Here is a 57671-nt window from a genome sequence, read left to right as displayed (position 1 = left end):
GCCGCTGCTGTGCATGCACGGGCACGTGGACGCGGCGGTGTTCGCCGATGACCAGCACTTCTCCGACCCGGCCCAGCTGCTGGTGGTGCCCGATCACTACGTCACGCGGATGCTGGTCTCGCAGGGCGTACCGCTGGAGCAGCTCGGCGTGCCCCGGGTCGAGGGGGGGCAGGTCGAGACCGATCCACGGGCGATCTGGCGGCGCTTCTGCGCCCACTGGCACCTCTTCCGCGGCACGCCCAGTCGCTACTGGCTGGAGCACGAGATCGCCGAGGTCCTCAAGATCGACATCGCGCCCGGTCCCGACACCGCCGACGAGCTCTACGACCTCATCGACGCCCGGCTGGCCGAGCCGGATTTCCGGCCGCGGGCGCTGCTCGACGCCTTCAACATCGAATTGATCTCCACCACCGATTCCGCCACCTCGACGCTCGCGGACCACGCCAGGCTGGCCGTGGCAGGACTCGGCGCACGGGTGGTACCGACCTTCCGGCCCGACGCGTTGACGCATGTCGGGCACGCCGGCTGGGTCCGGCAGGTGCGGCGGCTGCAGGAGCTTTCGGGCGTGGACACCGGGGACTACGACGGGTTCGTCGCGGCTCTGCGCAGCCGCCGGGAGAGCTTCGTCCTGGCCGGGGCACGCGCCACCGATCACGGGCACCTCACCGCCGCCGCCGAGCCGGTGTCGACCGAGGAGGCCAAGCGGATATACGCCGAGGCGGGCCAGGGCAGCGTGAGCGACACCGCGGCCGCCGCCTTCGCGGGCCACATGCTCTTCGAAATGGCTCGCATGTCCTGCGACGACGGCCTGGTCATGCAGATCCACCCCGGAGTGCTACGCGACCACGATCCGGCGGTGCACGCCGCCTTCGGCTCCGATCGGGGGTTCGACATCCCGGTGGCGGCCGAATTCACCCGCGCTCTCCAGCCGATGCTCAACGCCTTTGGCCGGGACCCGAACTTCCGGCTGGTGCTCTTCACCGTCGACGAGTCTGTCTACTCCCGGGAGCTCGCTCCGATCGCCGGTGTCTACCCGTCGGTACGGCTCGGCGCGCCGTGGTGGTTCCTCGACAGCCCCGACGGAATGCGGCGCTTCCGAGAGTTGGTGACCGAGACAGCCGGCTTCTACAACACCTCCGGCTTTGTCGACGACACCCGGGCGTTCCTGTCGATCCCCGCACGGCACGACCTGGCGCGGCGCGTCGACGCCGGCTACCTGGCCCGCCTCGTGGTGGAGCACCGGCTCTCCGAGGACGAGGCCGTCGAAACGGCCGTCGACCTGGCGTATCGCCTGCCGCAAGAGGCGTACGCACCCCCCAGGTCACCCTCGACGACGACGCCTACGCCACGTGCAGGCCGTGAACGGGGCAAGGTGGACCACGTTTCGCCGCGCGATTGACGGCGCTGTCCGTCGGGCAGGCTCGGCCGGACTCCCCGGGTAATCGTCGTTCCTGGTTTCATGGCATGCCATAGCGCCCCACCGGCCGCCGATGGCGCTAGCCCTTGCGGCCGGTGGTGGCGATGCCCTCGACGAATTGCCGCTGGGCGAGGAACAGGATGATCATCGGCACGGTGGCGATGACGCTGCCGGCGAGGACTCAGGCCGCCCGCCGAGCCGTACGAGTAATCGTTCTACGCTCACGGGCGAGGAACGATCACCACGTGGAGGCGTCGGGGGCCGTGGACACCTTCCACCCGGTTGAGTTCGATGTCGCTGGTGGCGGAGGGTCCGCTGATCCAGGTCAGCGGGCGGTTCGGGTCGAGCCGGGCGATGGCGTCCGGTGCACCGGCGACGACCTGATCGGTCCGCAGCACGCAGATGTGCACGTCGGGCAGGAGTGTGATGACCCGGCGGCCCTGGTCAGGGGCTGCGTCGAGCACGACGGTGCCGGTTTCGGCGATGGCCACGGCCGCTGCGGTGACGACCCCGTCGAAGGCGGCAATCTGCTCCGCGGTGAGATTCTCGTCGGTCACGGCGGCGACCGTGGCGGGCAGCCAGTGTCCGGGCACTCTGGGTGGCACCACGACACGCTGGCCGCCCAGAACCTCGTCGACCACCTTCGCCACCTCTGCGTCCGAACATCGGTGCACGGTGGCCCGATAGTCGGTGAGCCGGTGCACCAGCACGTCGAGGTCGACGTCGCCGCCGGCCGGCCGGTAGTCCCGTGGCACCTCTGCCGGTGTCGTCGTGGTGGGACCGATGGCGGCGCGGAGGCGGCCGAGGATCAATTCGCGTGAGTTCACCGTTCTGCCCACCATTCGCGGAAGGTCTGTGGGGGCGGTTGCGGCAGGTCGCGGCCGATGGTCCAGCCGGACAGCGGCGGGGGCAGGCCGCGACCTCGGCGGCCGGCGAGGCGGGTGAGCCGCGCGGCGCGCTGCGCGGCCGCGTACAGCGCCGGGTGGTCCATGGTGTACGCGGCCGCGGCCATCGCGATGGACTCGGTGGTAGGGCGCCGCTGGGCGGTGACGTGGGCGGCACGCAGGTGCACCAGCAGCTCCGGAATATTGATCTTCACGGGGCAGGCGTCGTAGCAGGCGCCGCAGAGCGACGACGCGTACGGCAGGGAGGCGTTCTCCTCGACCCCGGTCAGCTGAGGTGACAGCACCGCCCCGATCGGCCCCGGATAGACCGACCCGTACGCGTGCCCGCCGGTGCGCTCGTAGACCGGGCAGACGTTGAGGCAGGCGGAGCAGCGAATGCAGTGCAACGCCTGCCGGCCCACCTCGTCGGCGAGCACCGCGCTGCGCCCGTTGTCCAACAGCACCAGATGCACCTGCTGCGGCCCATCGCCCGGGGAGACCCCGGTCCACATCGAGGTGTACGGGTTCATCCGCTCCCCCGTCGACGCCCGCGGCAGCAACTGAAGGAAGACCTCGAGGTCACGCCAGGTGGGCACCACCTTCTCGACACCCATCACGGTGATCAAGGTCTCCGGCAGGGTGAGACACATCCGCCCGTTGCCCTCGGACTCCACCACCACGAGGGTGCCGGTCTCAGCGACGGCGAAGTTCGCCCCGGAGACAGCCACCGGGGTGTGCAGGAACGTCTGCCGCAGGTAGCGGCGCGCGGCGGCGGCCAGGGCCACCGGATCGTCGGTGAGCGCCGGGTCCACCCCGGGCATCTCCCGCAGGAAGATCTCCCGGATCTCGGCCCGGTTACGGTGGATGGCGGGCACCAGGATGTGACTGGGCCGATCGTCGCCGAGCTGCACGATCAGCTCCGCCAGGTCGGTCTCCACCGGGGTGATCCCGGCGGCTTCGAGGGCCTCATTGAGACCGATCTCCTGGGTCGCCATCGACTTGACCTTGATGACCCGGTCGCTGCCGGTCGCGGCCACCAGCTCGGTCACGATCCGGTTCGCCTCCACCGCGTCGGCCGCCCAGTGCACGGTCCCACCAGCCGCGGTCACCGCCGCCTCCAACTGCTCGAGCAACTCGGGCAGGCGGGCCATGACGTCGGCCTTGATGGCCGCACCGGCGTCGCGCAACTGTTGCCAATCCGGAGCTTCGGCGATCACCGCCGCCGACTTGGCCCGAATCGTGGCCGTGGCGTGGCCCAGGTTCCGGCGGAGCTGCGAATCGGCGAGGGCGCGACGGGCGGCCGCGGGGAAGGACTGGTCGCCGCGCAGGTGCCCGACCCCCCGGGGCGCCGTGGTCGGCATGCCGAGGAATGTGCTGGTCACGACGCCTCCGTACTGGCCAGGATCTCGGCGAGGTGCACGGTGCGTACCCCCGCCCGGAGCCGGGACAGCCCGCCGCCGATGTGCATCAGGCAGGAGGCGTCCCCGGCGGTGCAGACGTCCGCGCCGGTGGCCAGCACGTGGCGCATCTTGTCGGCCAGCATCGCCGTGGAGGTGTCCGCGTTCTTCACGGCGAAGGTGCCGCCGAAGCCGCAGCACTGCTCGGCCTGCGGCAGCTCCACCAGGTCGAGGCCGCGGACCTCGCGCAGCAGCCGCAGCGGCCGGTCCCCCACCCGGATCATCCGCAGCGAGTGGCAGGTCGGGTGGTAGGTGGTCCGGTGCGGGTAGTACGCGCCCACGTCGGTCACCCCGAGCACGTCGACGAGCAGCTCCGACAGCTCGTAGGTGTGCCGGGCGACCTCCTCGGCCAGGCTGGCCAGCCGCTCGTCGCCGGCCCGGCGGGCCACCATGGCGTGCTGGTGCCGCACCGACCCGACGCACGAGCCGGACGGGGCCACCACCACGTCGTAGGGGGCGAAGGTCCGCACGTGCCGGCGCACCAGCCGCAGCGCGTCGTCCGGGTAGCCGGTGTTGACGTGCATCTGGCCGCAGCAGGTCTGCTCCTCGGGAAAGACGACCTGGTGACCGAGGCGTTCCAGCAGCCGTACCGTGGCCTTGGCCGCCTCCGGGAAGAGGGTGTCGGCCAGGCAGGTGACGAACAGGGCGATCCGCATCCTCACCTCCCGATCCGTGCGGCGGCGGCCCGCCAGGGTGCGTCGTTGCCCCGCGGCTCGTACACGGTCAGCTGTTGCGTGCTGCGCAGCAGCTGCCGCAGCGCCCGCAGGTCCCCGTGCACCACACCGGCGGCCCGGGCCTGCACGAGCACGTTGCCGAGGGCTGCGGCCTCGACCGGCCCGGCCACGACGGGCCGACGGCAGGCGTCCGCGGTGAGCTGGCACAGCAGCCCGTTGCGGGCGCCGCCGCCGACGACGTGCACAGCGTCGACGTCGCGTCCCGATAGCCGTACCGCGTCGTGAACGGCGGTCCGGTAGGCGAGGGCGAGGCTGTCCAGGATGCAGCGGACCGTCTCGGCCTGGCTCTGCGGCGGTGTCTGGCCGGTGCGCCGGCACGCGGCGGCGATGCGCGCCGGCATGTCGCTCGGGGGAAGGAACGCGGGATCGTTGGCGTCCACGACCGCCGAGAAGGCCGGTACGCGGGCCGCGTCGTGCAGCAGCGATGCCAGGTCGGCGGGGAGCCCGGCCGCGTTCCAGGTGCGGATTGATTCCTGCAGCAGCCACAGGCCCATGACGTTGCGCAGGTACCGGGTGGTGCCGTCGACGCCGCCTTCGTTGCTGAAGTTGGCGCGCCGGCTGTCCTCGGTCAGCACCGGCGTATCGAGCTCGACCCCGACGAGCGACCAGGTGCCGCACGACACGTACGCGAAGCGCTCGCCGGCCGCCGGCACTCCGACCACCGCCGAGGCCGTGTCGTGCGACCCGACGGCGGTCACCGGCACCGGGCCGGCCAGGCCGGTGTCGTCGAGGACGTCGGGCAGCAGCTCTCCCGCCCCGTCGCCGGGCTGGCGCAGCGGCGGGAAGAGGTCCGCCGGCACCCCGGCCACAGCGAGAAGCCGGTCGGACCAGGTGCGGGTCCCGACGTCGAGAAGCTGGGTGGTGGACGCGTTCGTGACCTCGGTGCCGGCGATGCCGGTGAGCCAGTAGCTCAGCAGGTCGGGGATGAGGAGCAGGTTCCGCGCCGCGGCGAGCTGCGGTGACCCTGCGGACGCCGCGAGCTGGTAGAGCGTGTTGAACGGCAGGAACTGCAGTCCGGTGATCCGGTAGATCTCCGCTGCCGGGACGCCGGCGAGCACCTTGTCCATGGCGCCGTCGGTGCGCTCGTCGCGGTAGTGCACCGGATTGCCGAGCAGGGCACCCCCCGCGTCGAGCAGACCGTAGTCGACCGCCCACGAGTCGATCCCGACGGAGGTGATCTGGCCGGCCTCCCGGCCCGCCGCCCGCAGCCCCTCGAGGACGCCCCGGTACAGCGCGAGGACGTCCCAGTGCAGGGTCCCCGCGACCCGTACCGGCACGTTGGGAAACCGGTTGACCTCGACGAGGTCCAGCCGGTCGGGCGCCACTCGGCCAAGCATCACCCGCCCGCTGGACGCGCCGAGATCGACCGCGGCGATCGCGGCCGCGCCCTCCGAAACTGTCGGGCTCATTGCGGGTATCCCTCCAGCTCGACGATGCGAGAGTAGGCGTTGTCGTTGGCGGACCGGACGATGACGCGTAGCGCGGTCGCGTTGACCGGCTCGAAGGTCCGGCGCACCAGCCCGTCGGTGTTGCCGCGGATCTCCGCGACCGTACGCCACTGACCACCGACGAGCGCCTGCACGTCGGCGTCGCGTAGCCCCCACGCCAGTGCGGGGAACTGCGCGGAATCGATCGTGTACAGGTCGACCCGACCGACCGGCGCACCCGTGGTGAAGTCGACGGTCAGTGTGTCGGGGAAGGCGCCCTGCGTGGCGTCGTTCCAGCCGTTCCCCTGGCCCCAGCGCTCCGAGCTGCGGTCCCCGTCGATCGCGCCGTCCGGGCGGAAGGAGGCGTGGGTGGATGAGGCGCTGGCCTGGCCGAGCCGGGTCGCCAGGTCGACGGTCACCGGCACGTCCCGTCGCTCGCCGCCGACCGTAACCGTGAGGGTGCCGGTGCCGGGCACCGTCGCGTCCACCGGAGCGGTCAGCGTGACCGAGACCAACGCCTCGCCGACGCGGTCGAACTTCACGTCGGTCCGGGCCGGCGTGACGGTCAGCCCACCGCCGGCGGAGAGTTCGACCTTTGCAGTGTCCTGGGAGCCGCCGAAGCGGCGTACCCGAACCTGCAGCTCCTGGGATTGCCCCGGCGACACGCTCGGTGGCGCTGGCATGCCGACCTCGTACACCGGCTCGTCCCCGACCGGCGCGATCTCGGCGGAGACGGGCCGCTGCGGACGCAGCACCACCGGGCCGAGCAGGCCGGCGGGACGGTGGTCGCCGTGCCGGTTGGCAAGCGTGTTCGTGACCCGCACCTGGATCTCGTTGCGTCCCGCGTGCAGCGCGGGCGTGATGTCCAGGCGGTACGGCTGCCACAGCAGCGGGTCGAACGCCTGCCCGTTGACCGTGACCTCCGCGACGTCCCGCACATCGCCCAGGTCAAGGACGAACCGGCGGCCGTCGAGGATGGCCGCGTCCAGGTCGACCGTGCGGGAGTACGTGGCCGATCCGGAGTACGCCGGGTCGATCGCGGTCCACGACCCGAGCGGCCGGTCCTGCGGTTGGGCGCCCGGCTTGTCCAGCCGTACCGTCCAGTTGCCGGCGAGCGGGACCGGGGTGAGCGGGTCGTCGGTGGCGAGCGTGCCGCCGAACAGCTGGTCGTCCCAGGCGCCGACCACTCGGTGGCTGCCCGGAGCGTCGAGCACGGCGTCAACGCGCAGGGTGCCGGGGCTGCCCGGGCCCACCGCCGTGGCGGTGACGTCGCCGGAGACCAGGTGCGGCACCGCGGCCGGCGGTTGCGCCGCGGACCGGAAGGCGACCACCACGGTCTGGTACGGCTGCAGTTCCAGCGGCACGGCGGTGCCCAGCCGGCCGGGCGCGTCCCGGAAGGTCGTGGCGGTCGCCGTCCGACCGGTTTCCGGCTGCCACAGCTCCGGAGTGCCCTTGGCGGGGAACGTCGCGGTGGAGCGGATGACCGCCCCGCTCTCGTTGGTGAGCAGGAACGCCTGGTCCTTGCCGGTCTCCAGCCGGAGCACCCGCACGGCGCGCTGAGCCGGTTCGAGCACGGCCGCGGCGACACCGGCCGAGCGGGTCGCCTCCCCGAGCCCGGTCGGGTCTGCCAGGCGCACGGTGCGCCCGGCGTACACGCGCTCGGCCGGCGCCTTGCCGTCTCCGAACAGCGCCGTGAGCGCGTCGCGGAGTTCACCATCACGGCCGGCGGCCTCCTCCCGTGGGAGGTCGCCCACCACGACGAGCGTGCCGCCGGTGCGGACGAACTCGGTCAGCGTCCGGACGGTGGCCACATCCAGGGTCGGGGCCTGCGGGAGCACCGCCAGGCGGTAGGACTGCTCCCCCATTTGCAGCCGTCCGCCGCGCACCTCCGCACGGGCGCGGATCGCCGGATCGCTGGCCAGCGCGCCCTCGTCAAGCAGGTCGAAGTCGACCTGGGTGTCCTCCAACGCGTACGCGGCGGCGGTGAAGTCCCGGTCGATCGCGTCCTGGCTGGGTGTGCCCTGCCAGGCTTCGGCAGCCCGCTGTGGCTGGATGAGCACGGTCTGGGCGGCGGCCCGGCCGCGGGCCACCTCCATCACCCGCCCGATCCAGTCGGTGAGCGGCTTGGCGGTGCGCCACCACGGGTTGCCCGAGCCGAACGGCGGTGGGTAGACGACGTCGTTCTCGTCGGTCCACATCGCGTGCAGCACGGTCAGGTTGATCCCCCGGGCGGCGAACGCGCCGAGCAACGCGTGCGAGAACTCGGGCGACACCTGCCAGCCCATTGCGCCGAACGCCTCCAGCAGAACGCGTTCCTGGCCGTTCTGGTGGGCGTCGCTCGCCGCGTACCGGGGCAGCATCGTGCGCCCGCCGGCCGCGTAGTGGTCGAACACGACGTCGGTGCCGGGCACCTGCGCCCACTGGTTCTCCTTGTGCAGGTCGCCGGTGCTCGCGATTTGTTCGGCGGGGCCGTACTCGTCCCAGAGCGGGTTGGAGATGTAGCCGACGCCATGGTCGGCCATCCAGCGCGCCTGCTGGGCGTAGTAGGCCTCGCCGAAGCGGTCGGAGACGGCGCGCCAGTACCGTCCGCGCTCCGTCCGCCCGTCGCGGCCGAGGTCGTCGAAGAGGGCGGCGTACGCCACGCCGGGTGTGGTGCCGACGTTCTTCAGCGCGGCGTGCAGGCTGGGTGACCACGGTTTCTGCTGGAAGTGGGCGTCGGCGGAGGCGATGAACGGTTCGTCGTCCCAGAAGCCGCGCAGCACGGTGCCGAACGCCCACGGGAACCGCCGGTAGTACTCGCCGGGCACGGCGTCCAGCATGCGGGCCACGGCGTCGTTGTCCAGCAGGTCGAGGTAGTTCCGGCGGAACGACCACGAGTTGTCGTCGGCCAGCGGCGTGGCGGTGAACGTGTCCACCCGCCATTGCCCCGCTGGTGCCGGCCAGGCCCGGCCGGACGTCACGTGGTCGGTCAGGTCGACGAACTCGCCGACGTCGTTCGAGCCGGCCGGTCGGGCGACCGCGGAGACCACCTTCGCCGCGGACCGGCGGGGCCGGAAGTCGGTGAGAGCGGCCGCTCCGTCGAACGCCTGCCGGTAAAGCGGCTGCCCACCGGGTCCGGTCACGGAGAGCTCGTCGTACGTCGAGCGCTGGTCGGCGACCGCGCGGACCCCGACCGTGCCGCGCGGGAACGTGCCGTCGGTGGCCGATGGCTGGGCCTTGCCGTCCACGTACGGAGTGATCGTGTTCCCGGCGACCACGACCCTGATCTCGTGCTCGGCGGCCGGGTCCCAGCCCGGCACCCCGCCGGGGTGGCTGAGCAGGGTGAACGAGCCGTTCTGCTGGCGCCAGATGTCGACGCCGCCGTCGTCGCGGCGGGTGTCGACGAGGTATCCGTTGCGCTCGTCGGCGGCGCGCACGACCATCCCGGCGGTGCCGCGGTCTAGACGGGCCCGGGCGGTGAGCGTGTAATCGGTCCACTCCGCTCCGGTCTTCAGCACCGCGACGCCGTTCAACGCGGCGGCGTCGACGACGAGGCGTCCTCCCGCGACGTCCAGCCCGGTGGTGTCGCCGCCGAGGTCGACCTGTGCGGGGCCGGTCACCGACCTGCTGGTACGTCCGAGCCCCGTCGGGCGCAGCTCGGGGTGCGGCTCGTAGGTCCGGTCGCCGACCTTGCCCCCGTTGACGACCAGGCCACCGCCCCGGCCGCTGGGGAAGAAGTCGTCGTTGAACAGCCAAAGGTGCATGCCGGTGCGCTGCGCCTCGCGCAGCGTGTGCTCGATGATGGCGAACCATTCCTCGCTGAAGAACGCCGGCTTCAGCGCGGTGGTGTCGAACGGGAACACGACCGCCTCGTACACGCCCTGCGCCCGCAGCTCGCCGAGCTGCCGGTCGACCAGCGCCGGCGTCACGGTGCCGTTCCAGAACCAGAGCACGGCCGGCCTGCTGTCCGGCCGCGGCTGGGCGAACCGCGCCGCGTCCAGGCCGCTTGCCGGCTCGGCGACCGTGTCCGGCTGGGCGACCGCGGCGTGCTGGGGAACGGTGACGGTGGCGAGCGAACACAGCACGGCGAGCGCGGCCGCGGTGACTCGCCGGGCAATCGGCAGCATGGGATTACTCCTCATCGGCGGGGTGAGCGCTGATCGTGTGGGCGCCGGCGGGCAGACCGGTGAGGTAGACGTACCGGCCGTCGGTGTGGGCGCCGTACGCCTTGGCCCTGTCGCCGTTCCAGGCGAGCCGCCCGTCGACGGTGACCGTCGTCGGGCCGTCGGCCGGGACTGCGATCGTGCCGGTGGCGCCCTGCGGGGCGGTCAGGTCCATGACGAACCGGTCGCGCCCACGGTCCTGGCGCCAGGACACCCAGATCGCGCCGTGCGCGGTCGGCACCCGGCCCTGCGCCCACTCCAGGTCTCCCGGATGCGGCTTCACCGTGTATGTGGCGAACCCGGGTCCGCTCGGCCGGACGCCGAGAACCTCGTTGGTGAGCAGTGCGGTGCCGCCGGCGGACCACGGGTGAGACATGCTGCCATCGCCGTGCCGGTAGGGGCTGCCGTCGAGGTTGATGTGTTCCCAGGCGCCGGTCGCCGGCGGTTCCTCCACCCCGTTGATCGGCTTGCGCTGGGCGAACTGGTAGCCCCAGACGGTGCGCAGCAGGTGCCAGGCCTCGGCGTCGCGTCCTTCGTCGAACCGGGCGAGCGCCTCCCAGTAGTTCATGAACGGGCCGACCAGTTGCGGCATCGACCCGGTGCCGGACCTCGAGCCGTACGCGGTCCAGAGCTGGTCCTTGAGGGTGTCCAGGGCCCGGTCGGCGCGATCGGCGGGAGCGATCCCGGAGAGGACCGCGAACACGTTGCCGTCCTGGGCGATGTTGCCGGGCTGGCCGGTGGACTGCCGGTAGGCCCCGGCCGTCTCGTTCCAGAGCTGGTCGTTGACCCCGCGCACCACTTCGGGGATCAGCTCCCGCCAGTGGACCGCCTCAGGGTTGTCGTTCTGCAGTTCGGCGAACGCCGCCGCGTCACGCAGCACCTCGACGTACAGGGCGTTGACCTCGGTCTCCTTGCCGGAGTCGCCGTAGATCCAGTGCCCGCCCTGGTCGTAGAGGTCGAGCAGCCGGGTCCGGTCGTCGCTGACCGTCGCGATCCGCAGGGTGCGGTCGCCGGCGATCGGCTTCCCGTCGGCCAGGGCGGTGCCCTGCGGGTAGGCGTCGGTGGAGTTGGTCCACCAGGCGATGGTGCCCGAGGGGTCGGACTGCTCGAGGTAGTAGGCGGCGGGAGCGGCCGGCTCCGGCAGATCGATCATGAGCCACGCGTTGTCCACCACGTCCTCGAACCGCTTGCTCGCGACGAGTTGACCCGCGCCGGGTTGCCCTCGGTAGAGCGACAGCGTCATGTCCGCGCCCGTGGTGTTGTACGTCGGGAACCGGCCACCGGCGGCGGTGAACGGCGACGTGGTGGTGAACGTCTGGCCCTGGGTGTGGCCGGGCAGCAGCTTCGGCGCCGAATCCTGCGCCTCGCTGCCCTCGAATCCCTGCGCGGTCAGCCGGGTCTCTAGGAACGCCATGGCTCTGGTGAACGTCGGCCACATCTCGGCGACGAATGCCGTGTCCCCGGTGTAGAGGTAGTACTCCTGAAGTCCGCGCAGCCACCACAGGTGGTATTCGAGGAAGCCCTGGCAGACGGGGGCGCCCAACCCGTTCGGCGAGCAGGCTGAGAGGTAGCCGTCGCCGCGCTGGGTGCGGGCGATGCTGCGCAACGAGTCACGCATGGCCTGCCGGTCGTCGGTGGAGACGTATGCGATGCGCCCGGTGATCGCGAGGTCGCCGTTCCACACCAGCCGGTCGCGCTTGGCGCCGTCGACGATCACCCGCTCGCCGACACCGATCGTCTCGGTGCCGTTCTCGATGCCCTGGGTCGGGTCGATCGTGCCGTTGACGATCGTGTGCGCGCCGCCGTACCAGATCTTGTTCAACGCGTCGTCGGAGGAGAGGAACCAGCCGGGCAGCAGCGCGTCGCGGTCGGCCAGGTCGATGCCGGGCGCGGCCGTGTACCGGACGCGGACGGTGTCGATGCTCACGCTGGACCCGGCGGGCGCTTCGGGCGCGAGCCGGATCATCAGGTAGCGGAACCCGCCGCGCAGCTCCGGGTCGTGCCAGGTGCCGGCGCCGGCCGGCGCCTGCTCGTGCGGGCTTTCGAACCGGCGCTCGCGCTGCGGCTTGGACGCGTCGCCGTTGGCGATCCAGCTCGTCGTGCCGAAGGTGTCGCCCCAGTCGCCCAGGTAGCCGAGCGTCTCGCTGAACGCGAAGAGGGTTGTCGGTGCGGCGCCGGCGAAGTCGACGCTGAGGTAGCCGGAGACCTCGCGTCCGAAGTCGACGATCAACCGGGGGTCGGCGCCGGCACCGGTCTTGGTGATCTTCACCGGTTGTCCGTCGACGGCCAGCACCCCGGCCGGGTTGGTGATCTCCCCGCCGCGGCTGTCCGCCGAGACCACCCGGTCCGGCGCGACGTCGCGGGTCTGCGGGGTGAGCACGTATCGCTGCCAGTCACCGGGCGCCGGTGCGGCGAGACCACCGGTTCCGGCGCTGGCCACACCCGTGCTGGCAACGAGTACAGCCGCGGTGGTCAGCGAGATGGCGGCGAAGCGGGGACGTCTCATGGTGGTCACCTCGTCGATCGCATGCGGGAAGATGTGGTGGTTTGTCATCCGACAGCGGCGGACTGGGGACGCTGGTCGAGGAACACGGTCGTGCGTCCCGGTGCCACGCCGCTGAGTACGACGTGACCGTCGACGACGGTGCGGTCCGGGTGCGGGCCCGCGCCGATGACGTGGAAGGCCTGCGGCGGCGAGCCGTCGAGCGGAACCAGGATGCGGCCACGGACGTTCGGCGGCAGTTCGACGTCTAGCCGGTAGCCGTCGCGGCGGTCGACGCGCACCCCGACCGGACCCCGGATGGTCGGCACGCGGCCCTCCGCCCACTGCAGCGGACCGGGCTGCGGCACGACGTCCACCTGTGCCGCCCCAGGCGCGGTGACGGTGACGCCGAGGAGGCGACGCATCACGACGTTGGCGGGCGCCGAACCCCAGGCGTGCGAGAAGGTCATGTTCGGCTTGAGCGTCGGGTCCCATGCCTCCCCGACGATCGTCGCGCCGAGGTCGTCCATCAGGTGCAGCCAGCTCTCCCGGGTCCGGCTCGTCATGAGCGCGTACCCGGCATCGCCCCGCCCACCGCGGTAAAGCGCGTCGAGGAGGAACTGGGCGCCGTACACGCTCATCCGCATCCCGCCCGCGGCCAGCGTGGCGGCCAGCGTGGACACCTCGGCCTCGTCGGCCACCCCGAGCGCGATCGGAAATGCGGTGGCGTGCTGGGCCCGGTGCCCGGTGCTGAGCCCGTCCCGGTAGGCCGAGGCCGGCCGATCGAGCAGTTGGTCGTTGATCGCCTGCTGGAGCCGGCCCGCCAGGTCGGCGAACCGGCGTTCCTCCTCGGCCTTGTCGAGGACCCGCGCCACCTCCGCGCATGCGGCAAACGCCGCGCACTGGAAGGCGTTGACCACGGTGTTGACGGTGGTGAGCACGTATCCGTCGCGGTTGCTGACCGGCCAGTCGACGAGGTCGGAGACGCCGCCCACGGACGTCGGCTTGTGCAGCAGGCCGTCTTCGGCGAGGAACTCGTCGAAGTTCTTTTCGACGTACAGCGACCAGTCGCGGGCCAGGTGATCCGCGTCGCCGGTGTGCAGGTAGTCCAGCCACGCCGACAGCACCGACATCAGCCGGTACTCGGACGGCCACGTGGGGCGCCGTGCGAGGTAGGAGTTCGACCAGCGGGCGAGCGCGTACGAGCGCTGCGTCGCGTACTCGGAGAGTTGGTTGACGTACGCGTCGCCCTCGTACGGCCCGCGCTCTCGGGTGGGGGTGTCCTGGTAGAGGTCCAGCCGGGTCGCCTCGATGGAGTAGCGACACATCTCCCATATCCGGTTGAGGTCGTCGTCGGAGCAGCGGAAGGCCGCGTCGTCCGCCCGCCAGGGCAGCCGGACCGCGACCCCACGCACCGCGCCGCCGAGGTCCAGCGTGGGGTCGGTGATCAGCTCGGCGTAGCGGAAGCCCCGGTAGCCCCAGTGCTCCAGGTGCTGGGCGCCGTCGCGCAGCGTCCACACCTCGCGGTAGACGTTGCCGCCGCGCAACTGGTAGCGGACCGCGTCCGGCCCGGACAGCTCCTCCCCGAGCCGCACCTCGACGGCCTGCCCGGCGCGCGCCTCGTTGAGGTCGAGCGCGAGGCCGCCGACGATCTCCCGTCCGAGGTCGACGATCCATCGGCCGTCACCGACCCGCCGTACCGAGGCCGGGGTGACCGCCTCGCGCTGCATGTTCGGCGTCTGGGCCGGCAGTAACCCGTCGATCGGCGCACGCTCGGCCGCGGGCGCCCAGGACGAATCGTCGAAGCCGGGAGACAGCCAGCCGACCGGCTCCTCCCGGGCGTCGATGAACTCCTGCGGCGCGGTGTAGTAGCCACCGCGCAGGTCACCGGAGGGCGGGAGCCATCGATCCCCGGTCCGGGCCCGCCAGGCCGCCCCGGTGCCGACGGTGAGGCGGGAGCCGTCGGCGTAGCGGACCTCGAGTTGCGCGAGGAAGCGCTTGTCGGTCGGCGTGTAGCAGAGGGCGGTGAGCGCGTTGGCCTCGCCGCGGCGCAGCAGCGCGGTCACGTCGTAGGTGTGGTACCGGGGTGCGCCGGCCGGCGCACGCGTCGGGCCCGAACCGACGAACGCGCCGTTGACCCAGGCGGAGTAGACGTACTGCCGGATGGGATCCGGGGATTGTCCGGTCACGTAGAGGACCGCCGACTCGACCGGCTTGTCGGCCAGCTGCACCTCGTTGCGCAGCGCCGCCCAGTGGTCCGGTGCCGGGCCGGCCAGGAGTTGCTGGCTGCGGCCGACGGCCAGCGCGCCGTTCTGCACGGTCCCGCCGGGAAAGGCGCCAGGCCCGCGGGAGAAGTCCTCGGCGAGCAGCACGGCGCCGGACGGGTCGGTGAACGTGACGTCGTCGTAAGTCTGTGACTCTGAGCCGCCGTTGCGGAAGCCGACGGTGCCCGTCGCGTACGTCGCGTCCTCGATCGTGTCGACCAGGTCGCCGTCCACATAGGTACGGATGCGCGTACCCGCCAGCTCGATCTCGACCCGGACAGGCGTGCCGAGCGGAACGGCGCGGCCGATCGGGCGCTCGGCCAGCACCCGGTAGGCGCCGTTGACCTGCACGTGGGTTTTCAGCACACCGGCGGGTCCGGCCACGAGCTGCCACAGGTAGTTGTTGCGGTTGTCGGCCGCCCGGAACACCAGGCCCGCCGACTTCTCCTTGATCACTGTCGTCACCGCGAACCGCCCGTCGCCGAGGACCGGCGGGGGCGGCGGCGCCGGAGCCCAGACCGGGGTCGCGGCCCACTCGGGCCCGATCCCGGTGGCGACGCGCTGCGGCTGCGACCACCCCGACGGCTTCTCGCCGGTGGTCCAGGTGCGCACCCGCCACCAGTACACGTCGCGCGGCTCGAGCGGCGGGCCGCCGAGCGGCACGGCCGTCGACTCGGCCGAGACGACCCGGCCGCTGTCCCAGCTGAGGTCTTCCTCGAGCAGGCCTTCACGGGTGCGGGCGACCTGCACCTGGTAGGCCGTCTGCATCGCCTCCGGCCCGTCGGCGGGAACGACCCAGGACAGCCGGGGGTGCGGGTCGCTGACGCCCAGTGGGTCGTCGAGCAGGGCGGTGAGCAGCCCACTGGGGACATCGACGGGCGCCTGCGCCATGGCCGCCGGTGACCTCAGCAGATCGAGCCCACCGAGCGCGATGGCGGCGCCGCCGGCAACCCCGAGCTGGATGAATCGGCGGCGGTTCATTGACGGACTCATGCGCCGCCTCCCGGCAGGATTCTGATCGCATCGATACGGATGTCGCCCTGGGTTGTCAGCGGATCGAGCCGCAGGCCGGTGAGCCGGGTGCCCTGGGCGGGAATCGTGACGGTGTAGGTGCGGGTAGGCCCGCCGGTCACGGCGAACCTGGCGCTCTTGTCCTCGGAGAACCCGCCCTGTGCGGCAGTCGTCCAGAAGACCTGCCCCTGGCTGCTCACGGACGTTGACATGGTCACCTCGACCGTGAGGCCTTGTGCCAGGTCCTCCGAGAGCGGTTGGCTCTGGACCAGGTACGGATCGCCGCCGGTGGCCGAGGTGGCGAGCACGCCGCCGGAGACGGTGAACGACGTCAGCTGGTTGGCGGGCGTCCAGCCCTCGGCGTCCCCGTCCCTGAGGAACTCCCACGCCACGAGCGAATGGGTCACCACCACCTGCACTGTCGCGGTCGCCGTCCGCCCGTCGTCGCCGGTCGCGGTCAACCGCACGTCGTAGGTGCCGTCCGCTGTCGACTTCCCGGCGGTGACTGTCACGGTGGGCCGCAACGTCACCGGCGTCCCTGACGAGGCGACGTCGTAGCGCTGCGATCCGGGTTGGACCGTCCAGCCGCCGGGCGCGGAGACGGCGAGCGTGCCGGAGAGCCGGTCAGGGGCGATCCCGTCGATCACCGCGGTGACCGGGACGCTGCCGCCGCGGAGCACCCGCGCCGACGCGGGCGCCGCCGCCAGTGCGAGCGACCGGACCTGCTCCCCCGCGCCGAGCGTGACGTCGAGGACGCGTTGCGGACGCAGCACCACCGGCCCAAGCAGGCCGGACGGATTGGCCCGGCCCTCGAACGCGTTGGTCTGGGTGTTGGTCACCCGCACCTCGACCGTGTTCCTGCCCGGCCGGAGCAGGTCGGTCACATCCACCGTGTACGGCTGCCAGTCGACGTGCCGCGGCTGTGACCCGTTCACCGAGACCGCGGCCAGGTCCCGCACCGAGCCCAGGTCGAGGAGCACGCGCCGCCCGTCCGCGAGGAACCCGTCCGGGATGTCGACGTCCCGACGGTAGATGCCGGTGCCGGAGAACGCCGGATCGAGCGCGGTCCACGACCCGAGCGGCCGGCTCACGGTCGGTGCGCCCTCCCGGTCGAACCGGAACTGCCACGGGCCGTCGAGCGCGATCGGCGTGAGCGGGTCGTCGACGGTGACGCTCCCCCCGTACGTCTTCCCGCCGTACCGCCCGGTGACGTAGACGTCGCCGGTGCGCTCCACAACGACCCGCGCCCGCAACGCGTCGCCAACCGCCTGCGTTCCGAGGACGGTGGCGTTGCTGGCCGTGGCGTGCGGCGTCTGGCCGATCGGATGCACACCGGGTCGGAAGACCAGCCAGGTCGCCTCGTAGGGCCGCAACTGCATCGGCACCGTCACCCGGTCGTCGCCGAGCCGGAACACGGGCGCCACGTCAGTCCGGCCCGTCTCCGGGTCCCAGATCTCGGGCACCTGCGGCACGCTGACCGTCACGTCGGTGCGTACCGTCCCGGCCGAGAGATTGGTGATGAGCACTGCGTCGTCTGCCGCCCGCTTCACGTGCCGTATCCGGATGTCGGGGCTGGCCGGCATGAGGGTGACGCCGGGGTCGATCCGCTCCTTCAGCGTCGCTGCGAGGTCGGTGCGGGACGGCAGGTAGACGGCGAGGCCACCGGCGGCGCTGGTCTTGTGGGCGGCCGACGGTGCGGCGGGGTCGGTGCCGAACAGGGCCGCCAGCCGCTGGCGCAGCTCGGCGTCCCGGCCGTCGGCCTCCCGGGTCGGCAGGCCGTCGACTGCCACGAGGGTGCCGCCCTGGGCGACCAGCCGCTCGGCGGCGGCGAGCGCCTCCAGCGAGAGCACGGTCGTCTTCGGCATGACCAGGGCCTGGAAGGTCTGGTCGTGCAGCCGCAGCCGACCGTCGTCGACGGTGAGCCCCACGTTGAGGTCCGGGTCCCCAGCGAGCGCGAGTTCGTCGAGATAGTCGAAGTCGAGCTGCGCGGCGAGCAGGGCGTTGGACGTGCCCTTCCACGAGCCGTCGACCTCGCTCAGCCCGGGACCGTTGCCGGCGAAGCCGCGGACCGTCCACGGCGTCCCCTCGGCCATCACCGACGAGCTGGGATAGAGCAGGCCTACCGGGTTCACCGGCGTGGCTCCCCGGGCCGGCTCGACGAGCCGCCCGGTGAATGAGGCGTACGCGTCGAAGCGCGGCCAGAACGTGTTCTGGAAGAACTCACTCGGCTGCGACTCGTACCGCCGCTGCCCATCGGTGGAGTAGTAGAAGGCGTGGTTGTCGATGAGGTCCACGCCGCCGGCCACCTCCCAGGCGACCGTGCGTTTCATCTCCTCCATCGACAGGTCCCACCCGAACGCGCCGAAGGTCTCGGCGAGGTTGCGCTTGCGGTCGAACAGGTGCGCCACCGACGAGTTCAGCTTGGGCGTGATGGCGTTGGTGTCCAGGCCGCTGATCAGGTCCATGCCGGGAAGTTGGTAGTGCTTGCTCATCTCGAACCAGCTGCCGCCCTCGATGAGCCGGTGGCTGCCGAGGTCCTCCTCGACGAGCGGGTTGGAGATCAGCGCGATGTGGTGTTCCTGCGCCCAGTCGGCCAGCGGCTTGGTGTGCGCCTCGTTGTAGCGGTCGGAGAGCGCGTCGTAGTAGTCGATCCTGGTCTTCGTGGTGGCCGCGCCGGTGTCGTACCAGAGCGCGGCGAGCCGACCGGTGAGGTCGTACCCGGCGTTGCCGGTCAGGTAGTCGCGGAACCCGGGCGTCCACGGGATGGAGCCGAGCGAGTCGACGCCTCCCCGGTTGTCCGGGAAGTTGTTGTAGAAGCCCGGCTCGTCGTTGAAGATGCCCTGGATCGTCGAACCGAAGTCGCCGCCGAAACGGCGGGCGTACGTCTCGTGGGTGATGTCGATGAACTTCTGCGTCGCCTGGGGGTTGAGCATGTCGACGTACGGCTGGTCGGGCTCGAGGTCCGGGTGGTAGTTGACCAGCGGACGCTGCACGAGGTGCAGCAGACACCAGTGGCCCTCCGGCACGTCCCAGCGCAGCCGGCCGTCGACGCCCACCTTGCCGGTCAGCTCCATGGCCGAGTCGCCGTCCAGAGCGCTACCGCGCGCCTGCCCGCCGGTCACGCAGCTCCCGTCGCCACGCTTGCGCAGGGCGACGGCGGCGACGAGCGAGGACGCCGGCGACTGGGTGACGTCCCAGCGGGCGAGGCCGGCGGAGAAGTCGTCTGCCAGGAGGGTGGCTCCGCCGTCGAGCGCGGTGACCTTCAGGTTGTCGAAGCGCGCTCGTTCGTCCTGGCCGGAGCGCAGGCCGACGCGACCCTTGACGAGCGCGCCGATTCGCGGGTCGCTGCGGTTGCCGACCTCCTGGCCGTCGAGGAAGAGCGTCACGGTGTCGCCGCGGATGTCGGTCGCGACGTGGTGCCGCTCGCCGTCGCGGATCGTCTTTCCTGCCGGGATGCGAGCGCCGATGAGCTGGTACGCCCCGTTCACCCGGACGTGCACGCCGAACGTCGAGGCGGCCTCCGGGTTGTACGGGGAGGTGCTCGTCAGGTTGACCATGACCAGATTGCCGGCGTCCCGGCCGTGCACGGTCCATCCGCCGGAAAGCGCGTCGACGGTCAGGTCGAACTCCATCCGGTAGCCCGACCAGTCGGCGCCGTCCTTGGCCGGGCCGACCTCGCCGCCGTTGACGGTGAGGACCTCGTCGCTGACCGACCAGCCCGCCGGCACCGGCACCGGTACCGGCTGGTCATAGCTGGCCGGGCCGGTGACGTCCTTGGCGACCGGGGTGAGATACCACGGCAGGTAGTCGGGATCGGCGGGCACGGCCTTCCCGTCGACGTCGCCGCCCTTGACCGTACGGCCGCCGGCGAAGCCGCTCGGCCAGTTGAGGTCGTCGTAGAGCCACGCCTTCATGCCGCGCCGCTTCGCCTCGGCGAGCGCGAAGCCCACCTTGTCGAAGTAGTCCTTCGACAGGTAGTAGCCGTTCTCGGTGACGCCGAAGTCTCCGCCCAACCCCTGCCGCGGGTGGATGAAGAACTCCTCGATGCCCTTGGCCTTCATCTCGTCGAGCTGCCGCGACAGCTCGTCCTCGGTGAGCTTGCCGTTCCAGAACCAGAAGGCGTGCGGCCGGTCCGTCGCCGGCGGATTTGAGAACGCAGCCGGATCCAGCCGCCCGGTCTTCGCGTCCCACCCGGTCTCCCCGGTGCCGCCAGGGCTGGCCGCCGCAGCCAACGGAACGGTAGCGGCGAGGAGCAGCGCGGCCGCGGCACCCGCCGTCCAGGTGATGAACCGTTGTGCCATGACATCCCCTCTGGTCACTCGGAAACTGTCGCCCGCGCGGGCTTGTCGCCACCCGCTGCGGCGGTGCGGCATCGACGAATGCCATGGCTGAACTCGGGCGCTCATGGCTTGACCTGCGCTCCGTACGCCTCGAACTCGGCGAGCTGGAGCCGGTACAGGCCTCGCTGCGCGTCGTCACCTGCCGGATCGCCGAGCACCGTGACGTACACGCGGACGTAGCGTGCGATGACGCCGTCGAGCGCGTACGCCTGCGGTGGCGTGCCTTGCTGCACGTGATCCGTGACCGTCCGGACGGTTTGCCACGTCGACCCGTCGTCGGAGGTCTGGATCTGGAACGTACGCGGGAAGGCCGCCCCGTCCGCCGGCACACCGTTGTCGTTCGGTGTCTGCGTGCGCGGGTGGAGCATGACCCGGTCCAGGGAGGTCGGCGCGCCGAGGTCTATCGAAACCCACTCGACGGCGTCGCGGCTGGTGGAGGGTGGGTTGCTTGTGTAGCCCTTTGCCGAGTCCTCGCTGCGGCGCTTACCGTCCACGAGCAGGCTCTTGGACCAGTTGGCGACCTCCAGGCTGTGCGCGGCGGCGACTGGCCGGCCTCGGGCCAGGTTTCCCACCCGGACCGTGGCCGGCAGGTGCAGCTCGTCCGTACGTCCCTCGGGGCGCAACGTCAGGGACAGGGCGAGGTCTGCGCTCGCCGGTATGGCGGCGCCGGTCGGCGTCAGGCGGAGCTGCACGTTTGCTGTGCCGCCTGCCGGGACGCGCAGCTCTGCTGTCTCCGGTGTCACCGTCCAGCCTTGGGGGGCGCTCGCCTCCGCCGCGCCCGCCAGTGCCACGTCGGCTGCGTTGCCCACCGGCACGTAGACGGTCACCGGCGTGCCGGGTTGGTCGGGCCAGGCGTCGACGCGGGGTGTCCCGACCGTGACGGCGGGCCGCACGGCGAGGAACTCGTCGTATGCCGTGTCCGCGGTGCCGCCGCTGGCGGTCCAGCCCAGCGTGAGGTGCAGCGGGACGCTGTCGGCGGACGCGGACAGCGGCGCGATCACGTCCAGCGGCACGGAGAAGGTGTCGCCGGGGCGGATCGCGCCGGTGCCGGTGTCGCCGCCCGCACGGACCGTCCAGCCGTCCGGTGCGCTCGCCGCCACGTGTACGTCGCGCACCGGCGCGGCGCCGCTGTTGCGTACGACCGCGGTGAGCCGCGCGGTGCTGCCCGCGACCAGCGCCTCATCGGCTCCGGTCAGCTCGACGGTGATGCCGAGCAGCACAGCGGACGCCTCCGACAGCGCCTTGTGCAGCGCGGTGAGCGTCTCGTTCAGGCGATGCGGATCCGCATCGGGCAGCCCGTCCTGGCGGCCGAGCCACCGGGACATGTGCGCCTCGGCGGCCAGAGACTGCTGCACGAGCTGGCCGGCCGCGTCGATGTCGCCGCGCGCGGTCTTTTCCAGCGACTGGTGCAGCCCATCCGCGATGCTACGGGTGCGCGCGTCGGCGTAGCCCCGCTGAGCCGGGCTGAGGTCCGCGCTGGTGACGGCGTCGCCGAGCGCGGAGGCGGCATCGATCGCGGCGCCGATGCGGGCAGCCTGGGGACCGGTTCGGAAGGCGTACGTGCCGGAGCCGACGGAGAACACCGCCCGGCCGCCCGCGAACTTGACGAACGTGACGCCGGGCGAGTCCGCGGCGGGCCTTCCGCTCTCGATCACCGCCCAGCGGTTGGCGGCGGGGACGGACACCGTCGCGGTGGCGCCCACCGGCACGGTCACGTCCAGGTCGAGGGCACCACCCTCGCGCTTGCGCCACGCACTCGCCACCACGCCGCGTACGGTGTTGAGCCGCGCCGAGGCGGTGGTGAGGTCGCCGACCAGCTGGGGTGCCACGTCGAAGCGCTCGTAGCCGGGCGCGGTGGGCCGGATACCCGCCAGGTCTTCGTAGAACCACTCCCCGATGGCGCCGCCGAGGAAGGCGTGGTCACGAGAGCGCGCGCCGAGGTCCCACCGTTCCCACAGCGACGTCGCGCCGTTGTCGACCCAGTAGCCCCAGGAGGGGTATGTGCGCTGCGTCGCGATCCGGTAGGCCAGGTCGCCGTAACCGCGGCGGGTCAGCTCGGTGAGCAGGAACTTCGTTCCCAACGCGCCGGTGTCGAGGTGGTCGCCCTTGACGCCGATCTCCCGCACGAGACGGGCCACGACGGGCTCCACCTTCTCCGCCGGCACCATGTCGAACGCGAGCGGCAGAAGGTTGTTGGTCTGTCGGTAGCCCGGGTCGGACGACGTCACGTACGCGTCTGCCCGCAGGAAGGCCGCGTTGAAGGCATCACGGATGCGCGCCGCGGCCGCCCGGTAGCGCCCGGCGTCGGCGTCCTTGTCGAGGACGTCCGCGATCTGAGCCATGGCCGAGACGTTCGCGTAGGCGTACGCCGTGCCTGCCAGGGTCGGATCCTCGGGGCTGTTCCCGCCGTAGCCGGGAGCGAGGTAGTCGTTGAGCGAGCTCGAGTGCAGGCCGCCGGGCGCGCGCCCGATCTCGTACTCGATGTACTTGCGAATGTCGGGGTAGTGCGCCGCGAGGATGTCCCGGTCGCCGTAGCGCTCGTACATCGCCCACGGGATCAGCACGTACGCCGCATCCCACGGCGGTGCCTGGCCGGGCCATCCCAGCCCCCAGCCGTTGTCCGGCGCGATGCCCGGTACGAGGCCGTCCGCGCCCTGACTGTCCCGGATGTCGCCCAGCCACTTCTCGTAGAACCGCCGCATGTCGAACTCGAACATGTCGGTCTCGGCCATGAGCTGCGCGTCGCCGGCCCAGCCGTTCTTCTCGTACATCGGCGTGTCGGTGGGGATCCCGTGGGCGTTGTTGAGAACGGTGCGCCGGGTCAGCTCACGCACCGTCTCGAACAGCGGCTGGGAGCTGGACCAGTCTCCGACCGAGGCGAGGTCGGTGTGGACGACCCGGCCGTCGAGGTCTTCGAGAGTCGGCGTGCCGGGCCAGCCGGTCACCTCGACGTACTGAAAGCCCTTGTAGGTGTAGCGCGACTCCCATTGCTCCGGCTCGGCGCGCCCGGCCAGCACGTACTCGTCGGTCTGGAATCGGCCGGTGACGAGACCGTTGGCGGACACGAGGTTGCCGGCGGCGTCCAGCGTTTCGCCGTAACGCAGGGTGACCTTGGTGCCGCCCGCGCCCCGCGCGCGTATCCGCGCCCACCCCGCGACGTTGCGCGGCAGGTGGAACACGTACACGCCGGCGCGCGGTGAGGTGACCTTGGTCGGGCGGAGCGTCTCGGCGACCCGGATCGGCTCCTGGCTCTCGGCGATGAGTCCACCGGCCGGTGCCGTGACCACCGCGACCGGCCGCCAGGCGCCGGCGTCGAAGCCTGGTGCGTCCCAGCCGGACTGCTCGGCACGGGCGTCGTAGGTCTCGCCACCGTAGAGCGAGTCGTACCGCACCGGCCCCTCCGCCGTGCGCCAGGATCCGTCGGTGGCGATCACCTGCCGCGTGCCGTCGGCGTACTCGATCTCCAGTTGGCCGAGCACGCGCGGCTCGCCGGTCCACGCTGTGGTGTGCCAGTTCCAGACGTTGGCCTGGGTCATGCCGTAGAAGCCACGGCCGAGCCGTACGCCCAGGGCGTTGGTCCCCGGCCGCAGGGTATCCGTGACGTCCCGGGTGACGTACTGAACGGTGCGGTCGTAGCGGGTGAAGCCCGGTTCGAGCACGGCATCGGTGGTCTGCCGGCCGTTGAGCGTCGCCTCGGCGTACGCGACGCCGCTGAGGTACAGGCGCGCCCGGCGTACGGGCGTGTCACGGACGGCGAACTCCTTGCGCAGCAACGGCTCCGGCGCGGTCGGGGTAGCAACCGCAACCTGGCCCCACGGGCTGCCACCCCAGGCGGTGATCACCTTCGCGGCCGGCCACGCCGTGTCGTCGAAGCCCGCCTGCTGCCAGCCGTCGGCCGGTCCGGTGGCCGACCGCCACGCCCCGTCCGTGTCCACCTGGGTCGTCGTCCCGTCGGCGTAGCGCAACTCCAGCCGGCCGAGCAGGCCGGCCGGGCTTACCCGGCCGTTGGTCGCGGCCACCGCGAGCACGTTCGCATCGCCCCGGACCGCCGAGGTGACGTCGGCAACGACGGGTGTACGCCAGCTTTCCAGCTCCGGGCGCGGGTCGGCGCTGGCCACCTGGGTGCCGTCGATCCACGCGGTGAAGCCGTCGTCACCGGTCATGACCAGCCGGGCCGAGGTCAGCTCCGCAACCGAAGGCACCGAGAAGCTACGCCGGAACACGCGGGTAGCCGCGGGCGCGGAGCTGCCCGGATCGCCCTCCGGATACCAGATCCAGGACGCGCCCTGCAGGCTCGGCTTGTCGGCGGTGGCCACCGGCGCGCCGATCCACGAGCCGGTCCACTGGTCCGCGTCGAGGAAGGCCGTCTCGAACCAGGCCGGGGCGCTGAAGCCCGAAGCGCGGCCCTGCGCGTCCCAGGAGCGGACCCGCCACCAGTAGCGGGTCCGCGACGCGAGGCCCGGCCCGGCGTAGCGCACGTCGAACGTGGCGCTCGAGCTGACGCGACCGCTGTCCCAGACGTCCGCCTCGCCCGGCGCGAGCCCGCTCGGCGAGGTGGCGACGAGGATCTCGTACGCGGACTGGCGCTGGCCGCGCTCGGACGATGACAGGGCCCAACCGAGCCGTGGGCGGGCTGCGTCGATTCCGAGCGGGTTGTGGGCGTGCTCGGTCTCCAGTGACGTCACGCTCAGCGCGGAAGCGCTCGCGGCGATCGCTTGAGGCGGCGCCAGGGAGACGACCAGGGCGACGAGCGACAAGGCGAGGAAGGCGTGCCGGGTGCGTGAGCTCATGTGGATGTGCCTCCGGATCCTCGTGAACGTTGGACCGTTTCAACCACTCGCGGGTGTTCGTGCCTGTCTACGGTGCTCAGGTGGTCGGCGGGGAGGTGCCTGGGGAGTACGCCTCGAGTTCGATCACCCGGCTGAACTGGCCGTCATTGCTGGCCAGCGCGGCCAGCCGCAGCGCGGTCGTGCTCGTGGCGGCGAACGTCGTGTCCACCCGGCCCGCGCTGTTGCCGCGCACGGACGCCACCGTTCGCCACTGGCCGTCGACGAACGCCTGGACGTCGAAGTCCCGCAGGGCGTAGCGGGCGTCGGGGTGGGTGTAGAGCCGGGCCTGGTCGAGGGTGACCGGACGGCTCCACGTCGCGGTCAGGGTGTCCGGGAAGGTCTGGAAGGTGCCGTCGTTCCAGCCGGCGCCGCCGTCCCAGCGCGCCGCGGAAGTGTCGCCGTCGTTCGCCTTGGCGGCCGAGAAGCCGGGCCAGGTGCTGGAGGCCGTCACTGTCGCGACGCGGGTGAGGTTGCCGGTCGCCACGAGGGGCACGCTCGCTGTGCTCGTGCCCACGGCGAGACTCACCGTGCCGCTCGTCGTGCCCTGGTCGGTCCGCTCGATCGCGACCGGAACCTCCATGCCCTGCCCCGCGGGCACGGTGACCGAGTCGGCGTCCATGGTCGCGGTGAAGCCGACGGACGCCGTGACCTGCGGCCGCGCCGTAACCTCGGTGTCGCCGAGGTTGACCAACCGGAAGGTCGCGTTCGAGTTCCAGCCCGGCACGACCGCGGCCTGGCCGGTGGACGCCTCGACGACCACCGGGCTCGTCTGCGGCGGCGTGTCCGGGGTGCGGGTGATGAACGACCATCGACCCGAGCCGACCCGGTAGACCGCGCGGTCACCCTCGATGCCGACGAACGTGGCGCCAGCGGTCGCCGAGGCACGCCAGCGACCGGAGCCCTCGCCGAACAGCGGCACCGAGACGGTCGCGCTGCTGTTGACGGGCACCTCGACGTCGAGGTGCAGGGTCTTCCCGTCGCGGCGCCACTCGCTGACGATCCGGCCGTACGGCGAGCGCTGCTCGGCTCGTACGTGGGACATGTCGCCGGTGACCTCCGGCTGCACGAGGAAGGTCTGGTAGCCGGGTGTCGTGGAGCGGATGCCGCCGAGGTACCGGTAGTACCAGCCGTCGATGGCGCCGAGCATGAAGTGGTTCTGCGAGGCGCCCGCCGTCGGTCCGTCCCACAGTTCGGTGAGCGTGGTCGCGCCGTGCAGCACCTGGTAGGCGTAGCTCGGGCTGCTCGGGTTGTTGGCCAGCGCTTCGACCAGGTCGGCGTGACCGCCGTCGGCGAGCACGTCCAGCAGGGCGGGCAGGCCGATCTCGCCCGTGGACAGGTGGTTGCCCCGCGCCTTGACGTCGTCGACGACGTGCTGGAGGACGGCCGCCCGGGCGTCGGCGGGAACCATGCCGGCCCACAGCGGCAGCGCGTTGCTGGCCTGGCTACCGGACGCGTAGCTGTTCGTAACGGCATGGAAGTACTTGGCGTTAAACGCGCTGCGGATCTGTTCGGCCCGCTCGGCGTACGCGGCCTTGCCCGCCGTGTCCCCGACCGCCTCGGCGATCTGTGTCATGGCGGTGGCGAACCGGTAGTACGCGGTCGTCGCGGTGACGGCCAGCGGCGTGCTCGTGTCGAAGGCCACCCAGTCGCCGAGCCCGTAGGAGAGGATGTGCCCGTTCGCTTTGCTGGCGAGGTAGTCCATGTAGCTTTTCATCGCTGGGTAGTGCTCGCGCAGCACCCGCGCGTCGCCGTACGAGCGGTACATCTGCCAGGGCACCAGGATGAGGGCGCCACCCCAGTTCGGGTCGTCCCGGAAACCGCCGGAGAAGACGGTGTATTCCGGCGCGATGTCCGGCACCATGCCGTTGCCGAGTTGAGCGTCCTCGACGTCCCGGACGATTTTGTTGTAGTAGGCGCCGAGGTCGAAGTTGGCGGTGAGGGCGTCGCCGACGAGGTGCGCCTCCTCCAGCCAGCCGAGCTTCTCCCGGTGCGGGCAGTCGGTGAGGACGGAGAACATGTTGCCGTCGATGGCCTTGTTCACGATGTCGTGGATCCGGTTGACCATCTGGTCGGAGGTTTCGAGGCTGCCGGTGCGCTCGTTGTCGGCCCGCAGCACGATTCCCTGGACGTCCGCGAGGGCCGGCGGGGTGTCGGTGCCGGAGATCTCGACGTAGCGGAAGCCGTAGTACATGAAGCGGGGGTGCCAGGTGACGGCGGCGTCCGTGGCGGGCGTGACGTCGAAATACACCGGGGAGCCGACCTGGCCCTGGTCGACCCGGCCGTTGGCCAGCGACTCCGCGGGACGCAGCCGCACCTTCGAGCCGGCGGCGCCGCGCACCGTGACCTGCGGCCAACCGGCGATGTTGCGGCCCAGGTCGTAGAGCCAGGTACCCCCGGCGACCTCGGTGCGGGAAACGGCGTTCAGGGTCGTCTGGGCACGGATCGGCGGTGCCGCGCGGGCGGTGAGACGGCTGCCTGCCGTGGGCGGGGTGGTCTCCTGCGCCGGCACCCAGCCGCTTCGGTCGCCGTCCGGACGATCCCAACCGGCGGCCTCCCGCCGGGCGTCGTAGTCCTCTCCGCCGTACCAGCTGGAGAAGGTGGTCGGGCCGTCAGCGGTCACCCACGAGTCGTCGGAGGCGACCACGGCGTTGGTGCCGTCCGCGTACGTGATCTCCAGTTGGGCGATGAGCTTCGGCGCGCCCATCGAGCCGGAGAACTTCTGGTACCGGCCCGGCGTCGATGGCACGTTGTAGATGCCGTTGCCCAGCTCGAAGCCGAGGGCATTCGCACCCTGGCGGAGTTGCCCGGTCACGTCGTGGGTCGCGTACTCGATGCGGGTGCGGTAGTCGGTGTTCGCCGGCTCCAGCACCGCATCGCCGACCTTGGCGCCGTTCAGGCGCGCCTCGTAGACCCCGAGGCCGGTGGCGTAGAGCCGGGCCTGTGCGATCGGCTTGTCCACGGTGAAGGTCTTCGTGAACAGCGGCATGGCGCCGGGTTTGGCCGGCGGCTTCGGTGCGGCCTGACCGGTCACGGTGGCCACGACCGTTGCCGCGGCCTCGTCCGCGGCCCGCACCTGCACCGTGTAGTTCTCGGGGAAGTTCGGCGTGGAGCCGTCCGCCGTGAGGGTGTCCGTGCGCGGGTACAGCACCAGCTTGTCGACGTCGGTGTCGCGGCCGAGGTCGAGTTCGAGCCAGATCGAGCCGTCCAGGTCCTGGTACTGCCGCTCGTAGCTGGTGTAGCCCATCGGCGGGCCGTCGGTGGTCAGCCGGCCGTCGTGGATCGCCTGCAGAGTCCAGTTGCCGGGGATCTCGAAGGACTCGGAGGCCTTCGCGACGGCGTCGCCGGAGAGCAGCTGACCGGCGCCGTACACCTGCATCTCGGCCAGTTGGAGCCGCGAGACGGGGTACGGCCAGCCTTCCTTGATCGGCTTACCGAGTCGGGTGACGTCCAGCCGCACGTAACGCCCGTGCCGGGCGGGGAACGTGACGGTGACGGGGTTGGTGTGTGCGAGCCAGGCGGGGTTGGCGATCCAGCGGGCCGACCAGTCGGTGGGCTTGAGCAGCCCGGTCTCCCAGGAGCCGGTGCCGCTCCAGGGCGACGGACGGTCGTCGGCGTCCCAGGCGCGCACGGCCCAGTAGACCCGCTGGCGGGAGTGCAGCGGTTTGCCCTCGTAGCGGACGCCCACGGATCGGTTCGAGGCGACCTTTCCGCTGTCCCACATGTCACCGTCCCCGGCGGCGAGCCGCTGCGGGCTGGACGCCACGAGCGTCTGGTAGGCGGTCTGGACGGCGTTGCGCCGCGTGGCGGACAGCTGCCAGGTCAGCGAGGGTGTCGGGTCCTCAATGCCGAGCGGGTCGGCGAGTGAGTCCGCGGTGAGGGCGCCGACCGAGAGAACCGACGCCGTGGCGGCGGGAGCCGCCGCGACGGGCGCTGCCCACGTCACCGCCGCGGCGACGACGCCTGCGGCGAAGATCGCCACGGGGATGCGGATCCGGCCCGATGCAAGTCTCATGCCCGCGGTCCTCTCGCTCGATCCTCGTATTAGAACGTTTCAAAGTGACAACGGTCACTTCTTAACCGACCGGAAACACGTAGCACAACCCCCTGTCCAGATCCGGCCACTGCAGGGCCGGTTACGGGGACGTCAGGACGCCAGCCTGAACTCGGCGACCGGATGGCAGCCGGACCGGCTCAGCTCCGCCCGGTGGCCACGGATCCGCCACCGGGCGGTCAGATCAGATCAGATGGCGGCGGGCGGCCCAGACCACCGCCTCGATCGGCGTGGTCACGCCTAGTCGGTCGCAGATCATCCGAGTACGCCGGCGCACCGTCCGCTCCGACATCTCGAGGCGCCGGGCGACGGCGTCCAGTGACAGTCCTCGCGCGAGCAGCGCGAGGAGTGCGACATCGTCCTCGGACAGATCAGAACGTGGCACGCCTGGGGCGTCCACGTGCCTGCCTCCCTCCGCTCATACCCGCAGCTCGCGGAACTCGACGTCGAGCAGCTCCGCGACCGCTCTCAACTCGGCCACCTGGTGCCCGGTCCCGAGCGCCCAGTGATGTCCCACCCCGCTCGCGCTCCACGCGTCGGTCCACTCGCCCGGGTCACAGCCGAAGTCCACGCGCGAGGTGGTGTTCCCGATCTGGAGCAGCGGCCCGGCGACAACTGTGCCCTCGGACGCCAGGAACGTGTACCGCCCGTCGCGGGTCTGCCCGACGCCGAAGGCCGTCACCGGGCCGTGCTTGACGTCGAACTCGACCGAGACGCCCCAGCCCCGCTTGCCGTGGTACACGCCGAGCCCGCGCAGCAGCGGCTTGCCCTCGCTGATCGCGAGATGCGCCGGGCCGTCGTGGCCCATCTCCACCACGTTGTCGAAGAAGTTCAGCGCCTGCAGCTCCGTGAACGACCCGCCGGCACCGAGCCGGTCCATGATGAGCATCGCCAGCGACGTGCGCAGCTCGTACTCGCCGGCCGCCGGGATGCCGCGCGCGGTGAGCAGGGAGGCCCCGAGGATCATGCCGGCGCCGAGCCGCTCGTGCTGCTCGCCTTCCAGGCCGCGGTGGTAGTAGGCCAGGCTGTCCAGCTCGAAGTCATCGACCAGCCGGTCGAGGCCGACCGACACACGCGCGGCCCACTGGAAGTCCTCGTCGACGACGGAGTCGGTGACCTCGAAGGTCTCCCGCGCCTGCTCCATCTTGGCGCGGACCTGCTCGTCGGTTGCGGCGTTGACGCGTACGCGCAGGTCGTCGAACTCTACGACCTCCATGTGCCCGCCGAAGTTGGCCGGCACCATGGTCAGATCGGTGGAGACGTCCAGCATGCCGGGGTAGAGGTGCCCCATCAGGCCGTGTCTGCCGCGCCGCAGAGCAGCCCGTACGCCGGCGGCCTTCACCCAGCGCGCGATCCGCGCCCAGGCTCGCTCGTCCTCCAGGTAACCCGAGACGGATCGGAACGGAATGCCGCAGCGGGTGAAGGTGTTGGCCATTTCCGGCAGTGGGCAGGCGCCGCAGTAGGCAAGCCACTGCCCGGTGTCGAAGCTCGCGTGGTTCATCGCCTCGGTCGGCTGCAGGTTGATGAGCAGCACCGGCGCGTCGCTGCGCTGGGCGATCGGCAGGAGCATCGTCGCGGTCATGTAGGTGGTGAGGAAGCCGACGATGATGTCGCAGTCGGCGACCCGCAGCTTCTCCGCCGCCGCCGCACCCTCCTGCGCATCGGAGATGAAGCCGACGTCGACGACGTCCGCACCGAGGTCTTGCATCTTCTCGCTCACCCGGGCGGCCGACCGCTGCAGTTGCGGCAGCAGGTCGGGAAACTGTGGCCAGTACGCCCCGAGCCCGCCCGCTACGAGTCCGACCTTGACGCGGCGGTGCGGGCTACGGGCCAGTGTGGGACTGGCGGCGACGGGCTCAGTAGTGGTGGTCATGTCCTGGTCCTTTCGGGATCGTGGGTGCTCCTACACGGCGGCTGGCGCCTTGGCAGCGGTCAGCGCAGGAACGCGGCCGCCACACCAGCGTCGACGGGGATGTGCAGGCCGGTGGTCAGGGACAGGTCGCCGCCGGTCAGGGCGAACACCGCCGCCGCAACATGCTCCGGCAGCACCTCCCGCTTGAGCAGCGTGCGTCCCGCGTAGTACTCGCCGAGCTTCTCCTCCGGCACCCCGTAGACCGCGGCGCGCTGGGCACCCCAGCCGCCGGCGAAGATTCCCGAACCGCGCACCACGCCGTCCGGGTTGACGCCGTTGACCCGGATGCGGTGTGCGCCCAGCTCGGCCGCGAGCAGCCGCACCTGGTGCGCCTGGTCGGCCTTCGCCGCGCCGTACGCGACGTTGTTGGGGCCGGCGAAGACCGCGTTCTTGCTGGCGATGTAGACGATGTCGCCGCCGATCCCCTGATCGACCATGACCTTCGCGGCGGCCTTGGCGACCAGGAACGAACCGCGGGCCATGACCCGGTGCTGCTGGTCCCAATCGGCCTCGTCGGTCTCCAACAGCGGTTTGGAGATCGACAGGCCGGCGTTGTTCACGACCAGGTCGACCCCGCCGAACGCCAGCGCGGCGGCCTCGAACGCTACGTCGATCTGGTCGGCGTCGGCGACGTCCATGCGCACCGACACGGCGACGTCCGCGCCCATGCCGTCCCGGATCTCGGCGACGACCGCCGACGCGGCATCCTCGTTCAGGTCGGCGACCACCACGCAGGCGCCCTCCGCGGCCAGTCGCGTCGCGATCGCCTTGCCGATGCCCGAGCCTGCCCCGGTGACCAGCGCGACGCGCGTCGCCAGTGGCTTCGGCGCAGGCAACCGGCGCAGCTTGGCCTCCTCCAACTCCCAGTACTCGATCCGGAACTTCTCCGACTCCGAAATGGGGGCGTACGTGGAGATCGCCTCGGCGCCGCGCATCACGTTGATTGCGTTGAGGTAGAACTCGCCGGCGACCCGCGCGGTCTGCTTGTCCTTGCCGAAGGAGAACATGCCGACGCCGGGCACCAGGACGATGGCCGGGTCGGCACCGCGCATCGGCGGGGAGTCCGCGGTCGCGTGCCGGGAGTAGTACGCCTGGTACTCCTCCCGGTAGCCGGTGTGCAGCTCACGAAGGCGCGCGATCACGTCCTCCAGCGGCGCGGTCGCCGGCAGGTCGACGACGAGCGGGCGCACCTTGGTCCGCAGGAAGTGATCCGGGCAGGAGGTGCCGAGCGCGACCAGCGCCGGATGCTTTTCCCGGGCCAGGAAATCGAGCACGGGCTCGGCGTCGGTGAAGTGCCCCACCTTGGCCGCGTCGGTCGAGGCGAGCCCCCGGATGACCGGGGCGAGCGCGGCCGCGCGGGCCCGCCGCTCCGCCTCGGGCAGCGGCCCGTACCCCTCCAGCAGCGCGCCGAACGGCTCGGCCGCTCCCCGGCCGTCGATGAACGCCTGCGCGCCTTGGATGATCTCCAGCGACCTGGCCTCGCACTCCGGCGAGGTGTCGCCCCACGCGGTGATGCCGTGCCCGCCCAGAATCACGCCGATCGCCTGCGGGTTCTCCGCCTTGATCTTCGCGATGTCGAGCCCGAGTTGGAACCCGGGGCGGCGCCACGGCGCCCAGACCACGCGGTCGCCGAAGCACTCCTTGGTGAGCGCCTCACCCTCGGCGGCGCTGGCGAACGCGATGCCCGCGTCGGGGTGCAGGTGGTCGACATGGGCGGCTTCGACCAGGCCGTGCATGGCGGTGTCGATCGACGGGGCCGCACCACCCTTTCCGTGCAGGCAGTAGTCGAAGGCAGACACCATCTCGTCCTCGCGGTCGACGCCGGGGTAGACGTCGACGAGCGCGCGCAGGCGATCCAGCCGCAGGACGGCCAGACCCGGCTCGGTGAGCGTGCCGAGGTCACCGCCGGACCCCTTCACCCACATCAGCTCGGCGTCCTCCCGGGTGACCGGGTCGGTCGCGGTCGCCTTGCAGGAGGCGTTGCCGCCGGCGTAGTTCGTGTTCCGCGGATCGGCGCCGAGACGGTGCGCGCGATCGAGCAAAGCGGCGACGGTCGGGTGGGTCGTACTCATTGTGGCCCTTCTCCGGTCTTCTCTTACGACGGCTGCTGGTGGTGGTAGACGTTGGAACGGCTGTCAGGCGCCCCAGCCGGCCTGTGCGCCGCCCTGCCGCTCAGCGACGAGCCGCTCGTGGTGGCCCGACCGTCGGTAGGCGGCGATCGGGTCGGGGTCGATGCCCATCTCCTCGCGCAGTTCCGCGAGGATCGGCCGGACGTCGGTGTTGAACGCGTCCATGAGCACGGCGTTGGCGCCGAGCACGTCCCCGCTGTCCTGGGCGGCCCGCAGCGCGTCGGAGTCAACCAGCAGCGCCTTGGCCGTGGCCTCCTGGACGTTGAGCACCGACCGGATCATCGCCGGGATCTTCGGCTCGATGTTGTGGCACTGGTCGAGCATGAACGCCACGTCCGCGGCGGGGTCCAGGGCGCCGCCCTGGACGATCTCGTGCATGATCCGGAACAGCTGGAACGGGTCGGCGGCGCCGACCATGAGGTCGTCGTCGGCGTAGAAGCGGCTGTTGAAGTGGAAACCGCCGAGCCGGCCGGCGCGCAGCATCAGCGCCACGATGAACTCGATGTTGGTGCCCGGTGCGTGGTGGCCGGTGTCGACGAGCACCTGGGCCCGGTCCCCGAGCTGCAGGCAGTGGGCGTACGACGTTCCCCAGTCGGGAACGTCCATCGTGTAGAACGACGGCTCGAAGAGCTTGTACTCCAGCAGCATTCGCATCGCGCCGGGCATCGCGGCGTAGGTCGCCTCGAGCGCCTCAGCCAGACGGTCCTGACGGGCCCGGATGCTGTCCTGCCCGGGGTAGTTGGTGCCGTCGGCGAACCACAGGCTGAGGATCGTCGAGCCGGTGGTAGCGCCGATCTCCACGCACTCCAGCAGATGGTCCAGCGCCTTGCGACGGACGATCGGGTCAGGGTTGCAGACGCTGCCGAGTCGGTAGTCGTCCTCCTGGAAGACGTTCGGGTTGATCGCGCCGATCCGGATCCCCGCATCGCCGGCGTGCTTGGTCAGCTCGGCGTAGTCGTCGACGCGGTCCCACGGGATGTGCAGGGCGATGCTGGGTGCCACCCCGGTGAAGCGGTGCACGGTCGCGGCGTCGTTGACCTTCTCGTACGCGTTGCGCGGCACCCCTTCCTGGGGGAAGACCTTGAAGCGGGTACCGGAGTTGCCGTACGCCCACGACGGTGTCTCGATCCGATGCGCCCTCAGGGCGGCCTTTACCGTTGCTGTGTCAGTCATCAGTCGTGCTCCTGATCCATCACTCTCGTCGTGGGCTCACTTGTCGCGATCGGTGTGTCAGTCAGTCATTGCCGTCTCCCGCCCATGGCCCGATCACGGGGCGGCCGTCACCGTCGTATCGACGCGCAGGTCGCGGCCGGTCTCCTCGCGCCAGGTGGTGCCACCGTCGTTGCTGTAGAGGCCCCCGCCGCCCGTCGGGTAGGGGTCGGCGTCGTTGTAGGCCATGCCGTAGCAACCGCGGCTGGCGGCCGAACGGACGACGAGCGCGAACCGGTCCCCCGCCGCCACGTCGACGCCGACCTCGACGGCGACCCTGGACGGCGACCAGCTCACCCCGGCGGCTGGCACCTCCCGCCGTGCGAGCGGCTCGCCCGGCCGTCCGTCCGTGCCGAGCCGGGAGACCTCGAGCACCAACGGCCCGTCGGGATGACCGGCCTGGAACGTCGTGTACGAGACGCGCTGAAGCCGTCCATCCCGTCCCGCCGTGAAGGTCTGCGCCCGCTGGATCCGCCCGGCCACGTCGCAGAACGCCCGGAAGCCGAGGTCACCGGTCGTCACGTCGGTGCCGGCGGGCAGCGCCGGGCCGGCGGTGTCGCGTAGCCCGGCGAGCGGCAGGTCATAGCTGCGCCCGCAGGTGATCGGTTCGATCGACCCGTCGGCCCGGAAGCGCAGCGGCTCCCAGTGGTGCCGGGCCAGGGCCTCGTTCGGCGCCCCGTTCGCCCACAGGTCACTCTGGTACAGGTACACGCTGCCCTGTCGGGCGGGCAGCGCGGCGACGTCGGCGGGCTGTCCACCGCACGAGTCGTTGCTGATCTTGATGCCGAGAGGTGGCACGGAGGGCCGGTCCCAGGCCGCGAGGTCGCCGGCGAAGTCGTCGGCGAGCAGTACTGTGCCGTCCGGCGCCGTGACCTTGACGTCGTCGAAGCGGGCGCTCTCGTGGTCCGAGCCCCCGCTCTCACGGAAGCCGACCCGTCCCGAGGGGTACGTGCCGTCGGTCGTTTCGTCGATCAGCACCCCGTCGACCCAGGTGCGGATCGTGTTGCCGGCCACCTGGGTGCGGACGGCGTACGATCGCCCGCCCTCGATCGCCATCGGCGTCTTGATCGTCACCGCGCTCGCGATGCCGCCGCCCCGCCAGACGATCTTGGTGAGGTTGCCACCCGTGGCTCCCGCGTGCGGGTAGTTGCCGAGCAGCCAGGAGTAGCCGTTGCCGGGATCGGACGCCCGGAAGACCCAGCCGGCCTGGGCGTACGAGTGGCCGCCCTGCGAGGCGGTCTGCAGCGGCGTTGTGGTGAACGACAGGTCATAGTCGGTCCATTGCGCACCCGCCCTGGACAGCCCGATGCCGCCGCCGTCGACCAGCAGGGCGCCGCCGGCGGCCTTCCAGCTGTCCTGAGCGGGCGCACCGCTCCACGGGCCGAGCGGCGTCGGCGCGGTGAAGTAGGACGTGCCGGTGGTGCAGTAGCCGCAGTTCGGGTCAGACAGGGTGAGGTAATAGCGCCCGTCGCGCTCGAACATCGACGGCGCCTCGACCCGGGTCAAACCCAACCGGGTGTATTCGCCCGTGCCCGTGCGGTAGGTCGCATCGAGCTTCTCGACCACGATGTCGCCGCCCCGGCGCCAGTCGGTGAAAACGAGGTAGGCGGTCCCGTCGCCGTCGACGAAGAGATCATGGTCCCCGTTGTTCAAGCCTGGCGGGATGCCGTCGGTCACGGCGAGGCGCGGGAACGGCTGCTCGACGAACGGGCCGGTCGGTAGATCACTGGTGAAGACGTGGTATCCCACGCCGATGTCGTATGAGTTGATCCAGAGGACGTACTTCCCGCTCGCCGCGTTGAAGGCGACGTGCGGGCGGTAGCAGCCGTAGGTGTTGCCGTTGCAGCGCTGTTGCCACTGCGTGGTCGAGGCGTCGAAGAGGAGGCCCTCGTCGCGCCAGTGCACCAGATCGGTGGAGCTGTAGGAGGCGAAGCCGCAGAACGGCGCCCCGGGTCGCTGCCACTCGTAGCCGCATCCGTAGCGCGTGCCGTAGAGGTAGTAGCGGTTGCCGAAGCGGCGGATCTCGCCGTCGTGCGCGTCGACCGCGTTCCCGTTCGGGGCGAATCGGATCGTCGAACCGGCCGCGTCGCCGTTCACCACGGTCGTCACCGGCTGCGGCGACTCGGCCGCGGCGGGTGGGGTGGCGACCACGATCGACATGGCGGCCGCCGCGCTCAGGAGAAGGAGGCGGTGCCGCTTCACGGTCGGCCCGCACAAACCACGCGAATGTCCTGGGTCATCCCACCGTTCCTTCCATCAGGTGGTTGCCTGCTCCGAGCGTTCGAGAGGCGCTGACGCGCCCGTACAGGGGGCTCATGCCGCGGCCGCCGGCACGCTGGCGGTGGCGGATCCAGGGCGCACCGAGGTCTCGAGCTTGAGATCCCGACCCTGCTCGACCCGCCACGACGTGCCGCCGTCGGTACTGACCAGCGCGGCTCCGCCGGCGTACGGGTCGTCGGGCGCGTAGGCCATGCCGTAGCAACCCTTCGTGAGCGTCGGGGCGCTGACGACCACGGCATACGACGTGCCGGCCGTCACCGCGATGTCGGGCGCGACGGCCACCTCCGTGGGAGCCCAGCTCAGGTCGCCGACCTGGCGGGTATCGGTCCAGAGCACGTCGCCGGGGGTGCCGTCCGGACGCAGCGTCGTGATCGCCACCGTCAGCGGGCCGTTCGGGTGGGTGTCCTGGAAGGAGGTGTAGGCGACGCGGCTGAGCACACCCGAGCGGCCGGCGATGAAGGTCTGCGCCCGCCGGAGCGCGCCCTTGGTGTCGCAGAAGGCGCGGAAGCCGGCTGAACCCGTGGTCTGGTCCAGGTCGGCCGGGACGCGGTCACTGCCCTGCTTGAGTCCCGCGAGCGTCAGGTCGTAGGTCGCGCCGCAGGTCAGGGGCTCGATCGAGCCGTCCGCCCGGAATCGCAGCGGCACCCAGTTGTGCGTGGCGAGCGCCTCGTTCTGATCACCGTTGTTCCAGCGGTCCGACTGGAAGAGGTACGTGCGACCGCCTGGCGCGGGAAGCACAGCGACATCGGCCGGCTGTCCACCGCAGGAGTCCTCGCTGATCGGGAAGCCACGCTTGCGCGGCTCCAACCCGATCCACTGCGCGGTGTCGCCGGAGAAACCCTCCTGGAATAGGAGGGTGCCGTCGGGAGCGGCAACGCTGACGTTGTCGAACAGGCCGCTCTCGCCGGTCGTCTCGCGCAGCCCGATCCGGCCCGTGGCGTAGGTGGAGTCGGTGGTCGTGTCCACGAGCACTCCGTTCACCCAGGTGCGGAAGGTCGAGCCGAGTACCTCGGTGCGGACCTGGTAGCGCTGGCCGCCGACGATCGAGAACGGCAGCTTGAGCACGGTGACCTTGGCCGGCTGTCCGTCGACGTAGACGACCTTGGTGAGATTGCCGCCGGTCGCTCCCGGGTGCGGGTAGTTGCCGATCAGCCAGGCATAGCCGTTGCGGGTGTCCTGGGCGCGGAAGAACCATCCGGCCTGGGCGTACGCTCCGCCGCCGCCGGTCTGCAGCGGAGTGACGGACAGATCGAGGGTGTAGTCCGTCCAGTCGAGGCCGGGCTTGCTGACCGCGCCGAGATTGGCCAACTTCAGTTGCCCGTCGATGATCGGCGCATCACCGCGCATCGCCCCGGTCCAGGGCCCGAGCGGCGAGGGAGCGGTGAGGTACGAGGCGCCGGTGCCGGAGCAGTACGCGCAGTTCGGATCGGAGAGCGTCACGTAGTAGGTCTCGCCCCGCCGGAACAGTGACGGCGCCTCGGTGTTGCGGACCTCGAGCCTGGTGTACGCGCCGGTCCCTGTCGTGTAGGTCTCGTCCAGCCGCTCGACGGCGATGTCGTAGCCGTTGCCGGTGAGCGTGTACGCCAGGTAGGCCGACCCGTCGTCGTCGACGAACAGGTCCATGTCGCCGCCGCCGTTGAGCGCCAGCTTCGGCAGGTCCGGCTGTTCCAGGAAGGGCCCTGTCGGAGAGTCGCTGGTCAGCACGTGGAAGTGCACCGGCACCTCATAGGTGTTGACCCACAGGACGTACTTTCGGCTGGCGGCGTTGTATGCGATGTGCGGGCGATAGCACGACAGCGTCGCGCTGTTGCACCGCGGCTGCCATGCGGCGGTGGTGGCGTCGAAAAGCGGGCCTTCGTCGGTCCAGCGGGCGAGGTCCGACGAGGAGTAGACCCGGTAGCCGCACCACGGCGTGGCGGGGCGCTCGAGCCGCACGTAGCCGCAGCCGTAGCTGGTGCCGTAAAGGTAGTACCGGTCCCCGAACCGCTGGATCTCCCCGTCGTGCGCGTCGATCGCGTTCCCGTCCACGTCGAAGCGGATCGTCCCGCCATGCGTGTCGCCGTTGACCACCGTCGTGCTCATCAAGGGAGCGGCACCCGTGCCGGGCGACGCGGCAGCCGGGATCGCGACCGCGGCCAGCGGCAGCCCGAGCGCGGCCGCCACGACCAGGATCCTCGTACGGACGAGAATACGAACCAATGCGCCACCGGCGCTCATCGTGCTCTCGCCGAGACCGTGCGAAGAGCGTCGAGGTAGGCCATGCCGTGCTCGACGTCGGGCTCGAGGTAGCTGCCCTCCGTCCACTCGTTCCAGGCGTTGATCGCGACGATCTTCAGCTCGTGCTCCGGCTTGGACACGAATTCGCGCGCCGCCTGCAACGCCTGCCGAAATTCACCGGGGGTGTTCTTGGTGAAGACCGGTGTGAAGGGGTAGCCGATGTGCTCGTAGACGTCGGACTGGGCGGTCCGGGGGCTCGGATCCCAGCCCATGCTCACCACCGGGAAGTACGGCGCCTCGAAGTCGCCGTCGAACCGCTGCCAACTGCGCGCGGCGGACTCCCGGACCGTGTCGTACGGCGTGGCGATCTGGGTGAGCAGGTCGTACTCGTGGTGGATCCAGGTGTAATGGGTGACGCTGTCGAAGCCCAAGTCCGCCACCATCGCGTTGATGTCGGGCATCCACTGGTTGACGACGACGTTCAGGTGCAGCTCACCGACGCCGGCGCGAGCCGCTCGCGCCCGCAGGTCATCGAGCGCTGCGCGGGTCGCGGGGCGGCCGCCGAGCCCGGTCTGCAGGGTCCCGATGTCGTAGATCGAGAAGTAGGCCTTGCCGCCGACGCGCCAGTAGCGCGGGTGGTGCATGTAGTTGGCGATGACGTGGTCCGTGGCGCGCTCGAACCCTGCGCGATCGGTCGCCCCGGGCATCAGGGTGTCGTAGAGGGTGCGGCGCTTGGCCGGGTACAGGTCCCACCAGTCGTGGTTGGCCCACATGAGGGCGAATTTGAGGTCGTCCGCGTTGTCGGCCTTGAGGAAGCCACGGTCCAGGGCGCCGTTTAGGAAGGGGCCGTCGTACCAGTACCAGTCGAAGATGAAGGCGTTGAGGCCGTGGCTGGAAGCCGCGTCGATGCGTCGAGCCATCTGCTCGGGATCGCTTTCGTCGGTGTAGCCCCAGAGTGGCCGCTTCGGCTGGTCGTGGCCGTCGAAGCGCGGGCGGGCCGACTTGAGCACCTCCCACTCGCTCCACCCCGGTCCGAACCACTGCTCGTTACGGGGATCGGCGTGCCACTGGGGGAAGTAGTAGGCGACGAACTCGACGCCGGGCTCCTGTGCCCGTTCGGTCGGCGTCTGTGCGGCGGCCGGGCTGCCGACCACGCCGTCGACGGCGAGGGCGCCGACGCTCGCGCCGGCCAGGCGGAGGAAATTCTTGCGGGAGATGGGCGTGCTCACGGGATACCTACCTCGGTGGCGACAGAAGGAGCGAGGGGATCACCCGGCGACCGGGGCGGCGCGCCAGCGGCGCCATCAGGGTCAGGGGGGCGGTTGAGCAGCAGGGCGAAATCGACTGCGGGCGCCGTTTGGGTGCCGTCCCGGGGCGGGTGGGTCTCGCCCCGGGACGGCGCTGGCTCAGCCCGCGAACTGGGCGACGTTGTCCTTGGTCACGAGCGTGACCTTCTGGAACACCTCGCGGTTGGTCTCGTCGTCGTAGGTCAGCTTTCCGCCGCTGACAGCCTGCGCCGCGAGTTCCACGGTCTTGGCGCCCATGCCCGCCGGGTCCTGGGCGATGGTGGCCGACAGCCCGCCCTTGCCGATCGCGGTGACCGCCTCGGGGTCGGCGTTGAAGCCAACGGTCACGATGCCCTTGACCGGATCCTTGCCGGCGTCCTTGATCGCGTTGGCGGCGGCGACGCCCATCGGGTCGTTGCAGGCGAAGACGCCGACGACGTCGGGGTCCTTGGCAAGGGCGTCCTTCATGATCTTGTACGCCTCTTCGGCCTTGGAGTTGCCGGAGAGTTCGGTGACAACCTGGAAGCCCTTGTCCTTGATCTGCTGGTCGAACGCCTGGTTACGCCGGGCCGCGTAGACGGCCGAGGGCTCGCAGGTGATCGATACGACCTTCTTGCTCTTGGCGCCGTTGGCCGCGACCTGCTGGGCCATGTAGTCCGCGGCCTGCTTACCGCCGTCCGCGTTGTCGGAGATCACGATGGCGTCGTACGGGGTGCCGCCCCCGCCGATGTCGTCGATGATGACCGGGATCTTCTTCTGCTTGGCCTTGGCGACGATCGGGCCGAGTGCGTCAGGCTTGAACGGGCTGATGATGAGGACGTCGACGCCCTGGTCGAGCAGCGCCTGGGCGCCGGTCACCATCTCGTTCTCGTCGCTCTTCTCGTCGTGGAGCTTGAACTTCCAGCCCTTTGCCTCGACGGCTTCGCGGGTGCCCTTTTCCATCTTCTGGAAGAACTCGTACTGCATGTCGTAGACGGAGAAGCCGACGGTGACATCGCCGCTGGCTTTGCCGGAGGGCTTGCCGCCCTCGGCGGTCGTCGAGTCCGAACACGCGGTCAGCCCGAGGGCGAGCACCCCGGCGACGGCCAGAGTGGAGAAGGTGGTGCGCACGGTTCCTCCTTTGAAGGTTCCCGCTTGCGTCGCCGCAGCGGGCGGTGAAAGCTGAGACGTTTCAACTGCTGGTAGCGCGTTCTCTTTTGACGTGGACAGGGACGGGAGACGTGGTCAGCGTGCCGGCGCCTCCCGGCGCCGACGGGGCAGCATGTGGGCGAACGAGCCGGGCGCGGCGAACCGCGTGCGGAGCCCGTCGATGGCGAGTGCGGTGATGAGCACGCAGCCGAGCACGACCCGCTGATAGGAGGCGTCGACACCGCGACTGACCAGCAGATCGTTGAGGACGCCGACCAGCAGCACCGCGGAAAACGTGCCGATGAGGGTGCCCTTGCCGCCCTTGAGGCTGGTGCCGCCGAGGACGACCGCCGCGATGACGCGTAGCTCAAAGCCGTCCTGGGCGGAGCCGTCGGCGGTCCATACCCGACTGATGTAGGTCAGCGCTGCGATGCCGACGCTGAGTCCGATGACGACGAAGATGAGCATGCGGATGCGGTGCACGGAGATGCCGCAGAACCGGGCGGCCTCCGGCGAGGAGCCGAACGCCAGGACCCGGCGCCCGGTGGCGGTGCGACGCAACAGCACCCAGATCGCGCCGTAGAAGGCCACCATGATGAGAAACGGCAACGGGATACCGGCGACGTTGAGCCCGCCGATCTTCACGAAGGGCGACCCGATCTCGCTGTAGGGCAACGTCTTGGGGCCGTCTTGCGTGAGGACGTAGGCGATGCCGCGGAAGACGAAGAGCATGCCGAGCGTGGCGACGAACGGCGGGACCCGCATGGCCGTCACCAGCGCGCCGTTGACCGCTCCGCAGGCCACGCCGGTGATCACCGCGACCAGGACGGCGAGTCCGGTGCCGCCGGCCGCGTAGCCCATCAGGGTCGTCACTGAGACGAGCGCAAGCTGGCCGCCCACCGACAGGTCGAAGGTGCCGTTCATGACCGCGAGCGTCATCGCCGCGGCGACGATCCCCAGGTAGGCGCTTTCGCGAAGCACCGACTGGAGGTTGGCGACGGTGAGGAAGTCCGACGACAGCAGCGGCGAGGCGGCTAGCAGAACGACGAGGACCGCCGTGATCCCCCAGGTCTCCCACAGCGCTCCGATGCTGTGCTGGCGGGCCCAGCGGCGCTGGGTCTCGGTGGCCGGGGCGGGGGCCTGGGCGCCGGGAGCCGGCGGCAGGGCGGTGTCAGACGTCATCGAGGGCCTCCGCGGGGGCGTTGCGGCGCAGGGCCTGGATCGTCAGGGCGACGACGAGCAGCAGGCCGATGCTGATGCGCTGGTAGGCGGGTGGGGTGTTGAGCAGGTTGAGACCGTTGCGAATCGTCTCGATGAGCACCGCCCCGAGCAACGTGCCGACGACCGACGCGCGTCCGCCGAGCAGGCTGGTGCCGCCGATCACCACGATCGTGATCGCGTCGAGTTCGAATCCGAGGCCGAGCTGCCCCGAGCCCTTCTGCAGCTGACTCGAGATGAGCAGGCCCCAGATGCCCCCGGCGACACCGACGATCACGTAGACGGTGGTCCGTACACGGTCGACAGGCAGGCCGGACATGCGCGCGGCCTCCCGGTTCGAGCCGATCGCGCACACCCAGCGGCCGAAGCGCGTGCGGTTGACCACCCACCATGCGGCGAGCGCCGTCACCGCGGTGAGTACCACCGGCATCGGTACGCCGAATACACGTCCGGCGGCGAGGAACTTCAGGGTGGACGAGCTGACGATGGCGTCCCGGCCGCCGGTGTAGGCGAGGGAGACACCACGGACGATGACCAGCGTCGCCAGGGTCGCGATGAACGGGGTCACGCCGAGCTTCGTGACGACGAGGCCGTTGAGCAGTCCCACCGCCGCGCCGACGAGCAGGCCGACGAGCATCGCGACGGCTGCGGGGTGACCACCTACGATCCACGTGCACGTGACCGCGCCGGTCAGGGACACCGTGGAGCCGACGGACAGGTCGAACTCTCCCATCGCGATGCACAGTGTCATCGCCAGCCCGGGGATCGCGACGATCCCGGCGGCGACCACGACGTTGGTGAGGTTGTCGACGCTGAGGAAGCGATCGGTCGCCACGGTGAGGACGACAGCGATGAGCGCGAGCGGCAGCGCCAGCGGTGCGCTCTCGATCGCCCGGTTGAGACGGGCCCGCGGGGCGGTGGCGCGGGCGCCCCGCTCGGGGGCGGCGGTGGTCATGCGGCCACTCCGATCCGGCGACCCGTGGTCGCGCAGGCGACGACATTTTCTTCGGTGCGGTCCTGTCCCTCGAGGACCCCGACGATGCGTCCTCTGGACAGCACCACGACGCGGTCGCTCGTGCCGAGCAGCTCCGGCAGGTCGCTGCTGACCATGATGACCGCCGCACCTCCGGCGGTGAGCTCGTTGATGAGGGCATGGATCTCGGCCTTGGCGCCAATGTCCACGCCGCGGGTGGGCTCGTTGAGGACGAGGACCCTTCCGCCCGGCGCGAGCGCCCGGGCCAGCAGCACCTTTTGCTGGTTGCCACCGGAGAGCTCGCTGATGAGCTGGTCCGGACCGGTGGCGCGCACCCGCAGGCGGCTGGCGTACTCGGTGTAGGTGCTCGCCTCCGCGCGGCTGGAGAGCAGGCGGGCAAACCCGCGACGCAGCCGGTCCAGCACCGTCACCGTGAGGTTCTGGCGCACCGACAGGTCGGGCAGGATGCCCGCATGCTTGCGGTCCTCATGGAGGAAGCCCACACCCGCCGCGAGCGCGTCCGCCGGGTTCGACGGAGCGAATCGCTGGCCGTCGAGTTCCATGTGCCCCGCGCGGAGCGGCAGCGCGCCGAAGACCGCCTGCGTGAGCTCGGCCTGACCGGCACCCGCCACGCCCCCGATGCCGACGACCTCCCCCGCCCGTACGTCGAGGCTGACATCGCGCAGGTGCCGACCGGCGCTCACGTTGTCGAGGCGCAGGACGACCCTTCCCTCCGCCACCGCCTCACGGTGGAAGACCGAATCGATGTCGCGCCCGACCATGAGTCGGACCAGCTCGTCCTCGTCGGTGGCCGTGATGTCGAGGGTACGGACGAGGCGCCCGTCACGAAGGATCGTCGCTCGGTCGGCAACGGCGAACACCTCCTCCAGCCGGTGGCTCACGTAGACCACCGAGCGGCCCTCGTCGCGGAGACGGCGGACCACATCGAGCAGCCGCTCGACTTCCTCCTTGGACAGTGCTGCGGTCGGCTCGTCCATGACGATGACCTGACCGTCGGCGCCGAGCGCCTTGGCGATTTCGACGAGCTGCTGCTCGGAGACGCTGAGATCGGCGACCCGCGCGTCGGGGTCGATGTTGACCCCGAGGATGCCGAACAGTTCCCGGCATCCGGCACGCATCTGGCCGTACCGGATCCCGCGGGACCACCGGGAGTGCGGCTCGCGTCCCGCGTACACGTTCTCCGCGACCGTGAGGTCGGGGAAGAGTGTGAACTCCTGGTAGATCACGGCGATGCCGTGGGCGTGCGCATCACTGGGCCGTCGCGGCGCGTACACCTCGCCGCGTAGCCGGACGGTGCCGGCGCTGGGTGGGTAGACCCCGCCGAGGACCTTCAACAGGGTCGACTTGCCCGCGCCGTTCTCCCCTACCAGGGCGTGCACTTCGCCGGCGCGGATGTCGAGGTCGACTCCGTCGAGCGCGCGCACCCCCGGGAACTCGACCGTGAGGCCGGAGACCTCCAACACGGGAGCCTGGGAGGTGTCCACTGAAGAAGGGCTCATTCGGCGGCTCCAACCAACGATGTGGGGTGGTGGTGAATCGTTTCAACGACCGCTACGCTGTGAAGCTAGAGCCGACCTCCGGCACGTGTCAAGAGTCACAACGTCATCACTCTGACATCGACTCGAAACGGGGGCGTCACCTGATTAATACATTTGAGTCAATGCCAAGGGTCGGCCCGGCAGCGGCGGGCGCCGACGAGACGAGGACGACGTGAACCGACCGCCAGTGAGCATCCGTGACGTCGCGAGCATGGCCGGCGTCTCCGTCGGCACGGTCTCCAACGTCCTCAACCGTCCCGACATCGTCGCCGAAGCCACCCGCCGGCGGGTCCTCGACGCGATCCGCGATCTCGGTTTCGTCCGCAACGAGTCCGCCCGGCACCTGCGCGCCGGTCACAGCCGCACGATAGGGCTTGTCGTCCTCGACGTCGCCAACCCGTTCTTCACCGACGTCGCACGCGGTGTGGAAGACAGCGCCAACGACGCCGGTCTCGCGGTCATCCTCTGCAACAGCGATGACGACCCCGCCAAGGAGTCCCGCTACCTGGACCTGCTCGAAGAGCAGCGGGTGCAGGGAATCCTGATCACCCCGGTGGCCACGACCAACCACCGGTTGGAGCAGCTACGCGAGCGCGGCACCCCCATCGTGCTGCTCGACCGCCGGGCGACCGACGACACGCAATGCTCCGTCGCCGTCAACGACGTCCTCGGCGGCGAACTCGCGGTGCGACACCTGCTCGCGCAGGGGCACGAGCACCTCGCGTTCGTCGGCGGGCCCTTCACCATCCGTCAGGTACAGGAGCGGCAACAGGGCGCCCTCCAGGCGATGCGGGCCGCCGGCCGGGACCCGGGCGACCTGCACGTCGTCGAGACCAGCGCCCTCAACGTCGCCGCCGGCCGGGACGCCGCCGCCCGCCTCGCCGGGGCGATGCCCAGACCGACCGCGGTGTTCTGCGCCAACGACCTGCTCGCTCTCGGCGTGCTTCAGGAGATGACCCGCCGCGGCGTGCGGGTTCCGCACGACGTGGCGATCGTCGGCTACGACGACATCGACTTCGCCGCCGCCGCCGCAGTGCCACTCACCTCGGTTCGCCAGCCCCGGCACCTGCTCGGACGGACCGCCGCGGAGCTGCTCATCGAGGAGGCGACCGAGGACAGCAGCCACCAGCACCGGCAGGTTGTCTTCGATCCGGAGCTGGTCGTACGGGATTCGAGCGACCGGACGATCGGCCGGCGGCCGCGGCGGCGCCGGCCCAGCCCCGAGGGCGCGGCTGCCACCCCGCACCCCGCCTGACGGCCAAGGGTGCGGTGGCACCACGTGCGTTATCCGGCCGCCCGCGCCACGGCGTATCGACGACGACTGAAACAAGTTTCAGTTGCGAAACGCATTGACCCTCTGCCACGCGTCTGGTGTGGTCTGACCATCGCAAACGGTTTCAGACCGCTTGCAGTAGCTCTTCCTCTCCCCTGCCAGCACCTGCGGAAGGAGGACCGCATGCCGGGCATATCGCGTCGGGCGCTGTTGAAGGCCGGCGGCGGAGGCGTCCTGAGCGCCTACCTGTTGGCCGCGGAGGCGCAGACGAAACCCGCCTATGCCAGCCCCGTCGCGGACCAGCTGCTACTCGAGGACGGCTATCGGTTGTGGCTGCGGTATCAGCCCGTCGCTCATCGGGAACGCCGACTCGAGTACGAGCGGGCGTTCACTCAGATCGTCCGCCAGGGCGATACAGCGGTACTGCGGGCTGCGGAATCGGAGCTGGTTCGCGGCCTGACGGGGCTGCTGGCCCGGAGCGTCCCGGGAGCGGCCGCACCAATCAGGCCGGGGGCCGTCGTGCTGGGTACGCCGGAGAGTTCGCCGCTGATCCGGTCCGCGATACCCGCCGATGAGCTGGCCGAGTTGGGCCCTGAGGGATATGTGCTGCGGCGCATCGGCCTGGGCGGCGAGGATGTCACCGTCGTGGCCAGCGCCGGCGAGCGTGGCGTTCTGTACGGAGCCTTTCATCTCTTGCGGCTGCTCCAGACCGAGCAGCCAATCGGCCGGCTGGACGTGCGGGATTGCCCTGCGAGCCCGCTACGCCTGATCAACCACTGGGACAACCTGAACCGGTCGGTGGAGCGCGGGTACGCCGGCCGCTCGATCTTCAACTGGGACGGGCTCCCGACGCTGGATCCGCGCTACACCGACTACGCGCGAGCGCTCGCCTCGGTCGGGATCAACGGCACGGTGGTCAACAACGTCAACGCCGACGCCCAGTTCCTGGCCTCGAACCGCCTTCCGGGCCTGGCAGCCCTGGCCGGGCCGCTCCGCGAGTGGGGTATCACCTCCTACCTCTCCGCCAACTACGCGAGCCCCATCATCCTCACCGCGGACGACGCTGACCCGATCAGGACCGCCGACCCCGCCGACGCACGCGTCCAGGCATGGTGGCGGGCCAAGGTGGCCGAGATCTACGACGCGATACCCGACTTCGGCGGGTTCCTGGTCAAAGCCAACTCCGAAGGTCAACCCGGCCCGCTGGACTACGGACGCACCCACGCCGAAGGCGCCAACATGCTCGCCGACCTCGTTGCGCCACACGGCGGCATCGTCATCTGGCGGTCGTTCGTCCACGAGGGGTTCGGCGACTGGGCCGAGTACCAGCACCGGGTCTTCGCACCGCTGGACGGCGACTTCGCCGATAACGTCGCGGTCCAGACCAAGAACGGGCCGATCGACTTCCAGGTCCGAGAACCGGTGAATCCGCTGTTCGGTGCGCTGCCGAAGACGAACCAGATGATCGAGCTGCAGATCACCCAGGAGTACACGGGCCACGCCACCCACCTGTGCTACCTCGTACCGCAGTGGAAGGAGGTCCTCGACTTCGACACCCGCATGCAGGGCGAGGGCAGCACCGTGGCCCGGATCGTCGACGGCAGCGCGTACGGCCAGACAAACGTCGGCTTCGCCGGGGTGGTGAACTTCGGTGACGACCGGGACTGGACCGGCTATCAACTGGGGGCCGCAAATACCCACGGCTACGCCCGACTCGCCTGGAACCCGAGGCTCGACGCGAAGGAGATCGCGCGGGAGTGGGTGCGGATGACCTTCGGGAACAACGACGTCCTGGTCGCGGCTCTCACCGACGTGCTGCTCGGGTCGTGGCGCACATACGAGGACTACACGTCGCCGCTGGGCATGGGTTATCTCACCTACCCGCTGGGCGCGCACTTCGATCCGGACCCCCGGTCGACGCTCAACCTGTCCCACTACACCGACGCGACCGGCACCGGCTTCGACCGGACGGCGGCGACCGGCACCGGGTACACCGCCCTCTATCACAAGTACTGGGCCGACACCTACGAGTCGCTGGCCTCCGTCCCGGACGAACTCCTGCTCTTCATGCACAAGGTTCCGTACACGCACCGGCTGCAGTCCGGCAGGACCGTGATTCAGCACATCTTCGACAGTCACTTCGACGGTTTCCGCCATGCCCTGAAGCAGCGGGAGACCTGGCTGCGGATGGGCCCGTACGTAGACCCGCAGCGACACGCCGATGTACGGAAGACGTTCGACGACCAGATGGCACATGCGCGGCTCTGGCGCGACACCGTGGTGGCGTTCTTCTTCAGCTACAGCAGGATCCTCGACGAGCGCCGCGCCTGGCTGCAGGCGGATCTCGGCGGAGCGTCGGCCGTGCTCTTCGGTGGCTGGCCCAACCGATTGCCCGTCGAGATCGGCAACGCGACCGGCGAGGACCTCGCCGTCCGCTCCACCGTTGCGGTCCCCGACGACCACTGGAATGCGTCGCCCGGCGAACGGGTCATCCCGTCCACCGAGTTCGCGACGCTGAAGTTGCCGGTGCAGCCGCCCCTCACCGCGGACATCGTGACCCTGGACCTCGCTGTCGAGCCCACCGCGCTGGAGACGCTCGGCAACACGGGCAAGCAGTTCGTGGTGACTCCGGCGGGCAGGCGGTGCCTGCTCGCGCTCGATGCCGGCTCGTCCAGCAGCCCGCTTGTCCGCGACTACCAGCGGCTGACGCCGGCAACCGCGTGGGATCCGAAGCGTGGGTTTGGCTGGGTTGGGGGCGCTCCCCAGGATCGTGACCGGGGAGGAGCGTGGGACGCGCTGCGGCGCGACTTCTGCGGCGACTACCCGGCCCGTACGCTCAGGATCGCGATCCCGGCCGGGCGGCACGACGTCGCGGTCCTCGTCGGGGACGGCGGGCCCGACTCCTACCCGACCTTCATCGTCGCCGACGGACAGCGGGTGGCCGAGAGTCCGCAACTCCCCGGCGGGTCATTCGCCTGGGTCCGGTTCTCACTCGACGGCGGCGCGAGCGGTCGCACTGTCGACCTGACGTTCGACAGCGTTCCCGACCAGTTCTGGCATCTGTGCGCGCTCGTCATCGTCGATCCCAACTCGGTCCTGCCCCCGGCCGTGCTGACCGACGTCGAGGCCGACTTGGCCTGGCTGGGTGGCCGGCCGACAGAGGTCGCCGTGTCGGTGGCCAACACCGGCAACGATCCCGTTCCGGTCACGATCGAGATCGACGTGCCGGATGGCTGGGTGAGCGAACCGCTGTCCTGTGTGCTGCCCGCCGGCACGGAGGAGACCGTGCGGGTCAAGGTCACGCCGCCACTGGTCCCCACGATCGCGACCGTACGCGTCCGGGTGACCTCCGAGGCAGAGGTCGGAGACGGCGAGCGGTCCCTGTCCGTGGTCGCGGTGCCACCCGGCGACGCGGTACCACTCGCGCTGGACGCCGGCAGTTCGGCGAGCCCCGTACTGGCCACGTACAAGCGCCTGGCACCCGACGACGCCTGGGATCCGGTCCGTGGGTACGGCTGGGTCGGCCGGACGCCCGATTTCCGCGACCGCAATCTCCTCGACGATCTCCGGCGCGACTTCATGCTGGGGCGGGACGCACCGTACGTGCTACGGGTCGCGGTGCCGCCCGGCGTACATGTCGTGCACGTGCTGACGGGCGATGCGTTCGCGCCTTCGGGAACGACGACGATCCGCGAGAACTCCCAGAATCTCGGCTCCTCCGGCCCGGAGATCATCCCGCAGGGGCAGTTCCGCTGGTTCACGTTCTCCCTGGACGGTGGCGCGGACGGCCGGACCGCCGACCTGGAGCTGGTCGGCGCCCAGCGGGACGGCTACTGGCGACTGGTGGCGCTCGTCCTGCAACCGGCCGAGTGACGAGGACGACCGAATCGAGGAGAGACGATGTCGGGACTGACCAGGCGGCGGCTGTTGACGGCAGGCGCCGGAGCCGTGGCCGGCGCATGGCTGCTGCCCCCGCAGGCGCTGGCGGCGCAAGCCCAGCCAGCGCAGCTGCCCCAGCTCGATCCGGCCGAGGACGGGCACGAGCTGTGGTTGCGGTACCGGCCGGTGGGTAACCCCGGCCGACGTGCGGAATACACCCGGGCGTTCACGCACGTCGTACGCCAAGGCGAATCGTCGGTGCTGCAATCCGCGGCGGCGGAGCTGACGCGGGGCCTCAGCGGGCTGCTGGACCGCGACGTCCCGACCGCGGCCCAGCCGTCCGAGCAGGGTGCCGTGGTGCTGGGCACCCCGAGCAGCTCCGCCCTGGTGCTCGATCTACTCGCCGCCGCCGAACTGGACGAGCTCGGTCCGGAGGGCTTCGTGCTGCGTCGGGTGCGCGGCGACGGCGGCAAGGACATCGTGGTGGTGGCGAGCACGGGAGACCGCGGGGTGCTCTACGGCGCCTTTCACCTTCTGCGGCTGCTGCAGACCGAGCAGCCGGTCGAACGGCTGGACGTCCGGGACCGGCCAGCGAACCCGCTGCGGCTGCTCAATCACTGGGACAACATCAACGACACCGTCGAGCGCGGGTATTCCGGCGGCTCGATCTTCCAGTGGTCGGTGCCCGGCCTGTCACCGCTGGTCGGTGACTATGCGCGGTATCTGGCGTCGCTGGGAATCAACCGGACGGTGGTCAACAACGTCAACGCGAACCCGCAGTTCCTGACGGCGAAAATGCTGGACGAGGTGGCCGCCGTGGCCGACGCGCTGCGGCCCTGGGGCGTGACCCTGATGCTCTCGGCCAACTTCGCCAGCCCGATGGTCCTCGACCGGCTGCCGACCGCCGACCCGCTCGACCCCCGCGTCAAGGCCTGGTGGCGCGACAAGGCAGCGGAGGTGTACGGGAAGATCCCGGACTTCGGCGGTTTCCTCGTGAAGGCCAACTCCGAGGGGCAGCCGGGCCCGGCCGAGTACGGCCGCACGCACGCGGACGGCGCCAACGTGATAGCCGAAGCCGTGGCACCGCACGGCGGCCTGGTCATCTGGCGGGCGTTCGTGTACGACCTGAGCGACGGGGACGTCTCCACCGACGCGTACCGGACCTTCGTGCCGCTGGATGGTCACTTCGCCGACAACGTCGTGGTGCAGGCGAAGTACGGTCCGGTCGACTTCCACGTCCGCGAGCCCGTGCACCCGCTCTTCGGGGCCATGCCCCGCACCAGCATGGCTCTCGAGCTGCAGGTCACCCAGGAGCACACCGGCCACGCCACCCACCTGTGCTACCTCGTGCCCTGGTGGAAGAGCGTCCTGGCCTTCGACACGTACGCGAAGGGGGCGGGGACGACGGTGGCGCACATCGTCGACGGGTCGGCCTTCGGGTCGCTCCACGGCGGACTGTCCGGCGTCTCCAACTTCGGCGACGACCGGAACTGGACCGGCCATCACCTCGCGGGCGCAAACGCGTACGGCTATGGGCGCCTCGCCTGGGATCCCAGCCTCTCCGCCGAACAGATCACAGACGAGTGGGTCCGGATGACGGTCGGCTCGCACCCGCAGCTGGTCAAGCCGCTGACCGCGATGCTGCTCGGGTCGTGGGCGACGTTCGAGGACTACACGTCGCCGCTGGGCATCGGGAACCTCGTCGCCGGCAACGGCGACCACTACGATCCCGACCCATCGAGCGCGCAGATCGCCGACAGCACCTCCGTGGGCTTTGACCGGACGGTCGCGACCGGCACCGGGTTCACCGGCCTCTACCACGAGCCGTGGAAGCAGATCTACGAGTCCCTCGAGTCGGTGCCCGACGAGTTGCTGCTGTTCATGCACCGCGTGCCGTACAGCCACCAGCTGCACTCAGGCAAGACGGTGGTCCAGCACATCTACGACACCCATTTCGAGGGGCTCACGGCAGCGGAGGCCGATCGCCGTACGTGGGACGACGCCGAACCATGGGTGGACAGCCGGCGGCACGCGGCGGTCGCGGAGCGCTTCGACGCGCATATCGCGCACGCCACGCTGTGGCGGGACACCATCGTCGCCTACTTCTTCAGACTGAGCCGGGTGCTCGACGAACGCCGCTCGTGGGTGCAGGTCAAGCTCGCCGATCCCGGCGCGGAGCTGGTCCTGGGCGGATGGCCCAACCGCCTTCCGCTGGAGATCGGCAATGCGTCGCCGGGCCGGCTCGAGGTCACGGCGCGGGTGAACACCCCCGACGGCTGGACAGCCAAGGCTGCGACCACGGCCATCGAGTCCCGGCAGTTCGAGGTGGTCGACCTGCCGGTCATTCCGCCTACGGTCGGGGCGATCGTCTCCGTCAGCGCCGACGTGCAGGCCGGTGGTCTGCCGGTCCTCGGGGGTACGAACACGTCCCTGGTCGTGGCGCCGGTCGGCCGGCGGTGCGTACGCGCCCTCGACGGCGGGTCCAAGTCCAGCCCGCTGCTGCCCGGCTACGCGCGGTTGAGCCCGGAGACCGCCTGGGACGCGCAGCGCGGCTTCGGCTGGGTGGGCACCCCGCCGCAGCAGCGCGACCGCGGATCGGCCCTCGACGCGTTGCGGCGCGACTTCTGCGCCGACGTCCCCGCCCGCACCCTGCGCATCGCCGTCCCGCCGGGCTCGTACCCGACGTACCTGCTCGTCGGCGATGTCGTCCGCTCCCAGCCCACCATCGTCAGCGTCGACGGGGCGGAGCTGGCCCGCAGCCGGGTGCTCGCGGGTAACGAGTTCGAGTGGTTGACCTTCACGCTCGACGGCGGGCCGTCCGGGAAGACGGTGGACCTTCGCCTGTCTGGCATTCCCGGCGAGTTCTGGCACCTGAACGCGCTCGCCATGGTGGATCCCGACTCGGTCCTGCCCCCGGTCGTGGTGGCGGGTGCCTCCGCGCACGAGGTGCTGACGCTGCCCGAGGAGCCGGCCCGGGTGGTGTTCACCCTGCAGAACACCACCGACGCCGACTCGGTCGTACGACCGGCGCTGAGCGCCAGCCAGGGCTATCAAGTGACGGTGGAGTCCGAGCAGGCGACCGTGCCCGCCGGCGGTTCGCTCGAGGTCCCGGTGACGGTCGTGCGGGATCCCGGCACGCCGGACGGCACGCTGACCTTCGAGGTGGGCGGGGAGTCCCTGACCGTGGCCCTGCTGGCGACCGACAACTGGGTGCGGGGGGCCATGATGTCCGCGTCCAGCACCCACGCGAACTCCTCGCCGTCGCTGGCGAACAACGGGAACACCGACTCCGAGCAGTGGAACAACGGTGCGGGCGGATGGAACGACGGCACGGCCGGCGCGTTCCCCGATTCGCTGACCGCCAACTGGGAGCGTCCGGTGCGGCTCGGGCGGGTGAAGGTCCTCACGCTGGACAGTCGGCAGTACCCGGCGGCCAGCTGGGGTCTGCGCGACTACGACGTTCAGCTGCAGGTTGCGGGTGCGTGGCAGACGGCGGCGGAGGTGCGGGGCAACACGGCGGGCGTCGTCGAGTCGACGTTCTCAGCGACGACGGTGAGCGCACTGCGGATCGTCGTCCACGACACCAACGACCACGGGTACAGCAGGATCATGGAGCTCGAAGCATATGAGTGAGTGTGGGTCGGCGCAGCGGTCACCGGGCGTCGAGACGCACCACCTGGGAGGGGGCGGCGTGCCGGCTGCACAGACAAGTTCGCGTTTCGCTCATCGAGGCAGGCACATGTCGAAATTGGTGGGCGTCCTCACGGCCTTGGTCCTCGTGGCCGTGTCCCCCCTGCAGGCACTCGCCGGCAGCGACCAGTCGGCGCAGGAAAGGACGCGGCAAGCGGACGCCGTGGCGGGATCTGCGCTGTCTGGGGCCCGCTTCGAGAATCCGACCGGCGACAGCAAGCCCACGATGCTCTGGTTCTGGAACGGGACCATCACCGAGGACCTCGTCGACCGCCAACTGGCCGACATGCGTAGCGAAGGCATCCGCGAGGCGGTGATCTTCCCCGACGCGACCTCGTCCCTGAACCCCGCCTTCTTCACCGAGGGCTGGTTCGCGATGGTCGGGCACGCCCTGCGCGAGGCGCAGCGGACGGACATGAAGGTGTGGCTGTACAACGACCGCAGCTTCCCCAGCGGCCGCGCCGCCGGCTACGTCGTCAACGGCGGCACTGTCGGCGACCGCGTCTACGAACCGCATCCCGAGCTGCGCGCGCAGAGCGTCGCGCGGAGCGAGCTCGAGGCTTCAGGACCGGGATCGTTCGACGTCCGCGGTCGCTTTCCCGGGCTGATCCCCACCGCGCTCAGCGTGTCCGAGGGCCGCCTGAAGGTGGACGGGGGCTACGTCACGCTACTGGGCCGCGGCAGCGACTGGACCGACTACACGCTCTCTTTCGACACGCAGCCACTCCAGACGGCATCGCTCGGTGGCCGCAGCTATGCGCAGGCCGGCTGGGTCTACCGCGCCCAGGACACCGCGAACGGCTACATGTACCTGCTCGGCAACTATCCCCATGCGGGGGCCGCGGGCGGAAACCTGACGAAGATCATCTACAAGAACGGCGCGTACGTGTCGACCCGGGTGATGCGGCTGCCGTTCAACGTGGTGAGCGGCCGTTCGTACCACGTCGAGACGCGCGTCGAAGGCGACCACGTGGTCACCTCGATCGACGGCACGATCGTCGACGAGACCACCGACGCAACCTACGCGCACGGCACGATCGGCTTCCGGGAAGCAACCACCCAGCACGAGTCGGCCACCTTCGACAACCTGCGCGTGACCGCGCCGGACGGCGCAACCCTGCTCTCGCAGACCTTCGACTCGGAGTCGGCGTTGAGCGACTTCGCCACTCCGGTGCCGGCCGACAACGTCGTCGGCGTGGCCGCGCTGCCGGTACACGACGGCAAGCCGGACCTCGGCGGACTCATCGACCTCATCGACCGCTTCCGCGCAGGGACGTCGTGGAGCGTCCCGGACGGCAACTACCAGATCGAGTACTACCTCCACCACGCCCGCACTGACTTCGGCGGCGACGGATACCTGAACCTGTTCGACGAGGAGGCGATCAGGCGCTACATCCAGGTGGTCCACGACGACTACCACCGGCGCTTCGCCTGGGCGTTCGACGCAGGCGTGGTCCGCGGGCTCTGGGACGACGAGCCGCGGATCGCCACCGGGTACGGCGCGGAGCCCCCGTGGTCCGACCTCGTCGGGCGCAACATCACGAGCGCCGGCTCGACGCCGGCGCAGGCGCTGGCCGCCACCTTCGGCGACTACGGACCTGCCGGCAGCCGGCTGCGGGGCGTGCTCTCGAACGCCGCCGGTGACGCGCTCGCGCAGGCCTACTACAAGCAGCAGGGCGACTGGGCTCGGGCGCACGGCACGCAGATCATCTCCAACCCCCTGTCCGACGATCGCCCACCGGCCTGGATGCTCCGCGAGACCGGCGACATCCACAAGGACAACCAGTGGATCCAAGTGCCCGGCGGGGACGCCATCAGCGGCAGGGTGGCGCCCGGGCTGCGCAACCTGGTCCCGCGCTACATCACCAGCGACGGGCATCAACAGGGCGCCAGCCGGATCCTGCACGAAAACCTCGGCGCCTACGGCTGGGGCGTCACTCCGCAGCTGGCACGCTACGTCAACGGCGCGATGGGCGTGCGGGGCGTCAACCTGACGGTGCTGCACGCGTACTGGTCCAACCCGGACAGCGTGCGCTATCCCCCGCCGCTCCAACCCTCCAACCCATGGTGGGACTCGATGGACGGCGTCGTCGACTGGACGGGCCGGGTGATGGAGCTGACGCGAGGACAGGCGAACGCGCCCACGGCCCTGCTGCACCCGCAGACCGCCGCACAGGCCTGGCAGCGGACCGAGACGGGCGACGCGCTCGACGACGCGTTCCGCTCCGTCACCTACACGATGGAGGACGCGCAGGTCGACTTCGACATCCTCGACGAGGCCTCCCTCAACGGGGACCCCGCGATGAAGCGCCAGGCGGTCGTCAGCGACCAGGCCCTGACGGTGGGCCCGCAGTCCTATCGAGTCGTGGTCCTGCCGCCGGCGCCGACGATGAGCGTCAAGGCAGTCGCCCGCCTCGACGAGCTCGCGCGCGCCGGAGGCACGGTCATCGCCTACGGCGAACTCCCGGCCCAGGAGGCCGACGGCCAGGACGAGGCACTGCGCGCGGCGCTCATCCGCCTGTTCGGCACGGACCCCGCCCACCCGCAGCCGACCGACCATCAGGTCGGGTCCGGCCACGCGGAGTTCGTCTCCACGACGACGGACCTCCAGCGGGCGCTCGACGAGGCCCGCGCACCCGCCGCGCAGCTCCAGCCCGCCAGCCCGGAGATCCGTGTGCTGCGGGTGAAGCACGGACCGGACCAGGTGTTCATCCTCATGAACGAGGGCACCAAGGCGGTGGACACCACCGCCGCCTTCCCGATCATGGGCACGCCGGAGATCTGGGATCCCGACGACGGCTCCCACCGCGTCGCGACCCGGTTCGACGCGACACCCGGCAGCCACACCACGACCCTGCCGCTGCACCTCGAGCCGACCAAGACCCTGGCGGTGGTGTTCCGGGGCCAGCCGCCGGCGCCACATCTGGTGCAGTCTCCGTTCGAAGCGAGCTCGGTCAGCAAGACTGATCGGGACACGCTCGAGGCCACCGTCTTCGCCGACCGGCCAGGCGACTTCACGCTGATCGGCGCCGAGGGCCCGCGGACGTACACGGGCAGCCTGCACGTCGGGGGCCCCATTGCGCCGATCGCGCTCGACGGTCCCTGGCGCTTCCGCTTCGACCAGCCCGATGCGCAATGGAGCGAGCGACCCCTGGGGTCATGGACGGAGGCCGACCGGTCCTACTCCGGGGACGCGACGTACGAGAAGAACGTCAGCCTCTCGGCACAGGATCTGGCATCGGGGCGACGGCTGATCCTCGACCTCGGGAGCGTCCGGGACGTCGCCCACGTCGCCGTGAACGGCACGCAGGCCGGCCGCCTCTTGTGGGAACCCTACCGGCTCGACGTGACCGACCTCCTGCACGTGGGGGAGAACCGGATCGACGTCACGGTGACCAACACGCCAGCCAACGCCCATGGCTCGCCACAGCAGTCGGGACTCGTCGGACCGGTCGTGCTGCGCCCGCAGCAGGAGGCGACCGTCCAGCTCAACTGATGACCGGGGGCGCGGCGGGGCTCGCCCGCCGCGCCCGATCGCCTGTGGGGCTCGAGAATTGGGTTACGTCGCGTGGCCTACGTTCTGTGCGAGCTTGAGCCCTGCGCAGCCGTCATGCTCGTGGCCATGAGCACGTCGTTGGTGTACCTGCTCCTGCGCCAGGTCCTACAGATGTTGTCCCAGATCGCCCGCGATGGCGGGGCCAAGGATGTGGAGATCCTGGTGCTTCGCCATCAGGTGGCGGTGCTGCGCCGCCAGGTGACCCGCCCCGATCTCGAACCGGCGGACCGGGTGGTGCTGGCGGTGTTGTCGCGGCTGCTGCCCCGCCCTCGCTGGTCGGTGTTCTTCGTGACCCCGGCGACCCTGTTGCGGTGGCATCGTGAA

Annotated in this window: 26 protein-coding genes and 1 pseudogene (1 of these 27 running past the window's edge); 6 read left to right on the top strand and 21 right to left on the bottom strand. The window is 70.7% G+C overall.

All coding sequences use genetic code 11. The features are described from left to right. Positions 1-1399 carry the 3' portion of a glucuronate isomerase gene (gene uxaC / locus I8N68_RS25855; protein WP_200215096.1) on the top strand. Its footprint begins 95 nt before the window's first position, so 1399 of the gene's 1494 nt are visible here — the last part of the coding sequence; its start codon lies beyond the left edge, outside the window; its stop codon occupies positions 1397-1399. Positions 1400-1638: 239 nt separating this feature from the next. On the opposite strand, the gene I8N68_RS25850 is transcribed toward uxaC, so the two are convergent. From I8N68_RS25850 to I8N68_RS25750, 21 genes are all read right to left on the bottom strand, one after another. Beyond that, positions 1639-2244, bottom strand: coding sequence for a LutC/YkgG family protein (locus I8N68_RS25850; protein ID WP_307812972.1), 606 nt, complete (start codon positions 2242-2244; stop codon positions 1639-1641). Further along, entirely contained in the window at positions 2241-3662 is a 1422-nt protein-coding gene (locus I8N68_RS25845; RefSeq protein WP_200215122.1) for a LutB/LldF family L-lactate oxidation iron-sulfur protein, read from the bottom strand. Before I8N68_RS25845 ends, I8N68_RS25850 begins: the two co-directional genes overlap by 4 nt. 17 nt (positions 3663-3679) lie before the next feature. After that, positions 3680-4414 carry a (Fe-S)-binding protein gene (locus I8N68_RS25840; RefSeq protein ID WP_200215094.1) on the bottom strand — a complete coding sequence of 245 codons (735 nt, stop codon included), beginning with the start codon at positions 4412-4414 and terminating at the stop codon, positions 3680-3682. A gap of 2 nt (positions 4415-4416) precedes the next feature. Beyond that, positions 4417-5901, bottom strand: a complete 1485-nt coding sequence (locus tag I8N68_RS25835; RefSeq protein ID WP_200215093.1) for a rhamnulokinase — start codon at positions 5899-5901, stop codon at positions 4417-4419. Then, on the bottom strand, positions 5898-10025 hold the full coding sequence (locus I8N68_RS25830) for a glycosylhydrolase-like jelly roll fold domain-containing protein (RefSeq protein WP_200215092.1): 4128 nt from the start codon (positions 10023-10025) through the stop codon (positions 5898-5900). The genes I8N68_RS25835 and I8N68_RS25830 overlap by 4 nt, the downstream gene beginning before the upstream one ends. 4 nt (positions 10026-10029) lie before the next feature. Then, on the bottom strand, positions 10030-12567 hold the full coding sequence (locus tag I8N68_RS25825; protein WP_200215091.1) for an alpha-L-rhamnosidase-related protein: 2538 nt from the start codon (positions 12565-12567) through the stop codon (positions 10030-10032). 44 nt (positions 12568-12611) lie between these two features. Continuing rightward, on the bottom strand, positions 12612-15800 hold the full coding sequence (locus tag I8N68_RS25820; protein ID WP_200215090.1) for a family 78 glycoside hydrolase catalytic domain: 3189 nt from the start codon (positions 15798-15800) through the stop codon (positions 12612-12614). Beyond that, complete coding sequence (locus I8N68_RS25815) at positions 15797-20119, bottom strand: glycosyl hydrolase (RefSeq protein ID WP_200215089.1); 4323 nt, start codon at positions 20117-20119, stop codon at positions 15797-15799. Before I8N68_RS25815 ends, I8N68_RS25820 begins: the two co-directional genes overlap by 4 nt. 101 nt (positions 20120-20220) lie before the next feature. Further along, on the bottom strand, positions 20221-24948 hold the full coding sequence (locus I8N68_RS25810; RefSeq protein ID WP_200215088.1) for a family 78 glycoside hydrolase catalytic domain: 4728 nt from the start codon (positions 24946-24948) through the stop codon (positions 20221-20223). 76 nt (positions 24949-25024) lie between these two features. Beyond that, on the bottom strand, positions 25025-28999 hold the full coding sequence (locus tag I8N68_RS25805) for a glycoside hydrolase family 78 protein (RefSeq protein ID WP_200215087.1): 3975 nt from the start codon (positions 28997-28999) through the stop codon (positions 25025-25027). Positions 29000-29222: 223 nt separating this feature from the next. Beyond that, the gene (locus tag I8N68_RS25800) at positions 29223-29423 is read right to left on the bottom strand and encodes a LuxR C-terminal-related transcriptional regulator (RefSeq protein WP_200215086.1); all 201 of its coding nucleotides are present in this window, start codon (positions 29421-29423) and stop codon (positions 29223-29225) included. A gap of 33 nt (positions 29424-29456) precedes the next feature. After that, entirely contained in the window at positions 29457-30911 is a 1455-nt protein-coding gene (locus tag I8N68_RS25795) for an L-fucose/L-arabinose isomerase family protein (RefSeq protein WP_200215085.1), read from the bottom strand. A gap of 59 nt (positions 30912-30970) precedes the next feature. Further along, positions 30971-33022 (bottom strand): bifunctional aldolase/short-chain dehydrogenase, encoded by a 2052-nt coding sequence (locus I8N68_RS25790; RefSeq protein ID WP_200215084.1) that lies wholly within the window; start codon positions 33020-33022, stop codon positions 30971-30973. A gap of 63 nt (positions 33023-33085) precedes the next feature. After that, positions 33086-34252, bottom strand: a complete 1167-nt coding sequence (rhaI, locus tag I8N68_RS25785) for an L-rhamnose isomerase (RefSeq protein ID WP_200215083.1) — start codon at positions 34250-34252, stop codon at positions 33086-33088. A gap of 93 nt (positions 34253-34345) precedes the next feature. After that, on the bottom strand, positions 34346-36448 hold the full coding sequence (locus I8N68_RS25780; protein ID WP_200215082.1) for a family 43 glycosylhydrolase: 2103 nt from the start codon (positions 36446-36448) through the stop codon (positions 34346-34348). Between the two features lie 153 nt (positions 36449-36601). Continuing rightward, on the bottom strand, positions 36602-38731 hold the full coding sequence (locus tag I8N68_RS25775; RefSeq protein ID WP_200215081.1) for a family 43 glycosylhydrolase: 2130 nt from the start codon (positions 38729-38731) through the stop codon (positions 36602-36604). A 50-nt stretch (positions 38732-38781) separates the two neighbouring features. Beyond that, complete coding sequence (locus tag I8N68_RS25770; RefSeq protein WP_200215080.1) at positions 38782-40014, bottom strand: glycosyltransferase WbsX family protein; 1233 nt, start codon at positions 40012-40014, stop codon at positions 38782-38784. A 177-nt stretch (positions 40015-40191) separates the two neighbouring features. After that, positions 40192-41181, bottom strand: coding sequence for a substrate-binding domain-containing protein (locus I8N68_RS25765; RefSeq protein WP_200215079.1), 990 nt, complete (start codon positions 41179-41181; stop codon positions 40192-40194). Positions 41182-41295: 114 nt separating this feature from the next. After that, positions 41296-42381 (bottom strand): ABC transporter permease, encoded by a 1086-nt coding sequence (locus I8N68_RS25760; protein WP_200215078.1) that lies wholly within the window; start codon positions 42379-42381, stop codon positions 41296-41298. Further along, the gene (locus I8N68_RS25755; protein WP_200215077.1) at positions 42371-43372 is read right to left on the bottom strand and encodes an ABC transporter permease; all 1002 of its coding nucleotides are present in this window, start codon (positions 43370-43372) and stop codon (positions 42371-42373) included. The genes I8N68_RS25760 and I8N68_RS25755 overlap by 11 nt, the downstream gene beginning before the upstream one ends. After that, positions 43369-44910 (bottom strand): sugar ABC transporter ATP-binding protein, encoded by a 1542-nt coding sequence (locus I8N68_RS25750; protein WP_200215076.1) that lies wholly within the window; start codon positions 44908-44910, stop codon positions 43369-43371. Before I8N68_RS25750 ends, I8N68_RS25755 begins: the two co-directional genes overlap by 4 nt. A gap of 226 nt (positions 44911-45136) precedes the next feature. Between I8N68_RS25750 and I8N68_RS25745 the strand changes: the two genes are divergently transcribed. From I8N68_RS25745 to I8N68_RS25725, 5 genes and pseudogenes are all read left to right on the top strand, one after another. Beyond that, entirely contained in the window at positions 45137-46204 is a 1068-nt protein-coding gene (locus I8N68_RS25745) for a LacI family DNA-binding transcriptional regulator (protein WP_307812971.1), read from the top strand. A 201-nt stretch (positions 46205-46405) separates the two neighbouring features. After that, positions 46406-50095, top strand: coding sequence for an alpha-glucuronidase family glycosyl hydrolase (locus I8N68_RS25740; RefSeq protein ID WP_200215075.1), 3690 nt, complete (start codon positions 46406-46408; stop codon positions 50093-50095). Positions 50096-50122: 27 nt separating this feature from the next. After that, entirely contained in the window at positions 50123-53734 is a 3612-nt protein-coding gene (locus tag I8N68_RS25735) for an alpha-glucuronidase family glycosyl hydrolase (protein WP_200215074.1), read from the top strand. A gap of 283 nt (positions 53735-54017) precedes the next feature. Beyond that, the gene (locus tag I8N68_RS25730) at positions 54018-57287 is read left to right on the top strand and encodes a glycosylhydrolase-like jelly roll fold domain-containing protein (protein WP_200215073.1); all 3270 of its coding nucleotides are present in this window, start codon (positions 54018-54020) and stop codon (positions 57285-57287) included. A 126-nt stretch (positions 57288-57413) separates the two neighbouring features. Beyond that, positions 57414-57671: pseudogene (locus I8N68_RS25725) on the top strand (hypothetical protein); the annotation flags it as partial.

Origin of the sequence: Micromonospora coerulea (genome assembly GCF_016598485.1) — a bacterium.
GTDB lineage: Bacteria > Actinomycetota > Actinomycetes > Mycobacteriales > Micromonosporaceae > Micromonospora > Micromonospora coerulea.
Note: the sequence above shows the minus strand (reverse complement) of the source record. Positions and strands in the feature narration are given on the sequence as shown.

Coding starts and splice junctions, on each gene's coding strand:
- I8N68_RS25845 (WP_200215122.1), bottom strand. CDS start 3,662: ATGCCGACCACGGCGCCCCGGGGGGTCGGGCACCTGCGCGGCGACCAG.
- I8N68_RS25840 (WP_200215094.1), bottom strand. CDS start 4,414: ATGCGGATCGCCCTGTTCGTCACCTGCCTGGCCGACACCCTCTTCCCG.
- I8N68_RS25835 (WP_200215093.1), bottom strand. CDS start 5,901: ATGAGCCCGACAGTTTCGGAGGGCGCGGCCGCGATCGCCGCGGTCGAT.
- I8N68_RS25830 (WP_200215092.1), bottom strand. CDS start 10,025: ATGCTGCCGATTGCCCGGCGAGTCACCGCGGCCGCGCTCGCCGTGCTG.
- I8N68_RS25825 (WP_200215091.1), bottom strand. CDS start 12,567: ATGAGACGTCCCCGCTTCGCCGCCATCTCGCTGACCACCGCGGCTGTA.
- I8N68_RS25820 (WP_200215090.1), bottom strand. CDS start 15,800: ATGAGTCCGTCAATGAACCGCCGCCGATTCATCCAGCTCGGGGTTGCC.
- I8N68_RS25815 (WP_200215089.1), bottom strand. CDS start 20,119: ATGGCACAACGGTTCATCACCTGGACGGCGGGTGCCGCGGCCGCGCTG.
- I8N68_RS25810 (WP_200215088.1), bottom strand. CDS start 24,948: ATGAGCTCACGCACCCGGCACGCCTTCCTCGCCTTGTCGCTCGTCGCC.
- I8N68_RS25805 (WP_200215087.1), bottom strand. CDS start 28,999: ATGAGACTTGCATCGGGCCGGATCCGCATCCCCGTGGCGATCTTCGCC.
- I8N68_RS25795 (WP_200215085.1), bottom strand. CDS start 30,911: ATGACCACCACTACTGAGCCCGTCGCCGCCAGTCCCACACTGGCCCGT.
- I8N68_RS25790 (WP_200215084.1), bottom strand. CDS start 33,022: ATGAGTACGACCCACCCGACCGTCGCCGCTTTGCTCGATCGCGCGCAC.
- rhaI (WP_200215083.1), bottom strand. CDS start 34,252: ATGACTGACACAGCAACGGTAAAGGCCGCCCTGAGGGCGCATCGGATC.
- I8N68_RS25780 (WP_200215082.1), bottom strand. CDS start 36,448: ATGTCGATCGTGGTCGCCACCCCACCCGCCGCGGCCGAGTCGCCGCAG.
- I8N68_RS25760 (WP_200215078.1), bottom strand. CDS start 42,381: ATGACGTCTGACACCGCCCTGCCGCCGGCTCCCGGCGCCCAGGCCCCC.
- I8N68_RS25755 (WP_200215077.1), bottom strand. CDS start 43,372: ATGACCACCGCCGCCCCCGAGCGGGGCGCCCGCGCCACCGCCCCGCGG.
- I8N68_RS25750 (WP_200215076.1), bottom strand. CDS start 44,910: ATGAGCCCTTCTTCAGTGGACACCTCCCAGGCTCCCGTGTTGGAGGTC.
- I8N68_RS25740 (WP_200215075.1), top strand. CDS start 46,406: ATGCCGGGCATATCGCGTCGGGCGCTGTTGAAGGCCGGCGGCGGAGGC.
- I8N68_RS25735 (WP_200215074.1), top strand. CDS start 50,123: ATGTCGGGACTGACCAGGCGGCGGCTGTTGACGGCAGGCGCCGGAGCC.
- I8N68_RS25730 (WP_200215073.1), top strand. CDS start 54,018: ATGCTCTGGTTCTGGAACGGGACCATCACCGAGGACCTCGTCGACCGC.